This window comes from Pedobacter sp. AC212 (assembly GCF_979258625.1).
Genome location: NZ_OZ409870.1, coordinates 3056591 through 3114261 on the forward strand (window position 1 = coordinate 3056591; position 57671 = coordinate 3114261).

The 57671-nt window shown below is 37.2% G+C and carries 52 protein-coding genes, 1 pseudogene and 1 riboswitch (2 of these 54 running past the window's edge); of the genes and pseudogenes, 22 read left to right on the forward strand and 31 right to left on the reverse strand.

The genetic code is table 11. From position 1 onward, the window contains the following. A protein-coding gene (locus ACZZZC_RS13350) for a SusC/RagA family TonB-linked outer membrane protein (RefSeq protein WP_463487401.1) crosses the window boundary here: on the reverse strand, positions 1-1242 show its start. It extends 2082 nt beyond the left edge of the window; 1242 of the gene's 3324 nt are visible here — the first part of the coding sequence; the start codon lies at positions 1240-1242; its stop codon lies off the left edge, out of view. Positions 1243-1766: 524 nt separating this feature from the next. After that, positions 1767-2996 (reverse strand): sterol desaturase family protein, encoded by a 1230-nt coding sequence (locus ACZZZC_RS13355; protein ID WP_463482482.1) that lies wholly within the window; start codon positions 2994-2996, stop codon positions 1767-1769. Positions 2997-3141: 145 nt separating this feature from the next. Here ACZZZC_RS13355 and ACZZZC_RS13360 point away from each other — a divergent pair, with 145 nt between their 5' ends. From ACZZZC_RS13360 to ACZZZC_RS13380, 5 genes are all read left to right on the forward strand, one after another. Next, entirely contained in the window at positions 3142-3900 is a 759-nt protein-coding gene (locus ACZZZC_RS13360; protein WP_463482483.1) for an ROK family protein, read from the forward strand. A gap of 101 nt (positions 3901-4001) precedes the next feature. Next, a complete protein-coding gene (gndA, locus tag ACZZZC_RS13365; RefSeq protein ID WP_463482484.1) occupies positions 4002-5417 on the forward strand; it encodes an NADP-dependent phosphogluconate dehydrogenase in 1416 nt (471 codons plus the stop codon). 28 nt (positions 5418-5445) lie between these two features. Beyond that, positions 5446-6960: a glucose-6-phosphate dehydrogenase gene (zwf, locus tag ACZZZC_RS13370; protein WP_463482485.1), complete on the forward strand. Its 1515-nt coding sequence runs from the start codon at positions 5446-5448 to the stop codon at positions 6958-6960. Positions 6961-7049: 89 nt separating this feature from the next. Beyond that, the gene (pgl, locus tag ACZZZC_RS13375; protein ID WP_463482486.1) at positions 7050-7775 is read left to right on the forward strand and encodes a 6-phosphogluconolactonase; all 726 of its coding nucleotides are present in this window, start codon (positions 7050-7052) and stop codon (positions 7773-7775) included. Continuing rightward, on the forward strand, positions 7775-8134 hold the full coding sequence (locus tag ACZZZC_RS13380; RefSeq protein WP_463482487.1) for a DUF5655 domain-containing protein: 360 nt from the start codon (positions 7775-7777) through the stop codon (positions 8132-8134). Before pgl ends, ACZZZC_RS13380 begins: the two co-directional genes overlap by 1 nt. On the opposite strand, the gene ACZZZC_RS13385 is transcribed toward ACZZZC_RS13380, so the two are convergent. The 3 genes from ACZZZC_RS13385 to ACZZZC_RS13395 all read right to left on the reverse strand — a co-directional run bounded on the left by ACZZZC_RS13385 (position 8131) and on the right by ACZZZC_RS13395 (position 11900). Further along, on the reverse strand, positions 8131-9012 hold the full coding sequence (locus tag ACZZZC_RS13385; RefSeq protein ID WP_463482488.1) for a Ppx/GppA phosphatase family protein: 882 nt from the start codon (positions 9010-9012) through the stop codon (positions 8131-8133). The genes ACZZZC_RS13380 and ACZZZC_RS13385 overlap by 4 nt on opposite strands. Beyond that, positions 9012-11069 carry a polyphosphate kinase 1 gene (ppk1, locus tag ACZZZC_RS13390; protein WP_463482489.1) on the reverse strand — a complete coding sequence of 686 codons (2058 nt, stop codon included), beginning with the start codon at positions 11067-11069 and terminating at the stop codon, positions 9012-9014. Before ppk1 ends, ACZZZC_RS13385 begins: the two co-directional genes overlap by 1 nt. A gap of 129 nt (positions 11070-11198) precedes the next feature. Next, positions 11199-11900, reverse strand: a complete 702-nt coding sequence (locus tag ACZZZC_RS13395; RefSeq protein WP_463482490.1) for a hypothetical protein — start codon at positions 11898-11900, stop codon at positions 11199-11201. Positions 11901-11976: 76 nt separating this feature from the next. On the opposite strand from ACZZZC_RS13395, the gene ACZZZC_RS13400 reads away from it, so the two are divergent. The 4 genes from ACZZZC_RS13400 to ACZZZC_RS13415 all read left to right on the forward strand — a co-directional run bounded on the left by ACZZZC_RS13400 (position 11977) and on the right by ACZZZC_RS13415 (position 15359). Next, positions 11977-12468 (forward strand): YajQ family cyclic di-GMP-binding protein, encoded by a 492-nt coding sequence (locus ACZZZC_RS13400; RefSeq protein ID WP_463482491.1) that lies wholly within the window; start codon positions 11977-11979, stop codon positions 12466-12468. Between the two features lie 43 nt (positions 12469-12511). Then, positions 12512-12952: a GNAT family N-acetyltransferase gene (locus ACZZZC_RS13405; RefSeq protein ID WP_463482492.1), complete on the forward strand. Its 441-nt coding sequence runs from the start codon at positions 12512-12514 to the stop codon at positions 12950-12952. Between the two features lie 58 nt (positions 12953-13010). Further along, positions 13011-13607 (forward strand): DUF4142 domain-containing protein, encoded by a 597-nt coding sequence (locus tag ACZZZC_RS13410; RefSeq protein WP_463482493.1) that lies wholly within the window; start codon positions 13011-13013, stop codon positions 13605-13607. 138 nt (positions 13608-13745) lie between these two features. Then, positions 13746-15359 carry a S8 family peptidase gene (locus tag ACZZZC_RS13415; protein ID WP_463482494.1) on the forward strand — a complete coding sequence of 538 codons (1614 nt, stop codon included), beginning with the start codon at positions 13746-13748 and terminating at the stop codon, positions 15357-15359. A 111-nt stretch (positions 15360-15470) separates the two neighbouring features. On the opposite strand, the gene ACZZZC_RS13420 is transcribed toward ACZZZC_RS13415, so the two are convergent. From ACZZZC_RS13420 to ACZZZC_RS13435, 4 genes are all read right to left on the reverse strand, one after another. After that, the gene (locus ACZZZC_RS13420; RefSeq protein WP_463482495.1) at positions 15471-16517 is read right to left on the reverse strand and encodes an NAD(P)-dependent alcohol dehydrogenase; all 1047 of its coding nucleotides are present in this window, start codon (positions 16515-16517) and stop codon (positions 15471-15473) included. Positions 16518-16580: 63 nt separating this feature from the next. Continuing rightward, the gene (locus ACZZZC_RS13425; RefSeq protein ID WP_463482496.1) at positions 16581-18710 is read right to left on the reverse strand and encodes a xanthine dehydrogenase family protein molybdopterin-binding subunit; all 2130 of its coding nucleotides are present in this window, start codon (positions 18708-18710) and stop codon (positions 16581-16583) included. Between the two features lie 2 nt (positions 18711-18712). Further along, on the reverse strand, positions 18713-19696 hold the full coding sequence (locus ACZZZC_RS13430; RefSeq protein ID WP_463482497.1) for an FAD binding domain-containing protein: 984 nt from the start codon (positions 19694-19696) through the stop codon (positions 18713-18715). Further along, positions 19693-20316, reverse strand: a complete 624-nt coding sequence (locus ACZZZC_RS13435) for a (2Fe-2S)-binding protein (RefSeq protein ID WP_463482498.1) — start codon at positions 20314-20316, stop codon at positions 19693-19695. The genes ACZZZC_RS13430 and ACZZZC_RS13435 overlap by 4 nt, the downstream gene beginning before the upstream one ends. A 256-nt stretch (positions 20317-20572) precedes the next feature. Between ACZZZC_RS13435 and ACZZZC_RS13440 the strand changes: the two genes are divergently transcribed. Beyond that, positions 20573-21223 carry a YceH family protein gene (locus ACZZZC_RS13440; RefSeq protein ID WP_463487402.1) on the forward strand — a complete coding sequence of 217 codons (651 nt, stop codon included), beginning with the start codon at positions 20573-20575 and terminating at the stop codon, positions 21221-21223. Between the two features lie 2 nt (positions 21224-21225). Here ACZZZC_RS13440 and fabF read toward each other — a convergent pair whose 3' ends face one another. From fabF to ACZZZC_RS13460, 4 genes are read right to left on the reverse strand one after another with little or no spacing between them, the layout of a single operon-like run. Next, complete coding sequence (gene fabF / locus ACZZZC_RS13445) at positions 21226-22476, reverse strand: beta-ketoacyl-ACP synthase II (protein ID WP_463482500.1); 1251 nt, start codon at positions 22474-22476, stop codon at positions 21226-21228. A gap of 4 nt (positions 22477-22480) precedes the next feature. Continuing rightward, positions 22481-22705, reverse strand: coding sequence for a DUF2798 domain-containing protein (locus ACZZZC_RS13450; RefSeq protein ID WP_463482501.1), 225 nt, complete (start codon positions 22703-22705; stop codon positions 22481-22483). A 19-nt stretch (positions 22706-22724) separates the two neighbouring features. Continuing rightward, the gene (locus ACZZZC_RS13455) at positions 22725-23492 is read right to left on the reverse strand and encodes an SDR family oxidoreductase (protein ID WP_463482502.1); all 768 of its coding nucleotides are present in this window, start codon (positions 23490-23492) and stop codon (positions 22725-22727) included. 51 nt (positions 23493-23543) lie between these two features. Further along, on the reverse strand, positions 23544-24131 hold the full coding sequence (locus tag ACZZZC_RS13460; RefSeq protein WP_463482503.1) for a TetR/AcrR family transcriptional regulator: 588 nt from the start codon (positions 24129-24131) through the stop codon (positions 23544-23546). Positions 24132-24340: 209 nt separating this feature from the next. Between ACZZZC_RS13460 and ACZZZC_RS13465 the strand changes: the two genes are divergently transcribed. The 3 genes from ACZZZC_RS13465 (at position 24341) to ACZZZC_RS13475 (ending at position 27110) form a co-directional block, all read left to right on the forward strand. Continuing rightward, on the forward strand, positions 24341-25252 hold the full coding sequence (locus ACZZZC_RS13465) for a helix-turn-helix domain-containing protein (protein ID WP_463482504.1): 912 nt from the start codon (positions 24341-24343) through the stop codon (positions 25250-25252). Positions 25253-25334: 82 nt separating this feature from the next. After that, on the forward strand, positions 25335-26171 hold the full coding sequence (locus tag ACZZZC_RS13470) for an SDR family NAD(P)-dependent oxidoreductase (protein WP_463482505.1): 837 nt from the start codon (positions 25335-25337) through the stop codon (positions 26169-26171). A gap of 93 nt (positions 26172-26264) precedes the next feature. After that, a complete protein-coding gene (locus ACZZZC_RS13475) occupies positions 26265-27110 on the forward strand; it encodes an SDR family NAD(P)-dependent oxidoreductase (RefSeq protein ID WP_463482506.1) in 846 nt (281 codons plus the stop codon). 200 nt (positions 27111-27310) lie between these two features. Here the strand turns inward: ACZZZC_RS13475 and ACZZZC_RS13480 are convergent, their stop codons facing one another. The 4 genes from ACZZZC_RS13480 to ACZZZC_RS13495 form a co-directional block, all read right to left on the reverse strand. Continuing rightward, a complete protein-coding gene (locus ACZZZC_RS13480) occupies positions 27311-27778 on the reverse strand; it encodes a TlpA disulfide reductase family protein (RefSeq protein WP_463482507.1) in 468 nt (155 codons plus the stop codon). A gap of 140 nt (positions 27779-27918) precedes the next feature. Further along, the gene (locus ACZZZC_RS13485; RefSeq protein ID WP_463487403.1) at positions 27919-28416 is read right to left on the reverse strand and encodes a C40 family peptidase; all 498 of its coding nucleotides are present in this window, start codon (positions 28414-28416) and stop codon (positions 27919-27921) included. 85 nt (positions 28417-28501) lie between these two features. Then, positions 28502-31081: a DNA mismatch repair protein MutS gene (mutS, locus tag ACZZZC_RS13490; protein WP_463487404.1), complete on the reverse strand. Its 2580-nt coding sequence runs from the start codon at positions 31079-31081 to the stop codon at positions 28502-28504. A gap of 204 nt (positions 31082-31285) precedes the next feature. Then, the gene (locus ACZZZC_RS13495; RefSeq protein ID WP_463487405.1) at positions 31286-31492 is read right to left on the reverse strand and encodes a hypothetical protein; all 207 of its coding nucleotides are present in this window, start codon (positions 31490-31492) and stop codon (positions 31286-31288) included. 41 nt (positions 31493-31533) lie between these two features. Here ACZZZC_RS13495 and ACZZZC_RS13500 point away from each other — a divergent pair, with 41 nt between their 5' ends. After that, positions 31534-31848, forward strand: coding sequence for an HPF/RaiA family ribosome-associated protein (locus ACZZZC_RS13500; RefSeq protein ID WP_463487406.1), 315 nt, complete (start codon positions 31534-31536; stop codon positions 31846-31848). Positions 31849-31982: 134 nt separating this feature from the next. Here the strand turns inward: ACZZZC_RS13500 and ACZZZC_RS13505 are convergent, their stop codons facing one another. From ACZZZC_RS13505 to ACZZZC_RS13520, 4 genes are all read right to left on the reverse strand, one after another. Beyond that, the gene (locus ACZZZC_RS13505) at positions 31983-32723 is read right to left on the reverse strand and encodes a menaquinone biosynthetic enzyme MqnA/MqnD family protein (RefSeq protein ID WP_463487407.1); all 741 of its coding nucleotides are present in this window, start codon (positions 32721-32723) and stop codon (positions 31983-31985) included. Positions 32724-32837: 114 nt separating this feature from the next. Next, entirely contained in the window at positions 32838-33461 is a 624-nt protein-coding gene (locus tag ACZZZC_RS13510; protein WP_463487408.1) for a histidine phosphatase family protein, read from the reverse strand. A gap of 93 nt (positions 33462-33554) precedes the next feature. Beyond that, positions 33555-34748 (reverse strand): aminofutalosine synthase MqnE, encoded by a 1194-nt coding sequence (gene mqnE, locus ACZZZC_RS13515; RefSeq protein ID WP_463487409.1) that lies wholly within the window; start codon positions 34746-34748, stop codon positions 33555-33557. Positions 34749-35149: 401 nt separating this feature from the next. Then, positions 35150-35644 (reverse strand): lipocalin family protein, encoded by a 495-nt coding sequence (locus ACZZZC_RS13520; RefSeq protein ID WP_056849072.1) that lies wholly within the window; start codon positions 35642-35644, stop codon positions 35150-35152. Positions 35645-35766: 122 nt separating this feature from the next. Between ACZZZC_RS13520 and ACZZZC_RS13525 the strand changes: the two genes are divergently transcribed. Next, entirely contained in the window at positions 35767-36882 is a 1116-nt protein-coding gene (locus ACZZZC_RS13525) for a trans-sulfuration enzyme family protein (protein WP_463487410.1), read from the forward strand. Positions 36883-37126: 244 nt separating this feature from the next. Here the strand turns inward: ACZZZC_RS13525 and ACZZZC_RS13530 are convergent, their stop codons facing one another. Continuing rightward, entirely contained in the window at positions 37127-38134 is a 1008-nt protein-coding gene (locus tag ACZZZC_RS13530) for a hypothetical protein (RefSeq protein WP_463482514.1), read from the reverse strand. Between the two features lie 192 nt (positions 38135-38326). Next, a riboswitch (SAM riboswitch) is annotated at positions 38327-38437 on the forward strand. A gap of 291 nt (positions 38438-38728) precedes the next feature. On the opposite strand from ACZZZC_RS13530, the gene ACZZZC_RS13535 reads away from it, so the two are divergent. The 3 genes and pseudogenes from ACZZZC_RS13535 to ACZZZC_RS13545 all read left to right on the forward strand — a co-directional run bounded on the left by ACZZZC_RS13535 (position 38729) and on the right by ACZZZC_RS13545 (position 42664). Next, positions 38729-40060, forward strand: a complete 1332-nt coding sequence (locus ACZZZC_RS13535) for an O-acetylhomoserine aminocarboxypropyltransferase/cysteine synthase family protein (RefSeq protein ID WP_463482515.1) — start codon at positions 38729-38731, stop codon at positions 40058-40060. 60 nt (positions 40061-40120) lie between these two features. Then, on the forward strand, positions 40121-41203 hold the full coding sequence (locus ACZZZC_RS13540) for a homoserine O-acetyltransferase family protein (protein ID WP_463482516.1): 1083 nt from the start codon (positions 40121-40123) through the stop codon (positions 41201-41203). Positions 41204-41417: 214 nt separating this feature from the next. Next, a pseudogene (locus ACZZZC_RS13545) lies at positions 41418-42664 on the forward strand (homoserine dehydrogenase). A gap of 74 nt (positions 42665-42738) precedes the next feature. On the opposite strand, the gene ACZZZC_RS13550 reads toward ACZZZC_RS13545, so the two are convergent. Together ACZZZC_RS13550 and ACZZZC_RS13555 are read right to left on the reverse strand one after the other, a co-directional pair. Then, positions 42739-43194: a hypothetical protein gene (locus ACZZZC_RS13550; RefSeq protein ID WP_463482518.1), complete on the reverse strand. Its 456-nt coding sequence runs from the start codon at positions 43192-43194 to the stop codon at positions 42739-42741. 16 nt (positions 43195-43210) lie between these two features. Beyond that, the gene (locus ACZZZC_RS13555; RefSeq protein ID WP_463482519.1) at positions 43211-43981 is read right to left on the reverse strand and encodes a queuosine precursor transporter; all 771 of its coding nucleotides are present in this window, start codon (positions 43979-43981) and stop codon (positions 43211-43213) included. A 145-nt stretch (positions 43982-44126) separates the two neighbouring features. Here ACZZZC_RS13555 and ACZZZC_RS13560 point away from each other — a divergent pair, with 145 nt between their 5' ends. Continuing rightward, positions 44127-45353 carry a multidrug effflux MFS transporter gene (locus ACZZZC_RS13560; RefSeq protein ID WP_463482520.1) on the forward strand — a complete coding sequence of 409 codons (1227 nt, stop codon included), beginning with the start codon at positions 44127-44129 and terminating at the stop codon, positions 45351-45353. 11 nt (positions 45354-45364) lie between these two features. Here the strand turns inward: ACZZZC_RS13560 and ACZZZC_RS13565 are convergent, their stop codons facing one another. The 3 genes from ACZZZC_RS13565 to ACZZZC_RS13575 all read right to left on the reverse strand — a co-directional run bounded on the left by ACZZZC_RS13565 (position 45365) and on the right by ACZZZC_RS13575 (position 49421). Beyond that, positions 45365-47791, reverse strand: coding sequence for a TonB-dependent receptor (locus ACZZZC_RS13565; RefSeq protein WP_463487411.1), 2427 nt, complete (start codon positions 47789-47791; stop codon positions 45365-45367). A 171-nt stretch (positions 47792-47962) separates the two neighbouring features. Then, positions 47963-48634 carry a ribulose-phosphate 3-epimerase gene (gene rpe / locus ACZZZC_RS13570; protein ID WP_463482522.1) on the reverse strand — a complete coding sequence of 224 codons (672 nt, stop codon included), beginning with the start codon at positions 48632-48634 and terminating at the stop codon, positions 47963-47965. A 190-nt stretch (positions 48635-48824) separates the two neighbouring features. Beyond that, positions 48825-49421: a hypothetical protein gene (locus ACZZZC_RS13575; RefSeq protein WP_463482523.1), complete on the reverse strand. Its 597-nt coding sequence runs from the start codon at positions 49419-49421 to the stop codon at positions 48825-48827. Positions 49422-49500: 79 nt separating this feature from the next. On the opposite strand from ACZZZC_RS13575, the gene ACZZZC_RS13580 reads away from it, so the two are divergent. Then, entirely contained in the window at positions 49501-50124 is a 624-nt protein-coding gene (locus tag ACZZZC_RS13580; RefSeq protein ID WP_463482524.1) for a toxin-antitoxin system YwqK family antitoxin, read from the forward strand. 289 nt (positions 50125-50413) lie between these two features. Here the strand turns inward: ACZZZC_RS13580 and pnp are convergent, their stop codons facing one another. From pnp to ACZZZC_RS13595, 3 genes are all read right to left on the reverse strand, one after another. Further along, on the reverse strand, positions 50414-52549 hold the full coding sequence (gene pnp, locus ACZZZC_RS13585) for a polyribonucleotide nucleotidyltransferase (protein ID WP_463482525.1): 2136 nt from the start codon (positions 52547-52549) through the stop codon (positions 50414-50416). 175 nt (positions 52550-52724) lie between these two features. After that, positions 52725-53009 carry a 30S ribosomal protein S15 gene (rpsO, locus tag ACZZZC_RS13590; protein WP_025146265.1) on the reverse strand — a complete coding sequence of 95 codons (285 nt, stop codon included), beginning with the start codon at positions 53007-53009 and terminating at the stop codon, positions 52725-52727. 346 nt (positions 53010-53355) lie between these two features. Continuing rightward, a complete protein-coding gene (locus ACZZZC_RS13595; RefSeq protein WP_463482526.1) occupies positions 53356-53748 on the reverse strand; it encodes a hypothetical protein in 393 nt (130 codons plus the stop codon). Between the two features lie 459 nt (positions 53749-54207). Between ACZZZC_RS13595 and ACZZZC_RS13600 the strand changes: the two genes are divergently transcribed. Further along, positions 54208-54627 (forward strand): acyl-CoA thioesterase, encoded by a 420-nt coding sequence (locus ACZZZC_RS13600; RefSeq protein ID WP_463482527.1) that lies wholly within the window; start codon positions 54208-54210, stop codon positions 54625-54627. A 511-nt stretch (positions 54628-55138) separates the two neighbouring features. Beyond that, complete coding sequence (locus ACZZZC_RS13605; RefSeq protein ID WP_463482528.1) at positions 55139-56563, forward strand: MATE family efflux transporter; 1425 nt, start codon at positions 55139-55141, stop codon at positions 56561-56563. Positions 56564-56663: 100 nt separating this feature from the next. On the opposite strand, the gene ACZZZC_RS13610 is transcribed toward ACZZZC_RS13605, so the two are convergent. Continuing rightward, a protein-coding gene (locus ACZZZC_RS13610) for a sugar MFS transporter (protein WP_463482529.1) crosses the window boundary here: on the reverse strand, positions 56664-57671 show its 3' portion. 297 nt of this gene lie beyond the right edge of the window; the window shows 1008 of its 1305 coding nt (coding positions 298-1305); its start codon lies off the right edge, out of view; its stop codon occupies positions 56664-56666.

A 57671-nucleotide genomic window follows, 5' to 3' on the forward strand; every position in this document is an offset into this window, starting at 1 on the left:
AGTACCGTCTATACTGAATGAGTTGGATGATTCAAAACCTGTTTTAAAAAATGCATCGACAGGATCAGGCGCAGCCACCCAAGGAGTTCTGGTTAACCCTTGACTTTTGGTCGCAGGATCATACTGAAAAAACATCATACCTGGGTCAAACTCTGGCCCGTATGTAGAACTTGTTGCACTTGTGTTTGCACCATCAGCACTTGCAGCATAAGAGAAGTATGAATTTCCGGCAACGCCTGCCCCGTATTGTGTTTGCCTATCAGGACTGCGGTTTATTTCTTCCCATGCGCTATTTGATGTAAATGAAATATTAACTTTTTTTCGGTTTAAGCCAGCAGATTTGGTTGTAATAATGATTGCCCCATTTGCACCACGTTGACCATATAATGCTGATGCCGCAGGTCCTTTTAAGATAGTAACATTCTCAATATCATCGGGATTCAAATCGTTTAAGCCACTGCCAAAATCGGCCGGCATTATATCTCCTGATGTACCGTAAACGCCACCGCCTGTTCCACCAGTACGCCTGGCCGAACTACTTGCAACCACACCATCGATTACAATTAATGCTTCATTATCTCCCGTTAAATTATTCTCGCCACGCAAAATTATTTTGTTTGAACCTGCAGGACCGCTATTTCTAACCAAATTTAAACCAGCAACTTTACCCGATAAGGCATCCGTCCAGTTACTTGATACCGCATTGGTGAATGCTGTACTATCTAATTTAGAAACCGCATAACCTAGTGATTTTTCTTCTCGTTTTATGCCTAGAGCAGTTACTACCACTTCATTTAACTGGCTGTTTGATGATTTCAGTCTAATTGTTAATCCAGTCAAATTCCCAGAAATACTTCTGCTTACAACCGTATATCCAACCATGTTGAATGAAATGGTTCCTGTACCTTGAAGCGTAACCGAAAAATCTCCATTATCGTTTGTTACGCCCAATACCTTTCTAGCGCCATCGCTTATGGTTGTACCCACTAAAGGCTGTCCATCTCCATCATCGAGCACTTTTCCTTTAACTACAAAGCGTTGTGCCGGCTGCTGCGCAAACAGGCTCAGAGTAGATGAAAGAAATAGCCCAATAAGTAAAATTTTGAAATAAAATGAAAAGGGATGACTTACTACTGCTAGAAAAGACTTCTGTTCATCATACTGAAGATGCTTAGGGATTTCATCAACAGTTTTTGATCCATGCCAAAACATGGAACTAGTTTTAGTAAAAAGTTTGTTCATATTATATCCGGTTATTAGCTTTTTTAATTAGTAATTTTCGTTTTGTTACGCTTTCGGAATAGCTGCAAAATAAGCCCTTCGAGATTAAGGATATGTTAAGCAACAATTAAGAAAACAAAATAAACGCTCATAAAATTACGAATTGTTCGTTTTGCCATTATTAATGGTTTCGATAAATAAAATTAACAAAACAAATCGAAACTAAAAACAATTAACGAATTTCAGAAGATAATTATCTTTTTCAATTGCTGCAATTCTATATTAAAGAAAATGAAGCGCCAAGATAATTCAACATACGATGAAAGAAACGTACGATAAAATAGCTTCAAGCTGTATATACAGACATTAACAGCATGAGTTGCGAATAAGATTTCGCTAAAGAAAAACCGGTAATTATTTGGTTACATTAAAATATTTAAATATAACTAAAATGCTATTAAAGCATTTTTAATAAAATAAAAATTCTATGTAACATTCTCATGTCAGCGTAAATGAAAGATAAAGAAACACCAAACACTACGCTCTTACCTAGCAAAAACGTACTTAATGTAAATTTTACTTAAAGAAATTGTTCTCTCTAGAATAACAAGTACGAATATTGGCAAAATAACGAAGCTGAAAATATTTAAGCTATAAAACAAGTAAGCCAGAATTAAAATCAAACGAAAGCATTCAAGATAATAGATCCATCTTCGTTGCTCCAGGAGCGCACCAATATTAATTAAAGTAAGCAAAATAAAAAATGACATGGCGATTTTCCCCCACGAATCAATAACGTTAAAAAACAATGTTAGCCCCGTAAGCATGGCTACAACCACAATTAATTGAATATTTAGGTAAAGCCTAAAATTTACCCTGGAGTTTTTCTTAATCTTATTTTGTTCAAATCTCTTTTCTAAAATTGGCCTGATATTTTGGTCCATCAATGCAGGACTACCAAAGAGTGCATCCCATTTTGCCCTTAAACCATTTGCTTGCTTGTAGGCCTCTCCTATCTCGAGGTAGTAATGAAAATGTTGCCACAAAAAACTATAACTTTTTAATGGGTGCGTGAGACCGTATTTTGGGGCCTCCTCCTCCTGCTGAAAAGTACCGAAAAGTTTATCCCAAAAAACGAAAACATCACCATAATTTTTATCCAAATACTTTTCATCACTTGCATGGTGCACTCCATGAAGCGATGGGGTAATGAAAATCTTTTCTAACCAACCCAGTTTCCCTACCATTTGCGTATGGGTAAAAAATGAGTAGGCCCCATGCACCAACAATATGCTAATGATCATAGTAGGCTGAAAACCTATGAAGGGTAATATACACCAGAATACATTTCTAAAAATTGCCTGAAAAGTGGTGATTCTCGCCGCTGCCGAAAGGTTAAATTCTTCACTTTGATGGTGAACAATATGTGCAGCCCATAAAAAATTAATTTCATGCCCCAATCTATGGTACCAATACCAAACTAAATCTGTCGCCAACAGTAGTAAAACCCAAACGTACCATTTTGTAGAAATATCAAACAAAGCATAATTACGATATACCCAATCATATACCTGATAAAAACTAGCTGCAATAAACAGATTTAATAGGCGCTCTGCTATACCTACACTAAAGTTAGCTACGGTACTTTCATATCTAAAAATTTTCTCCCTTTTTTGCCTTTGAGCGATTTGATATTCTATAAATACAAAAATAAAAAAAGCTGGAATTGCAAATGCAAGATAATTTAAGCCCATTATATGAAAGTTCTGTTTCAATTTTAAACGCCACAAACATAATAATATTCTACTAAATCTATATATTTAGTAGTCTACTATTTTAAATTAAATACCTTTCTATTCGTTTTATGTTTTTTGATTCTATTAATTTGCATCAATCAGTTTTAGTATAAATAATTGCAACATGGCAACAAAAACAAATAACGATCAATCCAATATCTTATCTATCGATATAGGCGGTACAAGTATTAAAACAGTATTGCTAGACGAGGATGGGAATATGCTATCAGAATATTTAAAAAGTAAAACTCCCGAAGGTGCAACACCAAAAGATATTGTATCCGGTATTGAAGCGTTAATTAAGCCTATCCCTAATACTTTCAATAGGGTTTCAATTGGTTTTCCAGGTTATGTAAAAAATGGGATTGTAAAAACTGCACCTAATCTGGCAAAAAACAAATGGGCTGATGTCGATTTGGCCCAACGTGTAGCAGATGCTCTCGATAAACCAGTAAGGTTGGTAAATGATGCCGATCAACAAGGTTTGGGCGTAGTTGAGGGAAAAGGATTCGAAATTGTGTTCACTGTTGGAACCGGCTTTGGAACCGCCCTTCTGTTTGATGGCGAGCTTTTACCCCATTTGGAACTTGCACACTTTCCGTTAAACAAAGAAGAAGATTACGACGATTATATCGGAAACAAAGCTTTTGAAAAGATAGGTGGCGAACGTTGGAACAAACGCCTTAAAAAAGTAATCGAAACTTATAAAACGGTATTCAATTATGATTTCCTTTATATCGGCGGAGGCAACTCGAAACAGATAGACTTTAAGCTAGATGAAAACATGAAACTGGTAACCAACAGAGATGGAATTAAAGGCGGTGCCAAACTTTGGAAATTGGCCGATAAATACAATATATTTACCGTTAATCCCAAAGTGTAAAATATACACTAATTGGTTTTTTTATTACAATCAAATAACAACACAATTAATAATATTAATTTCTAAACCCTAATTTTGGGTAACAAGCAAAAGAGCAAGAAATGTCAAATAACGATTCTAAAAATTACAAATTAGGGATGATAGGTTTAGGCACAATGGGCCGAAACCTATTATTAAACATGGCAGATAAAGGTTTTTCCGTTACGGGTTATGATAAAGATCAGAAGATGATCTCAAAACTTGAAGATGAAGGAAAAGAGCACAATCTTAAAGGATTTAACGATATCAAAGCCTTTATCAATAGTTTACAAACGCCAAGAACCCTGATTTTGTTAGTGCCGGCCGGCCCAATTGTGGATAGCGTTATTAATGAACTTAAACCTTTGTTGAGTAAAGGCGACATCATTATTGATAGTGGAAATTCGCACTTTACAGATACCAACCGCCGCGTTGACGAATTGGAAAAAGATGGTTTACATTTCTTTGGAATGGGGATTTCTGGTGGCGAAGAAGGTGCAAGGTTTGGACCAAGTATGATGCCTGGAGGAGATAAACAAGCATACAACGTGGTTAAAGACGTTTTCGACGCAGTTGCTGCTAAAGTAGGTAGCGATCCGTGTGTTACTTACATTGGTCCAGGTGCTTCCGGTCACTTTGTAAAAATGGTACACAACGGCATTGAGTACGCTATCATGGAACTTATAGCAGAAGTTTACGGTGTACTTAAAAACGGGATGGGTTATTCTAACAATGAAATTTACAATGTATTTAAGAAATGGAATGAAGGCAGACTACAATCTTTCCTTTTAGAAATTACTGCAGAAATATTTTTGTTTAAAGATACAGAAACACAAAATGATTTATTAGATCAAATTAAAGATGAAGCCCGCTCAAAAGGAACAGGTAAATGGACTTCAGAAGTTTCAATGGAACTTCAGTTGCCGGTGCCTACCATCAATGAAGCAGTTTCAAATCGCGATTTATCAAAATTTAAAGCATTAAGGGTTTCACTTGAGGATGCTTTTGGTAAAAAAGAAAACAAAATTGATATCACTGTTGATGATTTAGAAAATGCTTTTTATTTTTCTATGATTAGCGCTTATGCACAAGGGATGCACCTGTTAGTGCAAGCCTCTAAAGAATATCAATACGATCTTCAACTGCAGGAAATTGCGAAAATTTGGAGGGGGGGTTGTATTATCCGTGCTAAATTTTTAGAAGATATTTACCAGGCTTACGAAAAAGATAATTCGTTGGAACACTTGTTCGGTGATAGCGGTATCCAGGAGATTATTAAATCTACACTTGCCGGTACTCGTAAAAGCATTTCAGCCTGCATCAACGCTGGTATCGGAATTCCAGCTTTTGCCTCTACCCTAACCTATTTCGATACCGTTACCACTGCTCGAATGCCTTCGAACTTAATACAGGCACAAAGAGATTTCTTCGGAGCTCACACCTTCGAACGTATAGATAAAGATGGCGTATTCCATGCTGATTGGAACAAATTATCGTAATAAATTTGATTAAGAATCCAAAAATATAATGAAAACCAAAACCGCATTAAACCCCACAATATTTGTAATATTTGGTGGTACAGGTGATTTAAATAAAAGAAAATTAGCACCTGCGCTATACAATTTATTTATTGAGGGTTACATGCCTGATCAATTTGCTATCATTGGCACCGGTAGAACCGAGTATACCGATGAGAGTTACAAAACCGCTCTAGAAGAAGCTGTAAATGAATTTTCTCGCTCGGGTAAAGTTAAAAAAGAAAAATGGGATACGTTTGGTGATACCATTCGATATTGTCCTACAGATTTTGCTCAACCTAAGACCTTCGAGAATTTAAAAGCGGCAGTAGAAAAATACCAAAAAGAATATGGCAAAGATACGCAGGTGATTTTTTACCTGGCCGTGGCTCCAAACTTTTTCCCTGTTATTGCCGAATACCTGCAAAAATATAAACTTACTGAGGATGAAGATAATAGCCGTATCGTAATTGAGAAGCCATTTGGTCATGATTTAGAGTCTGCAAAAGAACTTAATGCATTATTAAGTACTATTTTCACCGAAAAGCAAATCTACCGCATTGATCATTATTTGGGTAAAGAAACGGTGCAGAACATGATGGCGTTTAGGTTTGCAAATGCACTGTTTGAACCATTATGGAATAGATCTTACATTGATCACGTTCAAATTTCGGTTACCGAACAGTTGGGTGTTGCCGATCGGGGTGGTTATTATGAAGGTGCTGGTGCTCTGCGTGATATGATTCAAAATCACCTTTTACAGTTGTTGTGCTTAATAGGCATGGAAGCGCCAATTAACTTTGATGCCGACGAAATTAGAAACCGTAAGGTGGAGGTTTTAAGAGCCATGCGTCCGTTCTCTGCTGAAGATATCCGTTTCCACACTGTACGTGGCCAATACAGCAAAGGTTGGGTTGAAGGTAAAGAGGTTCCGGGCTATCGCCAGGAAAAAGGTGTAGATCCACACTCCAATACAGAAACCTTCGCCGCTGTAAAATTCCATATTGATAACTGGAGATGGCAGGGAATTCCATTTTATTTAAGAACTGGAAAACGGTTAAATCAAACTTCATCTCTTATTACCATTCAGTTTAGAGATGTTCCTCATCAAATTTTCTCTTCTGATGTAACAGAAAGCTGGCAACAAAACCGCCTGGTAATTAGTATCCAACCAGAAATGAGTATTCGCATGCAGGTGCAAGCGAAAAGACCTGGTTTGGATATGGTTTTAAATCCTGTTGATATGGTTTTTGACTATAAAGGAACTTATGAGGGCGACACACCGGAAGCTTATGAAACTTTATTATTGGATACCATGATGGGTGATCAAACGTTGTTTATGCGTGGCGATCAGGTAGAAGCTGCCTGGGAATTGGTAATGCCAATTTTAAACACCTGGGAAAGTAAAAAATCAATAAATTTTCCAAACTATCCAGCCGATAGCTGGGGACCAGAAGAAGCAGAGGCACTTATTGCAAGAGATGGCTTCCATTGGTTCAATTTACCATTAAAAAATAAAGAGTAAAAACTCCTCATAGCTGGGCAAAAAGCAATAATCAACTAAAGTGATGGAGATTGCTTTTTGCCTCGCAATTAGGTTTAATATTTAGCAATATGAATTTATTAATATATAAAACGATTGAAGAACTCACTGAAGATTTAGCAGATTACATTATCAAAATTGCTGAGGTTTCTATTGAGGAAAATGATCGTTTTAATTTTGTTTTAACCGGAGGTAGTTCACCCAAAGCACTTTATCATTTTCTGGCGAAAGAATGCGAACATAGAATTGATTGGGAAAAAGTATATTTCTTTTTTGGCGATGAGCGAAATGTTCCGGCAAATGATGAAAATTACAATGGGTTAATGGCAAAAAAGGCACTACTCGATCCATTAAATATTGAAGACGATCATATTTTTTATGTTGATACAACACTGGCTCCAGAGAAAGCTGCAATTGAATATAAAAAAGCAATCGATAATCATTTCAAAGGCGAAGATTTAGTTTTTGATCTAATTTTATTGGGAATGGGTGATGATGCGCATACCGCCTCAATTTTCCCCCATACTTCATTGGTTAAGGATGAAGAAGTAAACATAGCTTCTGTATTCGTAGAAAAGCTAAACACTTATCGCGTTAGTTTTACAGCCCCTTTAATTAATAAAGCCGAAAACATAGCTTTCCTTGTCTTTGGAGAAAACAAAGCCGAAGCCATTAAACATGTAATTGGCGATGAACAAAAGGATTTTGATTTATATCCATCTCAACTCATTGATCCTATTGATGGTAAGCTTACTTTCTTTACTGATGAGGCTGCCACTAAACTATTAGAAGAATAGTGTCTGGTCAACCAGCTGATTTTTTAAATGGAAAAACGGAATATACCTTAGGTTTATTCCGTTTTTTTATAGCGCAGATAAATGAGATTGGCATCGTTCAGCTACATGCAAAAAAATCGATGGTTGCTTTACATTCTACACTCGATTTTGCCTACATCACTCAATTTGGAAAAAACTTTATTCATATCGTTTTACCTTTTAATAAGCCTTTCGATGATAATTTGTGTTTCGTTAAAATCGCTAAAATACCAGGAGCCTCACAATATAATCACCATTTAAGAATTTACGCCAAAGAAGATTTTAATGAAGAAGTGATGCATTTTTTTAAACTTGCTTTCGCTGGAAGTTTCCGCTCTTAATCAAGTTTTTCCTCAATTAACAGTTTAATCATTCCATCGGCCATGCCCACTTTTGGAACAAAAATTTGTTTAATACCTGTCCATTTCATTAAAGTCAAATAAATTTCACTTGCAGGAATAATTACGTCAGCACGATCAGGATTTAAACCCAATTCATGTATACGCTCTTTTAGAGAATAGCTTGTTAACTTATTGTAAAGTGCATTTAGTTTTTGAATTGATAGCGGGGCACCATCCTTTTCATCACTCATTCTGAATAATTTATTAATATTACCTCCAGTACCAATTGCTGCCAACTGTTTGTAATTCTTGGTATGCTCCTTCACCCATTCTTTCATTTCGTCCCAGGTTTCTTCTTTATCCTGATTATCTAACATTCTTATCGTACCAATATTAAACGAACGTGAAGCTTCTGGTACGCCTTTTACAAATACCGATAATTCGGTACTTCCACCACCAACGTCAATGTATAAATATGTTTTATTTTCATCTAAATCGGCCTCTATATGGTTGGCATAAATGATGTTAGCTTCTCTCTGACCTTCAATGATTTCGAGATTTAAGTCCGTTTGTGCCTTAATCATTTTCACGATATCCTGTCCATTGCTAGCCTCACGCATGGCTGATGTAGCACAGGCCAAATATTCGGAAACGTGATAAACATCCATCAGACTTTTAAAGGCTGACATCGTTTTTACCAAATCTCCCGCTTTTCTTTCAGAAATATGATGATCCAAGAAAGCATCATCGCCCAAGCGTAAGGGCACTCTAATTAAAGTGTTCTTTTTATATTTATATTTCCCGTCGCTTTTGCTGATGTCGGCAATGAGCAATCTTACTGCGTTCGAGCCAACATCTATAGCTGCATATCTTAACATTATTGGTGCTTGGTTTTTAAGTAGTTATAAATATCAACCTGAGCTCTAATCTTTTTGCTCAATCTATTTTTATGATATCTATTATTATTGGATGCGTTAATTTGTCGTGATTTTGTATTGTCTTGCAACTGAAGATCAATGATGTCTTGAATTTCTTGTTTTACTTCGGGATCAAGAACCGGAAAGCCTACTTCTACCCTATGCTCAAAGTTTCTGCTCATTAAATCTGCAGAAGATAAGTACATATCATTTTTGCCATTATTACTGAAAATGTAAATTCTAGCATGTTCTAAAAACTTATCAATAATACTGATAGCGGTTATGTTTTCACTAAAGCCTTTAACGCCAGGAACTAAACAACAAATTCCCCGAACAATGAGTTGAATTTTAACACCAGCATTACTGGCATCGTATAGCTTTGAAATGATGCCTTCATCAGCCAAACTATTCACTTTTAGCATGATATAAGCCAGTTTTCCCGCTTTGGCATTTCTTATTTCTCTATTGATAAAATTGATCAGCTTTGAGCGGCTTTCCAGCGGAGAAACGATTAAATGTTTAAATCCTTTGGTTACTGTTCTTTTGTTTAACGCATCAAATAATTTTACCAGATCATTTGTAATTTCCTTTTTAGCTGTGAAAATACTGTGATCGCAATATAACCCAGCGGTTTTCTCATTGAAATTTCCTGTAGCTAAATTTGCATAATAAACAGGCTTATCTTTTTCTATTCTTTTAACCAGGCAAATTTTAGAATGAACCTTATAATCTGTTAAGCCATAATTAACTTTTACACCTTCTTCCATCAACCTTGATGTCCAGAATATATTGGCTTGTTCATCAAACCGGGCCTTTAGTTCCAATACTACAGAAACTGATTTGCCGTTCTTTGCCGCATTAATCAAGGCGTTAATTACCTTCGAGTTTTCAGCAAGGCGATATAGCGTGATTTGAATTTCAGTAACCTTAGGATCAATTGCCGCTTCCCTTAGAAACAATATGATGTAATCATAAGATTGATATGGTAGATTTACCAGGTAATCACGACGAGCAATTCTACTAAAAACACTCTGCGTACGTGGCAAATCATGCACCTTTAAGGGTACGTTTGGCGCATACTCTAATTCTTTCTTCCCAACGTTAGGAAAAGAGATAAAGTCTCCAAATTTATGATAACTATTGCCCGGTATCAAACTGTCAGCATCGAGTTTGAGTTTGTTTACTAAAACAGTAAGCATGTTCAAAGGCATTGCCGAATCGTACAATAAACGCATTGGCTTACCCTTTTTCCGTTTCTCTAAACTACTTTTTAAGTCTTCGATAAACTTATCATCGATATTTTTATCTATATCCAACTCAGCATCTCTTGTTAGCTGAATAGAGTAGGCTTCTAAATGATCGTAAGTAAAAACATAGAAAATATCATCAAGGCAGTAGCGGATAATATCTTCGGCAAGAATAATAAACTTTAAGTCGTTGGTTTCTGGCAAGACCAGGAAACGTGGCAAACTCGGCGGAATTTCGATTAGCGCATACTTCTCTCTAACTTTCGTATCCTTTTTGGATAATTTCACAAAGAAATACAAAAACCGATCTTTTAGTTCTGGAAAAGGTTTATCCATATCCAACATGATTGGAACCAGATTTGATAAAATTTTATCACGAAAGTGGTTCTTCACAAACTCTCCTCTACTCACATTGAGCTGGGTATCATTCAAAATAAAGATTCTATTTTGTGCAAGCTCATTGATAAGCGTAGCCTGAAACAACTGATCAAACTTTCGCTCTTGTTTCACTACGATATTTTTAATCTCATTGAGGATTTTCTTCGGATTGAAACCCAAAAGCGCTTTTGCTTTATCGTTTAAATTGGTTAGCCGCGACATTGTTGCGACCCGCACTCGATAAAACTCTTCCAGATTGGAAGAAAATATAGATAGAAACTTAATCCTTTCGATGAGTGGAACGGTTTCATCGGCCGCTTCTTGTAACACACGATCGTTGAAATACAACCAGCTTATTTCGCGGTTTAAAAATGGTATTTTCTTCTTGCTCATCTAAAAAAATAAAAAATCCCCGTGGGTACAGGGATGCTCAAAGCTGCAAAATAATTTGTTAAATTGATGTTAATAAATCAAAGTGTTAACGTTAACGAATTGTTTAATCGTTAATACAAAAAACCGAAACTAAAGCAATTTTTTAGCGGCCGTTTTAACACTTTTTGGCTTTGCTGCTTCTTCAGCTGCTTTCGCAACGTCTTTTGCTAACGGTTTTGCCTTATTTTGAACTGCTTTTTTAGTATCGGTAGCGTCTTTCTTTGCTGTTGCTACTTTTTGCTTAGCCGCTGATATTGTTTTGCTAACAGCTTTTTCTGTTGATTTTGGTACTCCAGTTGCAGCAACTTTGCTTATTTCTCTTTTAGCAGGGACATTCTCTTTCGTTTCAGTCGCTTTACTTGCAGTTTTTTTAATGGCTTCTACTGGCTTAGCTAACGCTTTTTCTACTTTTTCCTCAGATGCAATTGCTGCAACTTTAACACTTTGAACAATCGGTTTAGCTTTAGAAACTGCTTTTTTAACCACTTTCGCTGCAGATTTTTCCGCTTTATTAACCACCTTTGTAACCGGCTTTTTATTGGCCTTTGATTTTGACGACTTTAATAAATCATCAATTTTATGACCCACATCTGATTTGATCACCGTAAACTTTTTAGTCAATTTTTTAGCTACGCGTTTGCTTGCTTTTGCAACTTCTGAACTAATTTCTGATGCATCATGGCCCAAGCTTTTAATTACATCTAAAAACTGCGAAGTAATTGATTGCTCTAACTGTTTTGCAGCTTCTTTTTTTGTTGCTTTTTTTTGAGACTTAGCTTTAGTGGTTTTCATATTATTTTTCGTTTTTTTGTGAGATCGATTATTTTCTAATAAATCTACTTAATTTTTTAATTTAAAAGCTAAAACCATGCCTTCTTTTGATATTGTAAGTAAAGTTGATGCGCAAACCCTTGATAATGCGATTAATAATGCCAAGAAAGAAATCCTCAATAGATTTGATTTCAATGGATCGAAAAGTACTGTAGATTTGGATAAAAAAACCAACGTTGTAACCATTGTTACGGAAGATGACATGCGATTAAAAGCCATTGAAGGTTCGATTATATCGAGGATGATGAAACAAAATCTGGATCCAAAAAGCCTTGACTTTGGCAAAGAAATCATCGCTTCCGGCAATATGATTCGCAAGGAAATTACCATTAAAGAAGGACTGGATAAAGAAGCCGCCAAAAAGGTTGTTGCTAAAATTAAAGCGAGTGGTTTAAAAGTACAACCATCAATCATGGACGACCAGGTTCGGGTAACCGCCAAAAAAATTGATGACCTCCAAGCCGTGATTTCTTTATGCCGTGGTGAAGATTTCGACCAGCCATTGCAGTTCATTAATATGAGAAATTAGTCAATTTAATCTATTATTGCTTATCAAAATAAAGGATTAAAAAATGCAGGTAATTGAAGATGGATTTCTTTTTTCAGATCAAAAGGAACTATTGCAGATAGATCGGATTCATAGGTATTTAAGTAAAGAATCATATTGGGCTAAGGATATCCCTGCAGAAACTGTTGCTGCTTCAATTCAAAATTCGCTTTGTTTCGGCATCTACAAAAGTGGCATTCAAATAGGCTTTGCCCGGTGGATAACCGATAAAGCGACTTTCGGCTGGCTGTGCGATGTTTACGTAGAAGAGGATTATCGTGGTAAGGGACTGGCTAAAAAACTAATATCATTTATGATTTTCCACCCTGATTTACAAAATCTCAGACGATACCAGCTGGCTACCCATGATGCACATGGACTCTACGAACAATTCGGATTTTCGCAGATAAAAAATCCCGAAAACCAGATGGCAATTTCCATTTCAAATCCTTACAATAAAGACTAACATCAAAAAAACCTTTTCTGCTAATTGGTGTTTTGTTTACGTACAAAACGAAAATAAAATGAGCAATAAATTTTTATATGTAACCGCAATTGCATTAGCAGTAAGTTTCACCGCTTGCCAAACAGCAGATAAAAAATCATCGACTACAAAAGATAGCGTAGCTGGCGATACCAATATGGTAAACGGTAATCATGTTGCAGGAAGTGAAGTGATAGAAACAGGTTTGGATGAAGCTGGCGCAACGTTTTTGAGAAAAGCAGCTGTAGGTGGTATTATGGAAGTTGAGGCAGCAAGAATTGCGATGAAGAACGCTTCCAATCAAAAAGTGAAAGATTTCGCAGCTAAAATGCTGACAGATCATACTCAGGCCAACAAAGAACTAAAAGCGTTGGCGACAGATAAAAAAATTATAACTCCGGATGCGCTTCCAGCAGAAGATCAGATCCATCTGGATGAAATGAAAAAAATGACTGGCGCAAGCTTTGATAAACATTATATGGATATGATGGTGAGCGATCATCAAAAAACAATTCCTTTGTTTAAAGATGGTATGGAAAACAAAGATGCAAAACTAAAAGAGTGGGCAGGTAAAACCCTTACTGTTATAGAAGGTCATGATCAAGCAGCTAAAGAAATTGTAACCAACCTAAAATAAGAAAACATAAATTATTTAAGATCCTGTTCATTAACTTGAATGGGATCTTTTGTTTATATAGATTCATCATTTTAATTACATTTTCATAAATACGAAAAATTAAAATTATCTTTCCGCGTTAAATACAAAAATACATAAATGAATAAGAGTAGAATTTTTAGAGCGTTGATGAGCGCTGCTGTAATTAGTACAGTACCATTTATAGCCAATGCACAAAAAGCAAATTGGCAAAATCTTGATCTTAAAACTGATTCAACATTTGGAATCAGCACAGAAAAAGCATACAAAGAACTTTTGAAAGGAAAAAAATCGACAAAGGTTATTGTAGCCGTAAACGATGGAGGCGTTGAAAATACACATGAAGATTTAAAAAGAATTATGTGGGTTAACGCTAAAGAAATCGCTGCCAATGGAAAAGATGACGACAAGAATGGTTACACGGATGATATTCACGGTTGGAACTTTATCGGTGGACCAAAAGAGTCTGTTAACTTCGAAACTTTAGAATTAACGCGTTTAGTACGCCGCGATCAAACACGATTTGCAAATACTACAGATGCAACGGTTTCGGCAAAAGATAAGTCAGATTTTGAGGCATTTAAAGCCAGAAGAGCAGATTTGGAAAAACAGTTAGGCGAGGCTAAGGCTGGCTTAGCTAATATTTCTGGTTTTAAAAACGCGTTAGACGCCTTTATTAAGAAATTGGGAAAAGAGAATCCTACTCTAGCCGAAATTAAAGCCTACAAACCAACAGCAGAAATGGATGGCCGTATTCAAAGCATTTTAGTTGAGCAATTGGCGAATGTAAGTTTTAAAGATTTTTACGAAGATCAAATTAAAGAAGGTTTCGATTATTACACCCGTCAGGCAGAATATAACTTAAATGTTGATTATGATCCCCGTAGCATTGTAGGTGATAATCCTAACGATCTTAAAGAAAAATTTTATGGCAATAATGACGTTGCTGGTCCGGATGCCATGCATGGTTCTCATGTTGCTGGAATTATTGCAGCCGACCGAATAAACAATTTAGGGATTAAAGGTGTGGCCGACAATGTGGTAATTATGGGCGTTAGGGTTACACCGAATGGCGATGAGCGTGATAAAGATGTGGCGAACGGCATTCGTTATGCTGTTGATAACGGCGCAAAAGTAATTAATATGAGCTTTGGCAAAGCTTACAGCTGGGACAAAGCTGTAGTGAATGAAGCTATGAAATACGCAGCTTCTAAAGATGTTTTAATTGTGCAGGCTGCAGGTAATGAAAATAAGGATATCGATACGGAAAATAATTTCCCTAATCATAAAGATTTAGATGCGCAAACAATCGCATCGTGGATCACAGTTGGCGCATCTGGACCTAAAGATGATGAAACTTTAAAAGCAAGTTTCTCGAACTTCGGTAAAACTCAGGTAGATGTTTTTGCTCCTGGTGTGCAAATCTATTCTACTGTCCCGGGATCGAAATACAAAAATTTGAACGGAACAAGTATGGCTTCACCTGTTGTTGCCGGTTTGGCAGGATTAATCCGTTCTTATTATCCTAAACTGACTGCCGCACAAGTGAAAGAGATCATTGTGAAATCAGTTACCAAAGTAAATCATAACGTCTCTTACAAAAAAGGAGAAGAGGAAAATGCAGAATCGGTATCAGTACCTTTCTCTGATTTATGCATCAGCGGTGGTATTGTTAATGCATACGAAGCTTTAAAATTGGCTGCTACCTATAATGGAAAAGCAACTGCTAAATAATACGGTAAATGCTTAGATAAAAAAGGCGAACTAACGTTCGCCTTTTTTTATGATCTTAACTTCGTAAAGTTTACCTATTGAATATAAAAGTCAGATCTAATCTAACTACAATTAAATAGTATCCATGTCAATAACAAAACGATACTTTACATCGCTGTTTAAAACACGTTCATAAGCTTCATTTACGTAATTGATATTAATAACTTCCACTTCGGAAACAATATCATGTTTTGCACAGAAATCTAGCATTTCTTGCGTTTCTGCAATACCGCCAATACTCGAAGCCGTTAAAGATCGGTTTCCATGCATTAAAGCAGAGCCAGGAAATTTTAAAGGTTCTGGTGGTAATCCAACGCAAATATGAACACCGTTTACATTAAGAAGTTTTAGGTACATTTCATAGTCATGCGGAGCAGAAACAGAATCAATGATAAAATCAAAATGCTTTGCATATTTTTTCAGCTCTTCAGGATCCTTGGTAATTACAAAATGATGTGCTCCTAAACTTTTTGCATCCTGCTCTTTAGAAGGCGAAGTACTTAAAACCGTAACATCTGCACCAAATGCAACGGCAAATTTTACCGCCATGTGCCCAAGACCACCCAAGCCTAAAACGGCCACCTTGTGTCCTTTGCCTATGCCCCATCGTTTAATCGGCGAATAAGTGGTAATTCCCGCACAAAGTAATGGTGCTACTCCTGCTAAAGGCAAACGATCAGAAATGCTTACTACAAATTCTTCTGTGCAAACAATTTTATTCGCATATCCACCGTAAGTTGGCGTTTTCTTATCACGTTCTACACTATTGTAGGTCCACACCGTTTCACCTCTTTCGCAAAACTGCTCCTGGCCGCCTTTACAGGTTGTACATTCCTTACAACTATCTACCATACAACCTATTCCTGCCAAATCACCAACCCGAAACTTGGCTACTTCCGATCCCACTTCAGTGATTCTACCAACAATCTCGTGTCCGGGAACCATTGGATAACGAGCAGGACCCCATTCACTGCGCACCTGATGAATATCCGAATGGCAAATACCACTAAACAAAATCTCTATCAAAACGTCCTTTGGGCCAACATTCCTTCTCTCAAAATTCCAGGGCGTTAGTTGATCTGTTTTACTGTGAACAGCATATCCTTTTGCAGCTATCATATAAATTTTCTTATACTATCTTAAATTGATATTTAATCTTCGTTTTTCCTCAACTATCTTTTATCAGGCACTCGCTAAAATCTTATCCGGCGTGATCGGTAAAGTTCTGATCCTTTTACCAGTGGCGTTAAAAACCGCATTTGCAACCGCTGCAGAAAAACCGATTAAAGCAATTTCACCCATTCCTTTTGCACCCATTGGGTTAATGTATGGATCTGGCTTATTGATAAAATGTACTTCTATTTCAGGTATATCTGCATTGACCGGCACATGATAATCAGCAAAATTATTATTGATATACCGCCCGTAACGGTGATCGATAACAGACTCTTCCGTCAGTGCCATACCTACGCCACCCACTGCACCGCCAACCATCTGGCTTCGAGCAGTTTTAGGACTAACAATCGTTCCTGAATCACCAACTGATACAATTTTATCTACTTTAACCACACCAGTTAAGCTATGCACTTTTACTTTCACAAAGTGGATGGAAAAAGAATACATGGAATATTCTTCCCGTTCTTTACCAGCAGAACTTTGCTTAGTGACCTCGATAGATGGAAGGTTATTTTTCTTTAAAACATCGACAAAATTGGATGTCGCATCCATATTCGAATTGGCTGCTAATTCTGCTATGGTCGATTTTAAGCTCACGCAAACATCGTTCACCGCAGAACCCACAGTAGAAAGCGTTGCAGAACCACCCTGGCTTGGCGCTGGTGGCAATGAAGAATCTCCCAACTCGAAAGTAATTTTACTTACGGGAATTCCGGTTATCTTGCTTGCAATCAAAGTCATTCCTGTTCCAGTTCCCGGACCGATATCACTGGTTGCACTTTGCAAAACCAAAGATCCATCGGCTTTCAAAATACCCTTAACACTGGCTCTCCCCCGGTTGGCATTAAAAACCCCAATACTTACGCCAAAACCAGTCTTCCATTGGCCTTCAACTAAACTTCCAGGCTTGTTTTTGCGTTCACTCCATCCTATTTTCTGAGCGCCAATTTTATAAGCCTCTTTAATATTTTTATCCGAAAATGGCTTATCACGCTGTTGATCTCGTTCTGGGTCATTTTTGATTCTGAAATCAAGTGGGTCCATATCTAAAGCATGAGCCATTTCATCAATTGCACTTTCCAGCGCAAAGGCACCGGTCGCTTCCCCAGGTCCACGCATCCAGATAGGCACACCCAAATCTACAGGAACAACTGTGTATTGCGTATTCACATTATCGCATTTATACATGAATTTTGCCATGTTCACCACCCCTTCAGTAAAGTTTTCGTAGGCAGAGGTTTCTCCAAAAGCACGATGCGTAATTCCAGTTAACTTTCCGTCTTTACTGGCGCCCAAACCTATGGTTTGAACGGCTGCCGGACGATTACCCACCATGGTAAACATCTGCATTCTGGTAATTACGAGTTTAACAGGTTTACCAAGATGTTTGGAAGCCATTACCGTTGCAATTTCCAAGGGCCATGTACGTAAGGCCATCCCAAAACCACCGCCCACGAACTCAGAATTTACCTGGATGTTTTCAATTGGAATTTTGAATACATTAGCTATTGTTCCCTGCGTTGCCTTTACGCCCTGGGTTTTTGCATAAACGGTAACCTGATTATTCGGTCGCCAATCAGCAATAATCCCATGTAATTCCATCGGATTATGTGTTTCAATAGGCAAATGATATTTAGCCTCAATTTTCACCTCAGCAGTTTTATAGGCATTTTCAACGCCTCGTTTATAATCAGGCTGACCTTGAATTTTTTTAGCTTTTGAATCGGCAATTGCTTTCTCAAAATCTGTATTGAAATCTTCTTTTACATAAGTTGCCTTTACTAATGATGCGGCATATGTTGCCCGCTCAAAAGTATTTGCAACCACAATAGCAATTGGCTGTCCGTTAAAAAATATCTTATCAGTATAAAAAATTTTAAAAGGTGAGCCGCCCTCTTGTTCGTATGCCGGAGCTGAAGGTTTATTTAAATGAGATATCACCGCAATTACGCCCGGCGCTTTTTCAGCAGCTTTTGTATCAAGCGTAGTAATTTTACCTTTAGTAATGGAGCTGGTAACTAAAACGCCATAGGTTAAGCCAGGCAATTCGTATTCGGCAAAGTATTTAGCTTTACCTGTTACCTTGTAAACGCCATCTACGCGGTCATTTTCATCTTTAATTATTCGATTTTCCATGATTATGCCTTAGATTTTGCAACAGTTAACGCTTCAATAATTGTGTTGGGAGCCATCTGAAGTTTGAAATCATTCTCTCCAAAGCCTTTCGCATCCGTCATTGCCAATTTAGCGGCTTGCTCAAAGTTTTCAAGGCTTGGCTCTTTGCCTTTTAAGAAATTTTCCGACGCTGTTAATCTCCATGGTTTGTGTGCAACGCCGCCCATTGCAAGGCGAACATCGCTGATTTTATTGTTAGAGATTTCTAAGGCGGCCGCTACAGATACCAAGGCAAAAGCGTAAGATGCCCGATCTCTAACCTTTAAGTAGTTAGAATTTTTGGCTAAATTATTTACCGGAATTTCCAGGCGGACGATCATCTCATCTGATTTTAAGTTATTGTCTAACTGCGGAGTATCTCCCGCAAGGCGATGAAAATCTTTAAATAAAACCTTGCGTTCACCTTTGGTACTTGCCAGCACAGCAACTGCATCTAAAGCGACTAAAGCGACACACATATCACTTGGATGAACAGCAATGCATTTATCTGATGTTCCGAAAATGGCGTGCATTCTGTTGAAGCCACCAATAGCGCCACAACCAGATCCAGGCTGGCGCTTGTTGCAAGGCATTTCAGTATCATAAAAATAGCCGCAACGTGTTCTTTGCATCATGTTGCCACCAACTGTAGCCACATTTCTCAATTGTGCCGATGCACCGGCATTTAAAGCCATCGCCAGCAAAGGCAATTTTTCTTTAACCAAAGCATTTTCTGCAACAGCAGTATTCGAAGCCAATGCGCCAATGATAATTTTATCACCAACAAGTTCAATTTGCTTTAAAGGAACATGGTTAATGTCGATCAATTTTTCAGGAGCTGTTACGCCTCTTTTCATTAAATCGATCAGGTTTGTACCCCCAGCAAGAAATTTGGAGTTCTTGTCTTTTGTCAATAACGACAAGGCTGATTTTGTTGAGGTCGTTCTTAAGTATTGGAAATTAATCATGCTTTCATTCCTCCCTTCGAAACTTCAACTATTGCGTCAACTATATTAGGGTAAGCACCACAACGACAGATGTTTCCGCTCATATATTCACTAATTTCCGCCCTCGAATTTATATGCCCTTCGTTTACACAGGCCACTGCCGACATGATTTGTCCAGGTGTACAATAACCACACTGAAAACCATCATGTTTGATAAATGCAGCCTGCATCGGATGTAATTCTTCTCCATTTGCAAGTCCCTCTATAGTCGTTATCTTCTTCCCTTCGTTCATCACTGCCAAGCTTAAGCAAGAATTTACGCGTTCGCCATTTACATGAACGGTACATGCACCGCATTGGCCATGGTCACAACCTTTTTTAGTTCCTGTTAAATGAAGCTCTTCACGCAGGTAATCTAACAGCGTAACACGTGGCTCGATAGAAGCTTTATATGCTTTATTATTTACCGTTATATTGAGTGGTATTTTTTCGAAAAGTTCAGCGAAACGTTCATCAGCCTGGTTTTCGGCTGCTTTAACAGCAACAGATGGTGTTAAAGCGATTGCAGTAATGAGTGAACTTTTCTTTAAAAAGTCTCTCCTGCTATCGCCCTGATTTGATTCCTTATCAGATGATTGCATAAAGTATGTTTTGAGATGTCTCCTAAGTTCGCTAATCTTAAGCTGAAATTAGCTCGATTTAGAAATTTAGAATAATTCTAATAAGCGATAAGATTGAGGCTTTAAGAGATGGAGATTTTCGATATTAGAGGTCTCCAAAAGTTAAAAGATTCCCACCCGCGTAGGAATGACGGCGGTATCGGGCATTAGCTGAAAGAAATAACCGATACCAACAAAATAATTTCGATAATGTCAACTCAATTTCTATTTTTAGCAAATGGAAGAAATTAAATTGCTACCCGATTTATCTGCAAAAGAACAACGCGTTTTAGGTTCATTAATAGAAAAAAGCCGAACCACGCCAGATTATTACCCGATGACGCTAAACAGTTTAACAGCAGCTTGTAATCAAAAAAGCTCAAGAAATCCAGTGGTTAATTATAGTGAGGAAACCGTAACACTAACATTAAATTCACTAAAAATAAAAGGTTTAATTTCAACAGCAACAGGTGGTTCGAGCCGTGTAATTAAATATAAACATAACTTAGCCATTGCCTATCCGTTAATCCCTTCAGAGCTTTCTATTCTTTGTCTACTGCTTTTGAGAGGACCACTAACACCAGGCGAAATCAATAGTAATTCTGGAAGACTCTTCGAATTTGATAGTATAGAAGAAATTTCAGAACAATTACAAAAGCTTGCGGAGGGAGATCCTGCGTTCGTAAAACTGTTGCCCAAAAGACCAGGACAGAAAGAGGCAAGATATGTACACCTATTAGGTGAACAGGCAGATAATCAAGACGAAGAACCGCAAGGAGCGCAAACTACAATTTTCCAACCCAATGAAGCGCTGGAAAATCGTATTGCGAAATTGGAACAGGAACTCGAAGAGTTAAAAGAACTTGTTAACCTGCTAATGGACAAGTAACTTTATCTCTCAAATTTCTTAAAAATGGTACTGGCTACATGTCCGCCGAAGCCGAATGTATTGTTTAAAACGTAGTTGATTTCCTTTTTAATTGGCTGCCCTAAAACAATATTTAATCCTTCCGGGATTTTTTCATCAAGCTTTTCAGTGTTGATTGTTGGTGGAATGATACCATCTCTTATGGATAAAATACTAATCAGGCTTTCTACAGCGCCGGCGGCACCAAGCAAATGGCCTGTCATGGATTTTGATGCCCCAATTACCACAGGCAAGCCATCGAAAACATTTTTGATTGCATTTAATTCGCTCAAATCGCCTAAGCCTGTCGAGGTAGCGTGAGCGTTGATATAATCGATTTTGTCTGCAGAAATATTAGCATCGCTTAAAGCTTTTTGCATCCCTAAAGTTGCTCCGATTCCATCTGGTGGAGTTCCTGTTAAGTGGTAAGCATCAGCAGCCATTCCGCCTCCAACAATTTCTGCATAAATATGAGCGCCACGGCTTAAAGCATGTTCTAATTCTTCTAAAATTAAAGCACCTGCGCCCTCGCCCATCACAAAACCATCACGGGTTTCATCAAATGGTCTTGAAGCTGTGTCAGGACTGTCATTTCTCTTAGATAAAGCTTGCGCAGCGTTGAAACCGCCAACAGAAGCTTCGGTAATTGCAGCTTCAGAACCTCCGGCGACCATGACACTTGCCTTGCCCAAACGAATCGTATCGAAAGCATTTATAATAGCCGTATTGGAAGAAGCACAAGCCGAAACCGTACAATAATTGGGTCCGCGGAGTTTGTGGCGGATGCTAATGGCACCGGCGGCAATATCTACAATCATTTTCGGAATAAAAAACGGACTGAATCTTGGCGTTCCATCACCTTGGTGAAATTCGGCCAATTGCTGTTCAAAGGTTGTTATTCCTCCATTGCCAGTAGCCCAAATTACGCCAATTTCAGCCAATTGGGCATCATTCATGGCAGTAAAATCCAAACCTGCGTCTTTTATTGCCTGGTCGCTGGATGCGATAGCATATTGGGTAAAGGTATCGTACTTTCTAGCTTCTTTTTTGTCCAGAAACTCCTCCGCATTGAAATCTTTTACCTCAGCAGCAAAATGTGTCTTAAACTTACTGGTATCGAATTTGGTAATCGGTCCGACACCACTTTTACCATCCAGAATATTTTTCCAGAAGTCTTCTACAGTGTTTCCAAGTGGCGTTATAGCGCCTAATCCAGTTACAACTACTCGTTTCATTTTATTAATTTTTATTTTCTCCTGCGTACAGGTAATCTACGAAAGCCTGAACTTTAGGAGCAATGATTAGTATAGCCGGAATGGCCACTACATAAGAAATTGCCCACGATTTGAGCCAGACTTTAATAAATTTCTCGCTAAAACCCAGATTTACGCTTATCGCAGCAAAGGTTACAATTCCTGTTGTAAAAATTGCCATAATAAAGGCGAAAGTTAATTTCTTTTTCATTCCTGCTGTTTTCGATTAATTAGTTTATCGATTCTACCCAAGCTTTTCTGTTCGCATTCATCACATTTAAAGCATCTACAGGAGATTGACGGAACAATTCATAAATTTTAGCGGTATCACCGACCCTGATTTCGAACTCATCTTTTGATAAAGCAGCAATAAATTCATCAGCAACAACTGATGGCTTAATACCATTGTGCCCTCCAATTTCTTTTGAAAATTCGGTATCAACCAAAGGCGGCATCAATTCGAAAACTTTAACTGAACTATCTTCGAGACTTAACCTTAACGAAGTTGTATAAGAGTGTAAAGCTGCTTTACTAGCTGCATAAGTCGGCAACGTGATACCAGGAACATAAGCTACAACCGAAGAAACATTTACAATTGCCGATTCTGACTGCGCTTTTAAAATCGGTAAAAGTTTTTGATTAATTCTGATAATTGATAAATAATTAGTTAACATTTCATCTTCAGCATTTGCAAAAGCATCCTGATTGTTATCAGCTAAATTGTAAACAATTGCTCTCCCGGCATTATTGATCACCATATTTAGATGGGGAAAATTCTTTCCTATCTGTTCAACTAATTGATCAACTTCTTCTGCCTTGCTTACATCAAATTGGATGGACGTAACATTGCTTACTCCAGATAATGCGGAATCCAGGCGCTCTTTGTTTCTACCCGTTACAATCACATGATTGTTTAATGCTGTTAGCTGTTTTACGATTTTTAATCCGATACCAGCTGTTCCGCCGATAATTAATACTGTGTTTTGTGAAGTTTTCATATTTGCTATTTTTATTTATATACCAATCGGTATATTTTTGTTTAAAATTTTTTAGCCTAAGCTTTTAATATATTTTTTTAAAGAATTCATGATTAATTTCCAATCGTCCATGTTGTTGGTGAGGCGAGAAACCATCACTCCGCCCTCTATCATTGCAATAATTGTCAGCGCAATTTGTTCGGGATTATTATCACCATTAAGTTCTTTCTTTAAAATCCCCTCCTCTACCAGACTTATAATTCTATTCTTCCAGGACAAGACGGCTTTTAAAACTTTATCCCGAAGAGCGGGATGGGTATCATCGGCGTCGATAGCCGTATTCAAAATTGGGCAACCACCCAGAGAAATCCCATTAATTAAAAGGCTTTGGTAAATATTTATGTAAGCAAGCAATTTTCCTTCAGTGGTATTTTGCCGGCTTATTTCTGCCTCGATTTTTGAAACATTCGTACTAAAATTATAATCGAAAGCAGCAAGCGCAACTTCATCTTTATTGGCGAAATTGCCATAGATACTACCCTTTGTTAGCCCTGTTGCAGCAATGATATCATTTAATGAGGTACCAGCATATCCTTTCATATTAAAAATAGGTGCTGTTTTCTCTATAATGAAATTTCTTGTTTTTTCTGCCTTAGTCATGTTGATTTGAATTGACGAAGCAAATATATACCGATTGGTATATTAAATGCAAATTTATTTATCATGGTAATCTCCTATTTAACACTTCGTCATTTCAGTTGAAGTGTAGCGTACAGAAAAATATTTGGACAATACACTTTTCACAAATATTTCTCCGCTACGGTAAAATGACGACTTCTTTCCTGGTTTGAATTTTGTAACTTTGTTTCATGAGTAAGTCAGAATCTATAGAAGATTTTTATAAAAATAAATTTGATTTCTTGCCAGATAGTCTTCAAAAAGATATTGGCCATTTTAACGTGTTTAGAATGGAAGACTGTGTCGGCGATGATAAAGCACCTGTTAAATACAGCAGAAGAGACTTTTATAAAATCGCTTTGAACAGAGGTCACAATATCTATCATTATGCTGATAAAAGCGTTGAAATTAATGGAACGGCGCTGATGTTTTTCAATCCTTTGGTACCCTACAAATGGGAATTGGCAAGTGGCAACTTGAATGAGGTGAAAGGTTATTTCTGCATATTTACCGAAGCATTTTTCAATGAGAAAATTCGAGGAAATATTGGAGATTTGCCCATGTTTGCCGTTGGAGGTAAGCCAGCCTATATTCTGGATCAAAAACAAGATGAACTCATCTCCTCGCTTTTCGAAAAGATGCTGGAAGAAATTAATAGCGATTATATGTATAAATATGATCTGCTCAGAAATTACACTACTGAAATAACGCACTTCGCACTAAAAACAGAGCCATCTGAAGTGTTATATAAACACCCAGATGCAAACTCGCGAATTACCTCGGTATTTACAGAACTTTTAGAAAGACAGTTTCCCATTGAAAACCCTGGACAAAGATTTACCATGCGTTCGGCAAAAGATTTTGCAGCTCAGCTTTCTGTACATGTAAACCATTTAAACAGGGCAATAAAAGAAACAACAGGAAAAACGACTACCCATTATATTACCGAAAGGTTATTGAGTGAGGCTATGGCTCTACTGAAACATACCGACTGGAACATCTCTGAAATTGGTTATTGTTTAGGTTTTGAAGAACCAACACACTTTAATAACTTTTTCAAGAAACTCACCAACCATACGCCAAGTTCATACCGGATTGTTTGATTTTCGTAATCATCAGTTTGATTAACGTAATAGCGAATTTTAGTTCCTGCCGTAATTTTGTCTTAACAAAAAGGATAAAATTATGGGACTTAAAAAAGTTTGGTTTGTAACTGGTGCTTCTAAGGGATTAGGGCTAAGTTTAGTAAACCAGTTATTAAAAGCAGGTCAATCTGTTGCAGCAACATCCAGAAATGTAAACGATTTGATTTCTGCAGTCAATACAAATTCAGAAAAATTCCTTCCTCTAGCCGTAAACCTTGCTGACGAATTAAGCGTAGAAAAGGCAATTAATGCTACTGTTGCTCAATTTGGCAGAATCAATGTGATAATAAACAACGCAGGTTATGGTATTGGCGGCAGCATTGAAGAGCTTACGGATAGAGAAACCAGAGATGCTTTCGATGTAAATGTATTTGGAACTTTAAATGTGATTAGGAAAGCAAGTCTGCATTTAAGAACACAACGCTCCGGCCATATCATCAACATTGCATCAATCGCTGGTATCGTTGGCGCCACGGGTTGGGCTGTTTATTCAGCTGCAAAAGCAGCAGTAATAGCCTTATCTGAAGTGCTAGCGGAAGACCTCAAAGAATTTGGCGTTAAAGTCACGGTTGTAGCACCTGGAGCATTTCGAACAAGTTTTCTTAAAGAAGAATCTTTAATGCTGGCAAAAAATCCAATTGATGCCTACCAGGAAGTAAGGGCGATACACGAACGATACTTAAAAATGGATGGCACACAAGCTGGCGATCCAGAAAAAGCTGCTGCAGCAATGATTTCTCTGGCAAGTATGCCAAACCCTCCTATTCATTTGCTTTTAGGGAAAGATGCCTTGCAAAGGGCAATCGCAAAAACTGATGCACTGACAAAAGAATATCAAGATTGGAAAGCAATTACTATTTCAACTGATTTCGATTAATCAGCTATTATCACCAAATAAAAAATTTAAAATAAAACATGCTTAAATGCTCTTATATGTCTTATATGGCATAAATATTTAAAAACAAAAATCATGGAAAATAAAAAAGTATGGTTCGTAACAGGCGCTTCAAAAGGCCTCGGACTAACATTGGTAAAGAAATTATTAAGTCGTGGATATCATGTTGCGGCAACTTCGAGAAGCGTAAACGGCTTATCGAACGCCGTTGGAGAATTCGAAAATTTCCTACCAATCTCCGTTGACTTGATGAACGAATCAAGTGTTGAATCGGCAATAAGCCAAACCATTAGCAAGTTTGGGAGCCTGGATGTGGTAGTAAACAATGCTGGTTATGGAATGGTTGGTGCTTTGGAAGAATTGAGTGATCAGGAATCTCGTGAAAACTTTGATGTAAATGTTTTCGGTTCTTTAAATGTAATTAGAAAAGCCTTACCTCAAATGAGGAGACAACAATCTGGTCATATTTTCAACATATCATCAATTGGTGGTTTTTCTGGAAATTTTCCAGGCTTCGGAATTTACTGCGCCACTAAATTTGCGGTAGCGGGTTTCACAGAATCTTTGGCCGCGGAAGTAAAATCGCTTGGCATTAAGGCTACAGTTGTTGAACCTGGCTATTTCAGAACGGAGTTTTTAAGTTCCGGATCCTTTGCTATTCCTAAAAATCCGATTGATGCTTATAAAGAAGTGCGTGAATCTCAAATCGCCCATCAGGAACAGATCAACAATAATCAACCTGGTGATCCTGCCAAGGCAGCAGACGTAATGATTGCAGCAGCAGAAAGCGAAAATTCACCCTTGCATTTATTTTTAGGTCCTGATGCTTATCAAGTTGCAAATACAAAGATAGCTGATGTACAGAAAGATATGGAAAACTGGAAAGTTTTGGCAACATCAACCAATTTTGATGAAGTTTAGATTTTTTGTCATTCTGAATGCAGTGAAGAATCTATAACCGATTTGCACTGTTCAAACTTACCCCATCTGTTTTGAGTTCGATGGCTATTTGCGTTAGTTTTCCATAGCTCTGAGATTCTTCATTGCATTCAGAATGACAACGTTATTAAGGGATAAGCAATTATCCCTAATTTCATTTTGATAAAAATAACGTTGTATTTCTATTTTAGGTTTAATAAAGTTTTTTTAAGTTCCTGCTCAGTAAATTCTTTCTCGTAAAATCGCCTTACCTTCTTCTTCACAAATAATGTTGCCGGTATTGCTCCCGACCAATTTTTGTCAATTCTCCCGATGTATTGTTGCTGGTCTGGCTCATTTAAAAGGAAAACCTCCGCTTTAATATTGTTGGTCTCTATAAAAGGAATAACGCTTTTCTGTAATTTTGATTTAAAATCTAAACTCACCAATAGCACTTTCACGGGCTTTTTGAGGTTGGCTAACCGTAGCTTCTCAAAATTAGGCAACTCAGCCACACATGGTGAACACCATGTTGCCCAGAAATTAATTACATAAGTGGTATCTTTCCCTTGAGCGATGCGTTTATCCAAATCATCAAGAGTGACCAGTTTCACTTGCGCATTAACATTGTAAGTAATTAAAGATAAGCAGACTATAAAAAATATTCGCATAATTTTATAACGAAGATTGAAAAGTTTTAGTTTGAAAATTATCTTTTACAGTCAGCTAAAGCAGACTGCAATGAAATGGATGCAACATAAACCTGTACGGTGTCATTGCCGTTGGTTTCAACCAACGGATATTAGGATTATTAATTAACCGAACCAGATTTCACTAAAACCCTTTGATAAGCTGGCAAATTCAAATCATCAACAATTACGCCTCTATTCGTACTGGCATGTACAAAAAAGCCATTATTCAGGTAAACGCCAACATGGTCAACATCATTTCCTCCGAAGGAAAAGAAGACTAAATCGCCCTCTTGTAAACGATCGATGCTTTTTTTATTTACGGCTTTGGCCTGATCGCGGGAAATTCGGGGTAAGGTTACGCCATAAATTTCTTTCTCCAATAAAAAAGCAAAGCCCGAACAGTCAATTCCATTTTTATCTAATCCACCGAAACGATATTTTACACCTGTCCAATCGGTAATGAATTTATAGAGCTGCTTGCTTTTTAAGTTCGACATTGCATCAGCTGCCTTTGCCGCTTTTGTATCGCTTTTAACAGTATATTTTCTAGAACCACAGGCGGTTAAAACAAGTGAGAGTATTAAGATTAACCAAAATGAGTTTTTTGTCTTTATCATGCTTTACTATTCTTTAACCACAGATTTACACAGATAGTTTTTTATATAAATCTGTGGTTATCCTTATTAGCTGTGGTTAATTTTCCTAATTTTTTATTAACCGTTGTATTTCATCGAGCTTCAACAAGGCCTCAACTGGTGTCAATGCATTCACGTCTAAATTGTTCAGTGTGTCGCGAATCTTAACTAAAACAGGATCATCGATAGCGAACATTTGCAATTGGTAAGCTTGATTCTGAACCTTTTTGATGCTGTCTTTAATGCTTTGTCCCTCTGTCCTATCGATTTCGAGTTTCTTTAAAATCTCATTCGCCCTACCAATTAGCTTAGGTGGCATTCCGGCCATTTTGGCCACATGGATACCGAAACTATGCTCGCTTCCACCCGGAACCAATTTTCTTAGGAAAATTACTTTATTCGTCATCTCCTTAACCGAAACATTGAAATTTTTAATACGAGGCATTGTGTTCGCCAATTCGTTTAACTCGTGGTAGTGCGTAGCAAAAAGAGTTTTCGGGCGGGAAGTTGGATGTTGATGCAAAAACTCTGCAATGGCCCAGGCAATTGAAATTCCATCGTAAGTACTTGTGCCACGACCGATTTCATCTAACAGAATCAAACTATTATCTGAAATGTTATTTAAGATGCTTGCCGTTTCGTTCATCTCCACCATGAAAGTACTCTCGCCAGAAGAAATATTATCAGATGCGCCAACACGGGTAAAAATTTTGTCGACCAATCCTACATCAGCGGCCTTGGCAGGGACAAAACTTCCCATCTGTGCCATTAAAACAATCAAAGCTGTCTGTCTCAAAATTGCTGATTTACCTGCCATGTTTGGTCCGGTAATCATAATAATTTGTTGCGAATCAGTATCTAGATAGACATCGTTGGTGATGTATTCCTGACCAACCGGCAACTGTTTCTCAATCACAGGGTGTCTACCGCCCTTAATATCAAGAACCTTTTCTTTATTTACAGTAGGCTTAGTATAATGATTTTTCTCTGCCAGTTGTGCAAAACATAACAAACAATCCAACTGCGCAATCAAAAACGAATTGAGTTGAATCGGTTTAATATAACTTGCCGTTTCGTACATTAATTCGTTATACAACCTAATTTCAATGGCTTGAATTTTCTCTTCAGCACCTAAAATCTGCTCTTCATATTCTTTAAGTTCTGGCGTGATGTATCGCTCGGCGTTAACCAAGGTTTGTTTCCTAATCCAACCTTCCGGAACTTTGTCTTTATGTGTATGCGTAACCTCTAAATAATAACCAAAAACGTTATTAAAAGAAATTTTTAGTGAGGGAATTCCTGTCGCTTCAGCTTCACGCTTCTGTATTTGCACCAAATAATCTTTGCCGCCAAAAGCGATTTTGCGCAGGCGGTCTAAGTCTTCATCAATACCATCATTAATTACGTTTCCTTTAATCAATAATGCTGGCGGTTCTGGCTGAAGTTCTCTTTCAATCCGGTCGCGGATGGCCAAACAAGGATTTAGCTGGTCGGCGATTTTTATTAAGAAAGGGTTTTTCGACTTGGCAGCAAGGTTTTTAACTGCCTCAATATGAATTAAAGCCCGCTTCAAAGCCACCAATTCACGTGGACCTACACGCTGCAAGCCGACCTTTGAAATCAACCTTTCAATATCGCCGATTTGTTTGATATGAGTTAGAAATTCCTGTTGAATTTCTTCGTTTTTAACAAAAAAATCAACCATACCCAAGCGCTCTTCAATTGGTTTTAATTCCTTCAAAGGCATGATAATCCATTTCTGCAGTAATCTGGCACCCATTGGCGTACAGGTGTGATCCAATATATCGAACAAAGTAACGGCATTGTCGTTTGCAGAGTTTACCAATTCCAGATTCCGAATCGTAAACCTATCCAACCACATGTATCGATCTTCCTCAATTCTACTAATTGAAGTGATGTGCTGTAAATTTCGATGTTCAGTTTCGCCCAAATAGTGTAAAACAACCCCTGCCGCAATAATTCCGCTTTGTAATCGCTCAATACCGAAACCTTTCAGCGAGGCGACATCAAAATGCTTAGTTAAAGTTTCTTCAGCATAATCTGAGGTGTATGGCCATTCATCCAATCCAAACGTATAAAACCGATCGCCAAACTGCTCAATAAAAGTTTGGCGTTTAGATTTTTGAAAGATTACTTCTGTAGGTTTAAAGCCTTGTAAAAGCTTATCAATATAATCGCTATTGCCTTGGGCAATCATAAATTCTCCCGTCGAGATATCTAAAAATGATATTCCGATTTGTGTTTTATCGAAATAAACAGAAGCCAGATAATTGTTTGATTTCTGGTTAACGATATTATCGCCGTAAGCAACACCAGGAGTAACCAATTCAGTAACACCACGTTTTACGATTGTTTTAGTCGCCTTCGGATCTTCCAACTGATCGCAAATAGCTACCCTTTGCCCAGCCCTAACCAGTTTTGATAGGTAATTATCTAAGGAATGATGAGGGAAACCCGCTAATTCGAGTGCCCCACCGTTAGGTCCAGTACCTCTTCTGGTCAGTACAATTCCCAAAATCTGGGCAGTTTTTATGGCATCTTCGCCAAAGGTTTCGTAAAAATCTCCAACCCTAAAAAGTAAAAGTGCACCTGGATACTTCGCCTTAATAGCGTTGTATTGTTGCATTAACGGGGTTTCTTTATTCGTGTCTTTAGCCAAAACTGATATTAATTTGCAAAAGCTATAAAGATAACATCATTCATCGTTCTACGGCGGTTTTGTTGAAAAGTTGAAAGATTGTTAAAGAAGTTTTAAAAGTTACGATCTCCGATAACCCTGGTGCGGATCGGCGTATAACGTTTTACAATTACTAGCTTAAATGATCATCTTTTATTTGAAAATGAATAGTTCTGTACCTCTCGGAAGCTGCAGCCCTGCTATCCACTTTACTTCGTTACACTCCGTGTTCGTTTCTATCAGGTTTAAAAACAAAGTTTGTTTAGCAAAAGCATTAGAAAATTTATATTCTTGTAAATAAGTCCAGAGCGTATTTGCAGAAAGGGGATTTATTATCGTATAATAAAAACGTTTCTTCATCTGAACTGTTAAGCTATTATATTTAACTTAAACTTTTCATTATGACGATTCAACTGAATACCGACAAAAATTTAACCATTCACCAGGAATACGAAGATAAAATTAAAGGCACAATCAACGATGCATTAGGAAGGTTTGATGATCTAATTACCCGCTTAGAGGTACATCTATCTGACGAAAACGGCAGTAAAGAAGGCCTGGATGACAAACGTTGTTTAATTGAGGCAAAAATTGCCGGCAAAGAACCTATCGCGGTTACTAATCTTGGAAATAACTACGATTTGGCACTTAACGGGGCACTTTCAAAGTTAAAAAGTAAACTCGAAACCATTGCTGGAAAGATGAAAGCACATTAAAATTGAAAAGGCAATTCCAAAAATAGGGATTGCCTTTTTACATTAGTTTTTCTACTCTGAACATTTCTAAAACCTTCAGATAAACTATGAATTTTTCGAACTGGCCAAAGAATTAGCGATATAAGAAATTTGGTTTATACGCTTTCCTTCTCCAACTCCTCAATATAACCTAAGAACATTTTCAAGGCTTTAGTCCTGCCTTCTGTAACTTCAAACTGAAGTTTATGATACAAGTAATCTTCTAAATCGAAATTATTGACAAGTGGCAATGTTTTTAAAACTTCATTTCTATTTGCTAAACCAAGTTGCAAAGCAGCATTAAATTCTGCTTTAAATTCTGCAGAAATTTCTTTGTTTGCTACCCATGCAGCATACATAAAGGGTAAACCCGTAAAATTTTTCCACTCCTCACCCATATCATAGGCAAAAGCATAATCGTCTTTTTTTCCAAAGGTTCTATCACCTATCAAAACAACGGCATCAGTCTTGGCAGCGGGGTCTGTCGTAAATGCTATTTCTTGTTTCCAATAAAATTTCAACAACACTTTAGCCAGATTATTTGAAGTTCTGGAATGAGAATCTAGTCTTAAAGTTTTGATTTCTTTAACAGGAACATCACTAAAAATAAATACTGAATTAACTGCACCATCGCTGCCGATACAATAATCTGCAACAATGTTCGCATTTGGAACCAGGGGGATTGCAGCCACGGGCATTAAACCCATATCTACCTCACCACTAATTACTTTCGCGGCGCAATCTGAAGGAATATCTAAACTTAATTCTATCTTATTAATAATATCCGAATGCTCTAATCCGTATATAAAAGCTTTGGTGTTGGTGTAAGCAACAGCCGATATTTTAATCTTATTCAATGGTATTTTACTGTTTTAAATGTTTCCGCCATTGCGAGGAACGAAGCAATCTTGAAGCGGTTGCTAAAACTATAATAGTAAGATTGCTTCGAAACTCGCAACGACGAGTACTTATTAACCAATTACTAAACCATCCAAATGAATGGCGCTATTAAATTCAAGAACAGTGAATTTTCCATCTTCAAACCCCATTTTATATAAAACGGTATTTTGATGCGGGAATTCTGTCATTTCGCTTAGTGGTTTATCAAGTAGAAGGCAAAGGAAAACACGCATTGCCCTACCATGCATGCAAAGTAAAACGGTTTCTTCTTCAGGCCTTTTAGAAAGCAATTCCATTGGCTGTTTCAAGCGTTCGTAAACATCTTGAACACTTTCACCACCTTCAAAATGGGCTGCGTAATTTCCGTCTTCCCAAGCTTGCAACATTTCTCGAAAAGCATCTCTGGAATCTTCCGTATTCGGCTTACCTTCCCAAACTCCCCAAGCTAGTTCATCCAAACCAGAAAGTTTTTCCCATGGTAATCCTGAATCAATAAACTTTTGAACGGTTTGCCAGGTACGTTTTAATTCAGAAGTATAAATTTTATCGAAAGGAATATCCTTATATTTTTGGTAAAAAGCCTCCGCCTGGGCTCTTCCCGTATCGTTTAAGTCTGAATTTATACCTCTGCCTTGTACTATTCCCTGTCTGTTAAGTTCTGTTTCGCCGTGGCGGATAATATAAATTTGCTTCATTTTTTAAAATTATTGAATGATTGATTTTTGAATGAGTGAATGTTATAAGTATATCACAATAATTCACTCATTTTTCATTCACTCATTCTATCATTAATTTACGACTGGCAACTTATAATAAGCTGGTTTCTTTTCTTCCTCAAAAACAACATTTTCGAAGTCGGTAACTACGTTATATAAGGTATCACGTTCTATCGCTTTTCGCCCAACCTGTTTAATCAGTTCAACCAATTCGCGGGTACTCATTGCAGGGGTTTGCTCTTCAGCACCAGCCATGGAGTAAATTTTTGTCGTATCATCGAGAGTTCCATCAATATCGTCAACACCATAATTTAGTGAAAGCTGAGCAGTTTCGCGACTAATCATTGCCCAATAAGCTTTAATATGATCAAAGTTATCCATGTAAATACGGGCGATGGCATAATTCCTCAAATCTTCGATTACTGAAGATTCCGCCACATTACTCATTTGATTGTGTTGGTTTCTGAATTTTAAAGGAATAAAGGTTTGAAATCCGCCAGTTCTATCCTGCAAATCACGAAGTTTTTCCATGTGATCAACACGGTGTTTAAACTCCTCTATATGGCCGTAAAGCATCGTTGCGTTACTTCTCATCCCTAACTTATGCCATTCTTCGTGTATCGCAAGCCATTGTTCGCCAGTACACTTATCTTTAGCAATTTGCTCACGTATTTCAGGATGAAAAATCTCAGCACCACCCCCTGGCATAGATTGTAAACCAGCATCTTTCATCAACTTCATACCTGTAGCATAATCAATTTTAGCTTTCTTGAAAATGTAATGGTATTCAACGGGTGTTAATGCTTTAACGTGTAAATCAGGACGATGCGCCCTGATTGCAGTAAATAATGCAGAATAGAAAGCCACATCATATTGAGGCAAAACACCGCCGACAATATGTACTTCGGTAACAGCCTCATCATCGTATTTTTTAACAATATCGAGCATTTGTTCCATCGTCAAGGCCCAGCCTTCTTCTTTTTGCTTTATTAAACGGGAATAAGAACAAAACTTACAATCATAAACACAAAGATTTGTAGGCTCTAAATGGAAATTGCGATTGAAATAAGTCTTATCACCATGTTTTTCCTCACGGATGAAGTTTGCCAAAACCCCCAGATAACCTAATTCTGCATGCTCATAAAGATAAACACCTTCCTCAAAAGTGATCCGTTCTTTATGGAGAACTTTATGTGCTATGTTTTGTAGTTCAGTTGATAATGAAGTATTTGCTAATATTTTTTCAACTTGCTCAGTTGTATTCATTCCTGATTTTATTTTGCACAAAAGTACAATATTGATGCGATTTGAAAATCATTTTGTTGTAACAAACGATTGGGTTACTACAGATTCACACATTTTAAATTTCTAAAAAATAAATTAGCCCCAGATGGACACGGATAAACGTAGATTCTTGCTTTTACAGTTGCCAGGGAAACACAGAGACCACAGAAACTTATACATTAAATTCCGTGACACTCCGTGTTTCCGTGGCAAAAAATCTTGACTGAAGTAAATAATAACCCAAATCTTTGCCTATCCTTTTTTATCTGTGGTTAAAACCAAATCTGTGAATCTGCGGCAGAAAAACCTAAACCTAAATCTGTGGCTAAACAAAAAAAGCACCTCTTTTCAGAAGTGCTTTCAATATATTCCGTAGGTTTTTATTAGTTTACTGCCGGCGAAAAAGTCAAAACAATATTTGCCGTTTTGCCTCCAAATTCAATCGGAGATTTCATTACCATATTGCCTTTCGAAAGTTGTGTTAACACCAGGCGATATCCTTCTGTAACGTTTTTAGCTTTATCACCTTCATAGATTTTCTTAAACTGAAAAGTTTCTTCTGATGGCGTAGCCGACCAGAAAATAGTTTGCATAACCTCGCCACAAGTGCTTGATGCTGGTAAAGTGTATGATCCGTTTCCGCTATTGGTTAATTTCCATGTACTTCCCTGGAAACATTTGTACGATTTTTCTCCAAATAAACCTTGAACAGCTTGATCTGGCAAGCCCTCTAAAGCCACGTTGTTTAAAACCCAAGTTCCGGTCACGGTACCTCTACCGCCACTAATACCTGTTGCAGCGTTTTTAGTTGATGAACAACTTTGTAACATTACTAAAGTAGAACATGCTATTGCGATAGCTATAAATAATCTTTTCATTTTAGTTTAATTTAATTTCGGGAAACTGTTTACATAAATCTTGCCAAAACAATTTCGAACCTTAAATTAGCAGCAAATTATTAATTTGCAATGCGATTATATTGCAGCACAATCAAATCATTATGAAACCCGAAACCCTTGCTATTCACGCATCTAATCTTGTTAAAAACACTACCGGAGATGTTACCCCGCCAATAAACTTATCGACAACTTTTTTTCGTGATGAGAATGGAGGCTACCCCGGAGGGCACATGTATAGCCGCGTGAGCAACCCAAACAGGTCTGCTTTAGAAAACACTGTAGCTAAATTAGAATATGGTGAGGATGCAGCAGCTTTTGCTTCTGGAAATAATTGTGGAATGAGTTTGTTTCAGGCATTAAAACCTGGCAGCCATATTATTGCTCCTGACGATATGTATTGGGGAATAAAAAAGCAGCTTCTCACCATATTTAACGAAGTTTTAGAATTTGATTTTGTTGATCAAACTGATTTGGAATTAATTAAATCGAGTATAAAACCAAATACCAAATTAATTTGGATAGAAACCCCATCAAACCCATTACTAAAAATTACGGATATTGAAGAAATCGGGAAAATTGCAAAGCAGAACAACATTACCTTTGCTTGCGACAGTACCTTCGCCTCTCCTATTCTACAGAATCCAATTTTGTTAGGCGCTGACATTGTAATGCATAGCAGTACTAAATATTTGGGTGGCCACAGCGATGTTTTAGGTGGAATCTTGGTCACTGCCAAAAAAGATGAGCTTTGGGAAAAAATAAAAAATATACAACAAACCGGTGGAGCGGTTCCTTCTCCGTTTGATTGTTATCTACTCTGTAGAAGTATAAAAACCCTGGCTTACCGCATGAAGGGCCATTGCGAAAACGGCAAATTAGTTGCGCAATATCTGGTTAACCATCCAAAAGTAGAGGCTGTATTCTTCCCCGGATTAGAAACGCATCCTCAATATGAGATTGCTAAAAAACAGATGAAGGATTTTGGTGGAATGATGTCGTTCTTAGTTAAAGGTGATGTAGAAGAAACGAGCAGAGTGGTTAATAATGTAAAGCTGTTTGCGCAAGCAACCAGCTTAGGAGGCGTGGAAAGTTTAATTGAACACCGTTATTCAGTTGAGGGGCCAGACAGTAAAACCCCAAAAAATCTTTTAAGAATTTCCGTGGGCTTGGAGCACGTGGATGATATTATTGCTGATTTAGAACAAGCACTTGGGTAACTTAGCCCGTCATTGCGAGGCACGAAGCAATCTTAAAACTATGAGTTTTAACAAATGAAATAAGATTGCTAACGGTGTTTCAAATAGCAACCTAGTAGTCACTTGCTGGCAAAACTCTGTTTTTAAATCGCAGCCTATGGGTGGCAAACTATTTAACTTTACCCCTTCATTTTTCCCATAGGGCCTACAGCAAAAAGCGGGATTGCAAATCCATAAGAATTACAATCCCGCTCATATTCAAAATCTATTTAGGATTACAAACCGTTACCAATTTCGTAGAATAATTTGGTTCTAATGGCTCGTTTGTTTGCGCCAACCGCTGAGAACCAGTATTTGCAGGACAAGCAATATCGCCGGCAGCATCATAAACAATCTTATTTCCATTCGCCAACAACTCCTTCGGTACATAAACCTGAACTTTAGTAACCGAATAACCAGACGGAAAATAGCGAACGTAATAACCGTCAGGGTGTTTTGTCCAAATACCACTTGGCACATCGGCCCTTGGTGGCGCCATACCTGCAATAATGGCGTATTTTTCCATATCGGCATAGGTATAGTTGCCAGAAGAAACCAGTTGACGGATATTGTTTTCAGCCTCGAAAACAGCTTTAATCCCTGAGGGAAGCTGATCTTTAGCTTTTTCCATTACATCGAAAGGTAAAATACCTAAGGCACCGCCTTCCAGTTGGGTTAACTGTTTCGGTGTTAAAAGTTTCAATGCTGTTAGCTTTACTGTACCTGCATAATCAGCAAATTTTGTTCTGGCAATAATCGTCCAAAGCAAAATTTGAATATCATGCTGTTCCACCTCTGGATGTTTTTCTGCGCTCTTTAAAATGGCAACCACAATCTCTTCTTTCGGACCTAAAACAGGAGCAAACATGTAGCCATCCCCTTTCGAAGGTGCAAAAGTTCCGGCTTTTAAACAGTAGCTCTTATTTGTCATTTCATAAAATCCCTCGCACAAAACGAAACCTCCATCAGGGTTTTTAGGCAGTAAATATAGCGGCTGAAATTTTGCCTTAGCATTAAAATCAGGCATTTTTTCACCCTCGCGGTTTACATCTTCAAATGCTGTAGTAATGGCAGCGGGTTGCTTTAAAAATTTATCAACACCAAGAGCTTTAGCACCTTGTGCCGTTCCAACTTTTAATAGTTTGTCTTTTAATCCCCCGAATTGTGCCTGAGCTGTTAATCCTGATATTGCAATTAGCAGTACTAAGGAAGTAGATTTTATTTTTTTCATCATGATTAGATAGGTATGACAAACATAAAATTTTTAAGGTTAAGTTTATTTTATGATTTCAAATTAAAATTACGAATTTGATTCACAAGCACTTAACAAATTATCAGAATTTAATTTTGTTGTTTCGAAATTAAATTAGATATTTGAAATATTATTTGGTGAACAACTGAATAAAAGTCAATCTTTAATCGGATTGATTTATAAAGAAGTGGCGAGAGACTGGCTCCGTGACCCACTGGCAACCCTCAGAAAGAGAAGGTGCCAATTCCTGACCAAGTAACATGGTGTTATTTGGAGATATAAATTATAACTGATGAAAATACTAAATCTTCAATCGCAAAGCGAACCTCAGCTAAACCTCAATCAGGTAGAGAACTCTTCTATTTCATTGATTTGTTGTGATATGCGGGCGATTACTTGTATGTGCTGTTGCATACAGTAATTTAAAAATCTTCCTCCTTTGTTTCTTTTTCAAATTGGAAGGTCCCGATAGATCGGGATACGCCCTACAAAATTATCTTGATTTATGGTGATAAATTTTATAACCATAAGCTTGAAATCAATCTTCAACATTCATTTAATCAATCATTTAGAATTATGTCAACTTCATATAAATTTGAAACACTACAGTTACACGCTGGCCAGGAAATAGACCCAACCACAGGATCAAGAGCAGTTCCAATTTATCAAACTACCTCTTATGGATTTAAAAATGCCGAACATGGCGCTAATCTTTTCGCTTTAAAAGAATTTGGCAATATCTATACTCGTTTAATGAACCCAACGACTGATGTTTTTGAAAAAAGAATTGCGGCGTTGGAAGGTGGAGTTGCAGCGTTAGCAACAGCATCTGGTCAGGCGGCACAGTTTATTGCATTACATAATATTTTAGAAGCGGGAGATAGCATTGTTTCCTCAACACATATTTACGGAGGAACTTACAATCAATTTAAGGTGGCTTTCAAACGCCTGGGCATCCATGTAGATTTTGCAAATCCAGATGTGCCTGAAGAATTTGAGCAAAAGATAACAGAGAAAACAAAAGCGATCTACTTAGAAACCATTGGAAATCCGGCTTTCAGCATTCCTGATTTTGAGAAGATCGCAGCAATTGCGAAGAAATACGATCTTCCTTTCATCGTGGATAATACTTTTGGTGCTGGAGGTTATTTATTTAAACCTTTGGAACATGGCGCTAACATCGTAGTAGAATCTGCAACAAAATGGATTGGCGGACATGGAACCAGCATTGGAGGCGTAATTGTTGATGGTGGAAATTATAATTGGGGCAATGGAAAATTTCCGCAGTTCACCGAGCCATCAGAAGGTTATCATGGATTGGTTTTTAATGATGTTTTCGGCATCGGCGGCCCATTTGGTAACATTCAATTCATCATTCGTGCTCGAGTTGAGGGTTTAAGAGATTTGGGTCCTGCCCTTTCGCCTTTCAATTCATTCCTTTTATTGCAAGGTTTAGAAACGTTATCTCTTCGCGTACAACGCCATGTAGATAATGCTTTGGAGTTGGCCACCTGGTTAGAAAATCATCCGCTTGTTAAAGAAGTTCATTATCCAGGTTTAGCAAGCAGCAAATACAATAATCTGGCAAAAAAATATTTGAGCAATGGTTTCGGTGGTGTTTTATCTTTCGAATTAAATGGCACCAAGGAAAATGCAACCCAAGTTATAGATCAGTTAAAACTGGTTTCTCATTTAGCAAATGTCGGCGATGCTAAAACGCTGATTATTCAGCCTTCGGCAACCACACATCAACAATTAAGTGAAACGGAACAATTAGCTGCAGGTGTAAAACCAAATGCGTTAAGGGTTTCAGTTGGTATTGAGCATATCGATGACATTAAAGCAGATTTTGAGCAGGCTTTTGCTACTATCAGCGCTCACGCAACTGCTGAAAGTTTACAAGCCTAATACTATCCATCCCTCGAAAGGGTTGCAACAAAACATGTTTAAAAATTTACAGTCAATAATATGACCGATAGAAGTTCAAAGACCTCTTCAGAGGTTGGGGTGTATAATTATCCCAAACAGTTTAAGTTAGAAAGTGGCAAGAAAATTCGAAACTTGCAAATCGCTTTTCAAACTTATGGAAAATTAAATGCCAAAAAAGATAACGTAATTTGGGTTTGCCATGCTTTAACCGCAAATGACGATGTTTTTGAGTGGTGGGAAGGTCTGTTTGGGCAAAATGCTTTGTTTAATCCGGAAGAACATTATATCATTTGTGCGAATGTTTTGGGTTCGAACTACGGAACAACCAATCCTTTAAGTACCAATCCTGTAAACGGTTTACCTTATTATCTATCATTCCCACAATTTACTATCCGCGATTTTGTATCTGCTCACCAACTATTGGCCGATCATTTAGGCATTGGAAACATCAAATTATTAATTGGCGGTTCATTAGGAGGTCAGCAGGCAGTAGAATGGGGAATAATTGAGCCGAACAGAATTGAGAATCTTATTTTGGTTGCTACAAATGCTGTTCATTCTCCGTGGGGAATTGCTTTTAATGAAAGCCAGCGTTTGGCGATTACCACCGATAGAACTTTTTACGCTAACCAGCCAGATGGCGGTAGTAAGGGACTTAAAACCGCTCGTAGTATAGCGCTTTTGAGCTACAGAACTTACCATGCTTATGGCAATACGCAGGTAGAAAGCGTAAACGATAAAACGGATAATTTCAGGGCTTCATCATACCAAAATTATCAGGGAGAGAAATTGATAAACCGCTTCAATGCTTATAGTTACTATTATTTAACTAAAGCAATGGATAGCCACAACGTTGGTCGCAACCGTAAATCAATTGCCGAGGCTTTGAAGCTAATTAAAGCAAATACGCTAGTTATAGGAATTGAAAATGACTTCCTGTTTCCAATTTCGGAGCAGAAATTTTTAGCTGATCATATTAACGATGCGGAATTTGCCTCCATTCATTCTGAATATGGTCATGATGGTTTCTTGATCGAAACTAATGCATTAACAAACATCATCGGAAATTTCATTAAGGAAAGCAGAAACAAAAAAATTATCAAGTTGCAGCATACTGCCTAATCAGGCAGAAGCATGAACGGTGGAAGGTTTAAAATAAAAACCCAAGGTTAAAAACATAGAAATAATTAATCAGTCACGGAAAACTAGGGTACCTAATTCAGTGTAAATCCGTGTTTCCGTGGCAAATAAAAAATAGCAAAAACAAATGGTAGCGAAAGCCTTTTTGAGCATCTACTCTTGATACTTTTTCCGCTACTCGATACTATAAAACAACATGAGCAAAAATTTAAAAATCGGATTATTTGGTTTCGGAGTTGTAGGACAAGGTTTATTGGACATCATCCAAAGCCAGAACCTTAACCTTGAAATCATTAAAATAGCGATTAAAGACCCAAGAAAGAAACGTACCCTTAATAAAGATCTATTTACAACGGATAAAAACGAGATTCTGAATAATTCCGAAATCAATACGATTGTAGAGTTGATAAATGATGCTGATGCGGCTTACGAAATTGTAACTACGGCATTGAAGAATGGTAAAAACGTAGTTTCAGCAAATAAAAAGATGATTGCTACGCACTTGAAAGAGTTAGTAGATCTACAACAGCAACATGGCACATCGCTACTTTACGAAGGTGCAGTTTGCGGAAGTATTCCAATCATCAGAAACCTGGAAGAATATTATGATAATGAACTTTTCCATGCCCTGAGCGGAATTTTTAATGGTTCGTCGAATTATATTTTATCGAAAATTTTTAACGAAAATCAGAGTTATGATTCGGCACTAAAAAAGAAGCGCAAGACTTAGGTTTTGCAGAAACTGACCCAATTTTGGACGTTGGTGGATACGACCCAAAATACAAATTAGCTATCGCAACGGCGCATGCTTATGGCTTGTTCGTAAACCCTGATGCGATATTGAACATTGGTATTCAAAACCTGTCTCATTACGACATTAAATATGCTCGTGAAAAAAACTTCAAAATTAAACTGGTTCCAACAGCTAGAAAAGTAAACACAAAGGATATTGTAACCTATGTATTGCCAAAATTGGTAGCAAAAGATGATTTCTTATACAATGTAGAGAATGAATACAATGCGGTAACGGTTCAGGCGGCTTTTGCTGATAAGCAATTTTTCTTTGGCAAAGGTGCAGGTGGCCACCCAACAGGCGCTGCTGTACTTTCTGATATTGCTGCCTTACGTTATGATTATCGTTATGAGTACAAAAAATATCACTCAGAAAATGGTGTAAAACACACTGAAGATATTTTATTGGAGATCTATTTGCGTTATGCTGATGAAGATTTAATCAGTTTACTGGAGTTCGATAACATTAGCGAGCGTTATTCAGCCAGTGAGTACAAATACGTAATCGGTACGGTGAAATTGGGAAATTTGATTAGTAATCGTGATCTTCTACTAGATAAGAATGTTTTTGTCGCCTATACGGGTAGGCAGATTTACAAACAGGAGCAGGTTGCTGCAAATGTCTTCGCGGAAGAACTAGCGTCGATATAAGAATTTTTTAAGGTTAATTTTTTTATTTGTTTTGTTGTTAAGTACAAAGGTCGGAGCGATTCCGACCTTTTGCGTTATTTATTTTCTTTGATATATTTTTCGATAATTACCCGATCAACACCTTCTTTTTCAACTTTCTCCACTCCTGTTTGAGTAAGCGTATCATTTACTACAGTAATTTTGAAAGCAAATTTTTGGCCTTCCCAATTTTTGTTTTTATAGTATTGAAGATGCTCGGTGTAAGCGTTTCCATTTAGCGTATAACTTCCCCCACCAGCATCAAAACCTAAACTATCTTTAGGATTTGTAGAATGCTTTAAAAAGGCAAAATGTGTATCATTTATAACCTTAATCATTTCAAAATTCATTGGATAGTCGCTGGTTTTTCCAGTGTGTTTATCAATAATTTTTCCTGATATCAATTTCCAAGTGCCTCTAATATCATTTGGTTTAGCTTCCGCTCCACCTGGTTTTTCCTTACAGGCATATAAAAATGTTAAGGCAGCTACTATTATAAATATCTTTTTCATATTTTATTAAATGAAGCTATCCCCTTCCTGCCATTTCAGTTAGTTTTTTTGCTAAATCTTTCCCTAAATAACCATCAATTATAGCATGAACGATATAGAGAATAGGTGTCATTAAAATAGCAACAAGGAATTTGTAAGTATAATTTACTAAACCAATGGCAGCAACCATTTGCCAGCTATAATGATATTGAGGGTTTAAATAAAATGCGATGAAAATTACTACGAAACTATCAATCAGTTGAGAAACCAAAGTTGAACCAGTAGCTCGTAACCATAACGACTTCTCTCCGGTTATCTTTTTTATCCGATGGAATATTAAAACATCGGCGAGCTGCCCCACAATAAAAGCAATGATAGAACCCACGATAATCCACATGCCTTGGCCAAAAATACCAGCGAAGGCGTTATTCATATTCAAATCTTCACCGTTTATATTTTGATGAACCCAAAAATCGGCTGCGCTTAAATGCATAGAGCCCCAAACCACTAAAAACGCAAAAGCTATCAAAATGGAAGTTAAAATAGATAGAAACCGCACTTGTTTTACCCCAAAATATTCGTTTATGATATCGGTCATGATAAAAATGATTGGCCAGGTAAGCACTCCCGCCGACATTACAAACGAAAGATTAGGCACACCAAATAAGTTAATATCAAACTTCTTGAAACCCAATGTTTCTTCAACACTAAATAATTTTACACCGATAAATTCTGATAATATTGCATTCGCCACAAAAAAACTCCCCAGAACGAGAAGTAAGCGGCTTTCTTTAGTTTTAAAAGTCATAGCGTATAAATCTAAAGATAAATCGAATGAGATTTAGTTTTTAAGCTGTAATTTTTTCCAAGACTTTTACACTCATTCGACCTTAAAAATAGGTTTGCAAAAATAATCTACCAATCTTTGCGACTTCAAAAAAATCGGAATATTCATGGATAAGAAACAGCACTTTTATCTTATATTAATTTTGGGCTCCTTGGCGGCGCTTGGCCCTTTCTCAATTGACATGTACTTGCCAGGTTTTGTTGATATTGCTAAAGATTTAAAAAGCACCGAATCTACAGTTGCATTATCGCTATCTAGTTTCTTTATCGGAATTTCTGCAGGCCAGCTACTGTATGGCCCGTTGTTAGATAAATACGGAAGAAAAAAACCGCTGTTTTTTGGATTGGCTTTGTATATCGTGTCCTCATTTTTATGCTTAGCCGTTACAGATGTAAATCAATTAATTGTTTTGCGTTTTGTACAAGCTATTGGCAGTTGCGCTACGGCAGTAGCTTCAGTAGCAATGGTTCGCGATTTATTTTCTGTTGAAGAAAGTCCGAAAGTGTTTGCATCGCTGATGCTAGTGATCGCCGTTTCACCGATGCTTGCCCCAACTGCTGGCGGCTATTTGATATCCGCATTAGGTTGGAAATATGTTTTCGTATTTTTAGGCTTTATGGCTATAATAATATTGCTGGCCTCCATTTTCAAACTTCCCGAAAGCTATAAACCTGACCCCAATTATTCCTTAAAGCCGAAACCCATTTTAAAAAGTTTCTTAACGGTTTTAAAAGAGCCGCAATTTTCCACTTATGCACTTATCAGCTCAATTACATTTTCAGGCCTATTTGCTTATGTATCATCATCGCCACAGGTTTTCATGAAGATTTACGCCGTTAGCAAAACTGGTTATGGGTGGATCTTTGCACTGCTTTCTGTAGCCTTCATTGGTTCGAGCCAACTAAACAGTTTATGTTTACGATGGTTAACGAGCAAAAAAATTGTTACGATAGCGCTTTTAGCTCAATGCGTATTCAGTTTAATATTTTTGATTTTTGCTTTAAACGATTGGTTAAATTTATATTCAACCATTGGTTTTATCGCTTTATTCCTATGTTGCTTGGGCTTTATCAATCCAAATGCAGCAGCTTTATCATTAGCTCCATTCAGCAAAAATGCTGGGAGTGCATCTGCACTTATGGGTGCTTTGCAAATGGGTCTTGGTGCACTAGCTTCTGTAATGGTGAGTTTATTTAGTGAGCACTCGGTTATTCCTATGCCTTTAGTGATGACCGCTGCAGCATTTATCGCTTTAGTATGCCTATTGATCGGAAAACGATTTATTAAAACTGAAATCGAGGCCTCGGAAAATGCAGCAGTTGTTGCGCATTAGCGCTTTCCAAACTATGGATTGTTTTTCAATTTCACGATCAACTTCAGATTAAACTGTCTGCCGGTTAAATAATTTGGAATTGCATACTGCACGTTATCCACATCTTTTAGCCACAGGTACGATACGGTATTATCGATATTCAACATATTAAAAACCTCGAAAAACAGCATTACAGAGCTAAAGTTTTTATCCAGAAACTTTGGCTTATGAAGCGCCGCATCATCAAGAAAATCTTTGGAGAAACCAATATCAACCCGCTTGTAAGATGGAACATAAAACTTATCCAAATATCGTGGCGTTTGTGATGGACCAATTGGCAAACGAGAACCATATAAGGCATTTAAGTGTACCTTGTAAGTTGGACTATTTAACAACTTATCCTGAAAGAAGATAGAAAAATTCAATCTTTGGTCGGTTGGGCGTTTTAAATAACCTGGATAAATGGTTTCGCCATTTTGAATATAGCTATCGCCGATAAGATCTTCATTGGCATGCATAACCGACATACGGAAATAAGAAACCAAATCTTTTACAAACTCGCCCCCAATACTAAAATCGGCGCCATATGCATAACCTCGTGAAACTTCGTTTGCCAAGTATTTAATCCGAAGATTATCAATTTTGTATGGAATTAATCTATCAGAATATTTGAAATATGCTTCAGAAGTGAACTTTAAACGCGTTCCAAAAGCATCAAAGGCATAATCATAACCTACAGATGTGTTATAAGAACTTTGTGCCTTTTGGTTGATATTCAGCTTCCCTGTAAAATCACGAATGGTTCGGTACGACGGCGGCTGCTTATAAACTCCAGCAGTAAACCTTAAAATTTTATTATTTGAGTTGGGGCGATAAGCAATCAACAACCTCGGACTAATTAACAGTTGTTTACTTAATGAATTATAGGTTGCACGGGCACCAAGCTGCAGTTCTGCATAATTTGAAAGCGAGTAACTATCTTGAATATAAGCACTATAATTTTTAATATCGATGTTATTTTCTACGTTGATGACATTTTGTAATTCGATGTTTTTTGAATGATTAGGCAAAATATATCCAGCAGAATCAGTGTAGTTATATTCATTCAAGCGATCATCATATTTAGATTTGTCAAACTTCAATCCCCAGGAGAAAACGTGATTGTCGAAATTTTGATCCACTTTAATTTCTGATGCAAAAACCTGGGTATTCAAACTATTTCGGCCATAATTGTAATAACTTCCTATTCCTTTGTTTTTAGTAACTGGACCGAAATTTTCTACAGGAAAAGTATTGTCTACCTCATCAAAAATATAACTCCCATCTATATCAAATCGTTCCCTTTCTATGGTATTGAAGTAGCTATTTATAAACTTAATTACCAAATTGGGTTTGGGAGAATAACTTGCCGTAACTGCTGATCCTAAAGTCTGGTAGTCATCAATTTCTTGCCCGGTATAATCAACATCCAGGCGAAGTGTGGTATTTAACGTTCCGAATTGTGTTTCGCGATTGGTAGGCTCCAGTTTAAACTGCCCCAAATTCAAATTCCCCAAAACATTTATGTTAAATTTTGAGGAGAAATCGTACTGGTACATCAACTGTGCATCTGCAAAATTAGGATTATAACTCCCCTTTTCATCTTGTTTAATAAGCACACTTGAATTGTTTTTATACCGTAAACCTGCCAGCAAAAAACTACGCTTAAAAATCCGCTTTGCTGTTAAAGAAGTGTTCAAAAGACTTGTACTTAAAATGGTTTGGTTACTATCAGGCTTATCGTATCTAATATCCAAAACAGACGAAAGTTTATCGCCATATTTTGCCTCAAAACCACCTGCTGAAAATTTTGCTTTGCTAACCAGTTCGGAATTTATAAAACTAAGTCCCTCCTGTTGACCGTTGCGAATTAAAACGGGTCGGTTTATTTCAACATCATTAATATAAATGAGATTTTCATCGAAATTTCCACCTCTAACACTGTATTGCGCACTTAATTCATTGTTTGTTGAAACACCAGGTAGGGTTTTAAGCATGGTTTCGAAGTTTCCGGAAACCAAAGGCATGGAGGCAATATCTGCAATATTAATTGTGGTGGTATTACTGAGCTGATTTTGTTTATTCGTGATGGTTACTTGTTCTAACTCATTAATATTGGCAATTAGCTTTACCTGTTGAGTAATTCTAGCGCCCGAACGTTCGTTAAACTTTAAAGTTTGTGGCCGGTATCCAAGCAAGGAATATTTGATACTAAAGCTTCGTGATTTTGAATAGATGGTATAAACACCAAATTCATCGGTTACAGTTGATTGCCCCTGCCCTAAAACGATAACGGTAACTTGCGACAGTGGCAACTTTTCTTCGTTGTAAACTATCCCCGAAATCCTAACCTGCGGCTGAGCAATAGCTAAACTGCAACCAGCAATAAAAAGGAATAAGAGCAGCCGAAATTTGAGCATTGGTTAGCGTAGAGATTTGGTTAATTTTTACCACAGATGCAGACAGAATTTTGTTGCCACGAAACACAGATTGACACGGAATTAAACTTTCAGTGATTTCGGTGTTTCTGTGCTGGATTATTTGTTTTTACATCTTTATCTGCGTTCATCCTTTTTATATGTGGTTAAAATTTAAATACTGATACCAGTGGTTGTTAAACTTTTCATTTTAGAAATCATTTCAGCTGGGTTTTCATCCGCAAAAATGGCGTTTCCAGCAACAAAAGCATTAGCACCAGCCACTACTAATGATGCCAGATTGGATAATCCTACACCACCATCAACTTCTATAATCAATTCGTCATTTACGCCTTGAATTAAACGCTTTAAATCTTGAATTTTCTTATAAGTATTGTGGATAAATGCCTGTCCGCCAAAACCTGGGTTTACCGACATGATCAAAACCAAATCCAGGTCTTCAATTACATCTTGCAATAAAGTAACTGGTGTATGTGGATTTAAAGCAACGCCAGCTTTACATCCTGATGATTTTATGAGCTGAATGGTTCTATGCAAATGGGTGCAGGCCTCGTAATGAACGGTAATTCTATCTGCACCAGCTTTCGCAAATTCAGGAATAAATTTGTCAGGCTCCACAATCATTAAATGCACATCCAGAGATTTTGTTGCATGTTTTTTAACAGCTGCCATCACGGGGAAGCCAAAAGAAATATTGGGCACAAAAACACCATCCATTACATCAACATGAAACCAATCGGCTTCACTTTGGTTAATCATTTCAATATCTCGTTGTAAATTACCAAAATCGGCAGAAAGTATGGATGGAGCAATGATGTATTTCATTTATTTTATTTTGTTGCCATTGCAAGGTACGAAGCAATCTCAATTCCACCTATAAAGAGTAAAAAGGATCGCTTCGTACCTCGCAATGACGAATTAGTTAAAAAATATTAGCAACAATGCAAGTTACAAAATCATTTTAAACTTAATTATATGTCAACAAAAAACCCTTTCTACTGAAAGGGTTTAATTACTATTTTAATTTAATTTCAAGCGATTGCCCATCCCTGGTAATTTCCAAAAACTTTTCAATTCTATCAGTATAATTATTGGTATAACTCTGATATTCGTAATAATCTGTTCGTCCACCATAATTATTATAGCCACTGCCACGATAAACTGGCGTTGAGCCCGACTTAGAGTAACCTGCGATACATTGAAGAAAATATTTACCAGGCTTCATTTTATCAAATTTAAATCTTCCATATTCATCTGTTTGAATGGTAATTCGCCAACGAAAAGCATCTTCAGACATATAAACACTCGTTTTCTTATTTTCTTCTTTCTTTCTTAACCGATACCATTCTTCGAAATACGGTGTTACCGGAAATAACGTGACCTGAACATTTGCAGCTTGAATTTTCGGCGCTAGTGGTCCTCTATAACCGAGCGAAGTCTTTGGCCCGGTAATGGCAACTCCTTCAATACTCGATGTTCCTAAGGCCAACATACTTTTAGCTTGCAATGAATCAAAAGGAACCTGCGGATAATACGCAGTCTTCTGTGCATTCGATTGTATGAAAGTAGTACTGAAAACTAGGGATAGAATAAAAATTTTTAGTTTTTTCATAAGCGAAATATAGAATTTGTTTTTTGAAAATGTATTTATATTATTACATAATTAAACTTTTTTGAAATAAAAATCAATAATGATGAATAAATACTTGTACACAATCTTGTTAATTTTCACTTCTAACCTTGTCTTTGCCCAAAAAGAAAAGCCTTGTGGAATGAAAGACGGATTACAAGAAGGAACTTGTAAAGAGTTTTTCGGCAATGGAAAAGTGAGTTCTATACTTAACTGGAAAAAAGGGAAAAGAGAAGGAACTGCTAGTTATTTCTATGAAAATGGTCAAGTAAAATCAACTGGAAATTTTACTAAAGACAAGCGGAATGGCGAGTGGAAGTACTTTTATGAAAATGGAATTTTGGAAGCAGATGAATTTTACGTTTTTAGAGATTTTGCAGAATTAAAAGAAGGTACTTTTAAAAAGTTTTTTAAGGATGGTAAAGTAAGCGAAACCTGTGCTTACGTAGATGATAAATTAGAAGGAAACTTTACCTCTTATTTCAGCAATGGAGGTGTATCGCAACAAGGTGCTTACAGCAAAGATAAACAAGTTGGGGACTGGAAAAGCTTTTTTGAAAGCGGTAAGCCTAAGTGCGAATCTACTTATGTAAACGGAAACAAAGAGGGGGCGAGAATTTGTAAAGATGAGAAGGGAAAAGTTGTAAGTGAAGAGATTTACAAAAATGGAGTTAAAATAAAATAGTTGATCGCAGCTCAGATTTCATCACATACTCACCTACGTTATATTTTTTGAATTATTTTCTCCCCAAGATGGTCGTTACGTTAATTTTATCTCATAATCCTAATAGCAAGAAAAAATGCTGAAACAAACAGCATGAAGGTGAAGTTATAACTTCAAGTAAATCATGCTTTTCATTCGCAAAAAAGCCCTTTCAGTTTTACGCTGAAAGGGCTAATTAGTTGTAGTCACTCTGAATTTATTTCAAAGCCTGTTTTTACAGATGCTGAATAAATTCAGCATGATAGTATGGCTAAGCTTGTGGCGCAGCTGGTTTTTCTGGTCTAGGTAATAAAACTTTACGAGAAAGTTTCATTTTACCTTGTTTATCGATGTCTAGCAATTTAACTTCGATTTTATCGCCTTCTTTTAATACACCGTCCATAGTTTCTAAACGTTCCCATGAAATTTCAGAGATGTGTAATAAACCATCTTTACCTGGCATAACCTCAACAAATGCACCGAATGGCATAATTGATTTTACTTTACCTTGGTAAACTTCACCAATTTCTGGCTTAGCTACGATGTTACGGATACGGGTTACAGCAGCATCAATTGCAGCTTTATTATCAGCAAAAATTTCTACGATACCTTTACCTTCAACTTCTTCGATAGAAATTGAAGCACCGGTTTCGCGTTGCATTTCTTGAATAATTTTACCTCCAGGGCCGATAATTGCACCAATAAATTCTTTCTCGATAGTGATAGAAACGATACGTGGAGCATGTGGCTTCATGTCTTCATTAGGCTGAGCAATCGTTTTCTTCATCTCGTTTAAGATATGTAAACGACCTTCTTTAGCTTGTAATAAAGCTTTAGTTAATACTTCGTATGATAAACCATTGATTTTTAAATCCATCTGACAAGCAACGATACCATTTTCAGTACCCGTTACTTTAAAATCCATATCGCCTAAGTGATCTTCATCACCTAAAATATCAGAAAGGATTGCATATTTACCAGTCTTCTCATCAGTAATCAAACCCATTGCGATACCAGAAACCGGCGATTTGATTTTAATACCTGCATCCATAAGTGCCAATGTACCAGCACAGACAGTTGCCATTGATGATGAACCGTTAGATTCTAAAATATCAGAAACAATACGGATAGTATATGGATTAGCTTCACCTTGAGGTAAAACTTTTTTCAAAGAACGTTGTGCTAAAGCACCGTGACCAATTTCGCGGCGACCAGCACCTCTGTTTGGTCTAACCTCTCCAGTTGAGAAACCAGGGAAATTATAGTGCAACAAGAATTTTTGGTAACCGTTAAAGAAAGCACCATCAATCATTTGCTCATCATCTTTGCTACCTAAAGTAACTGATGTTAACGATTGAGTTTCGCCACGTGTAAATACAGCTGAACCGTGAGCAGCAGGTAAATAACCAACTTCACTCCAAATTGGACGAATTTCAGTAGTCTTACGGCCGTCTAAACGAATACCCTCATCTAACAAAAGATTTCTAATTGCATCATACTGAACATCATGGTAATAATGTTTAGCCATTGCTTTAGTTAAATCTGCTGTATCTTCTGGCATTGCCTCGAAAAATTCATTAATGATTGCAGTGAAACCAACTTTACGCTCATCTTTGTTCGAACCAGATTTCGCAACTGCGTAAACTTTATCGTAAGTATCAGCATAAACTTTAGCTTTCAAATCAGCATCATGGTCTTCATGGCTATATTCGCGTTTTACCGTTTTACCAGTAGCCTCAGTTAATTCAACCTGAATCGCACATTGAACTTTAATTGCATCATGTGCAAATTTTAAAGCCTCAACCATTTCATCTTCCTGAATTTCATCACATTCGCCTTCAACCATTCCGATATCGTTAGCCGAACCAGCAACCATAAATTCTAAAGTTGCACGCTCTAAATCGCTAGCATATGGATTGATTACCAATTTGCCATCAATTTTTGCCACACGTACTTCAGAAATAGGACCGTTGAAAGGAATATCAGAAACTGATAAAGCTGCAGATGCTGCTAAACCAGCTAAACAATCTGGCATTATATTTTTATCAGCAGAAATTAATGAGATCATCACCTGAGTATCAGAGTGATAATCAGAAGGGAACATTGGGCGCAAAGCTCTGTCAACCAAACGAGAAATTAAAACCTCGTAGTCAGATAACCTTGCCTCGCGGCGTAAAAAACCTCCAGGAATACGACCAGTAGCCGCATATTTCTCTTGATAATCAACCGATAAAGGTAAAAAATCAGTACCTGGTTTAGCACCAACAGTAGATACAACAGTTGCTAACAACATTGTATCGCCCATTTTAACTACCACCGAACCATCAGCTTGCTTAGCCAATTTCCCTGTTTCGATTTCTACAATTCTGCCATCGCCCAAATCGAACGATTTTTTTATTACATTCATTTAAATAGAATTATGGTGTGTTTTCCTCTTTCTACACACCGTTGTTTATATATGTTTTTGTTTTTGCAAACGAAGATAAGATTAAAACACTTATCTATAATAAATCCCGTTAAATATTTAACAGGAAACGTAAAAAGCCATTCTCTAAAGAATGGCTTTCGTTGATAAAATTCGCTTATTTTTGTTTGATGATATCACGAAGCGATAAAGCTTTAATGATAGCACGGTAGCGCTCAATATCTTTTTTGTATAGGTAAGCCAAAATACCGCGGCGTTTACCTACCAATTTTTGAAGTGACAACTGAGTAGAGAAATCTTTACGATTTTTCTTTAAGTGTTCTGTTAAGTGCGCAATACGGTATGTAAATAACGCTACTTGACCTTCTGCAGAACCAGTGTTGGTTTCTACTTCGCCGTGTTGTTTAAAGATTTCGGCTTTCTTTTCTGGACTTAAATACATTTCTTGAATAATATTAAAGCAATAAAAATTAATTAATTGTTCCAAAAAGCATTTCTTTGGAATGTGGCAAAGATAAAGCTATTTTTGATTATTAGCAAGAGTAATCAGCAGATAGTTAAACGGCTCGTTTACTGGGTTTAGAATTCGGAAAGCACATTGTAGTTTTAATCGGTTGCTGCACTCCCGCCCTCGCTGCAATCTTTTTGCCTACAGTACCCCTTTTGTCGTCTTTGTGAGGAGGAACGTCGAAGCAATCTCATTCAGCAAGTGTTGCAAAAAGTATTTTCGCTAAGTCGGGTTTAGGGAACTTAAGGCTGTGCAATGAACTTAATTTTAAACTATAGTTTTACATTTCAGTTGTGACGTAAATGCTGGAACCACCAAGGACGTTTCTTCTCCAAATACCCTGACTGCTACTTCTTAAAAAACTATCTGAAGCACCCAACTTTGCACCAAATACAACAAAATTTTGTGCACTAGGCAAATACTCAAAAGCTACTACAAAATCTTCATCAATATAAATAGACTCATCTTTTAAATCTAGACTAAACCAACCTTTACTAACCTTAGCATTTCTTATAATACTTTTTTCAATCAGCCTATTTCCAGGTAAGCCATTTTCGAAAGCATAGAAATTTAAGCGAATATTTACCTCCTTTGAAGATTCTGAGATAACATATATATTAGCATTAAGTATTCTCGCAGGTTTTTTGAGATGTATTAATCTCGCCTGCTCCATTATATCAGTTTTTTGATAACTCTTTGTAGGTATAGAAAGCATCGGTGTTCTGCCAGTTATTCCAAGCTTATATTGCTTTAACTTTTTATTAGTTATTTTAACTTCAGAAAGTGAAATAATTTTTTCTTCAAGAATAATATCTACACTAGTTTTATTCTTAAGTGAACTAATAAGATAACTCTTATCTTTAAATCCAATGCTGGAAAAAGTAAGAGAATCATTAAGTAGTGAATCTGGAATTAAAATACTGAATCTCCAGCTAACTTATTAAGTTTAACCAATTCAAGAAATCTGTCTTCTGACGAAAGAGATAAAAATTTAACTTCACGATTTTTTTTCGATTTCTTCCCTAGCAACATCCAAATGATATATCTTCAATCGACCCATAATTTAAAATTACACAAAAACTTAAAATGCATCTAATATTAAAAACCCTATTTTTGCACAAAACAATTACCCTTGGAAAAGAATCAATTTAGCATTTTCGAAAGCGAGCTACGTGTACGTCCCGATGATATAGACATGTTTAATCATGTGCACAACAGCAAATACCTGGATTATGTATTGGCCGCCCGTTATGAGCAAATGGAAAAATTCTATAATATGCCTTGGGAACATTTCACCAAGCAAGGTTTAGGTTGGGTGGTGAGCCATGTGGATATTAATTTCAAACGTCCGCTTTTGATGAACGACCTGATGTTAATACGAACAGGCATTTTAACCATGCATGATAAAGGTTGTTCTGTTCAGTTTGAAATCATCAACAAAAAAACGGGCAAAGTTGCTTCTGACGGGATCTTTGATTATGTGTTAATTGATTTAAACACCAGCCGCGGAACAAAAGTTACTGAGGAAATGATAAAGGCCTATAGTATATAAAGTGATTTTCAGTTTTTATGTAATTCCATAGATTTTAGCCACCTCGGTTCGTGTCATCACGAAATGGGAACGGCAACTTTAAAATTGCTGTCATTTTGAGGCACGAAGAATCCGCAACCTAGTTGTTCTGTCTTAAAATATTGCACTCACATTTTTCGTAGGTAAATTGGCGGTTGTATTTCATCGCTTGGAGATTCTTCACTGCGTTCAGAATGACAAACCTATAGTCATGTTGCATTTATACAGCATATGAATAAATGTTGAAATAAAATTCCGTGATTTCTGTGTTTCCGTGGCAAATAGATTAATCAATACCCTAAAAATCAGTCATCAAAAATTGACAATTCAAAAATTTATTTATATTTGAGCTATCAAAAAGAACAGAACCATGATAGTATCTGCAATCCGTTTTAGGTTTTAAATAACCGAGGATTCCCTCCCATTTCAATTTAAGATTTGTGCAGCTAGCTGCCTATCTTTTGGTTTATTCATCATAATTTACTTTATATATATGTCACAGTCAGTAAAGACACAGGGCAAACTATCATCTTTTTTTGATGTACTTGTACAATCATTAAAAGGCCACGAAGTTGATTTAACTTCAATCAGTATAAAACGAGCAATAATTCTATTAGCCATTCCAATGATGCTGGAAATGGCCATGGAATCAGTTTTTGCTTTAGTCGATTTATATTTCGTAGGTCACTTAGAAAACAGCAGTCACGCCATACAAACTGTAGGCTTAACCGAGTCGGTTTTAACCATTATTTATTCATTAGCCATTGGTTTAAGTATGGCTGCAACCGCCGTTGTAGCCAGAAGAATTGGCGAGAAAAACCCAGAAGCAGCGGCGAAAGCTGGTATGCAAACTATTGTGATAGCAGTAGCAATTAATATTTTAATCAGCATTGCTGGATTAATTTATGCCCGAGATATCCTTCTATTAATGGGCGCTTCAATAGAAACTGCAAACCACGGAACCACTTTCGTACGCATTATGATGGGCGGAAGTGTTATCATTGTTTTATTATTTTTAATCAACGGAATTTTTCGTGGTGCTGGAAACGCAGCAATTGCGATGCGAAGTTTATGGATTGCAAACATTGCAAATATCATCCTCTGCCCTATTTTTATCAATGGATTCGGACCAGTTCCTGCATTTGGGTTAACAGGAGCAGCAATTGCAACAACAATCGGACGTGGATTGGGCGTTTGTTACCAGATTTACAATTTATTCAACGGAAAAAATGCTTTAAAGATCCGGATCAGTCAATTTCTTCCCGACTTAGAGCAGATCAAAGCCATTGTCAAAATTGCTGCTCCAGCCATCTTTCAATTTGTAATAGCGAGTTGCAGCTGGGTATTTCTAGCAGAATTGGTAGCAACCACTGGTGGCGATGAAGGTTCAGCAGGCTATCAGACAGCATTACGATTAATGATGTTTTTCATGCTTCCAGCCTGGGGATTAAGTAACGCTGCTGCAACTTTGGTTGGACAGAATTTGGGTGCCGGACATATTGATAGAGCGGAAAAATCTGTTTTCCAAACGTTAAAATACATCATCATTTTCATGGCTGTGGTAAGTGTTATATTTTTAACCTGTGGCCATTTATTTGCTTCCTTCTTTACATCCGATGTAAAAGTGATTGAAATTGCAAGTCGTGCTTTGAAAATATTAAGTATTGGTTTTGTTATTTATGGAGCTGCGATGGTATTTAGCAGTGCTTTTAATGGCGCAGGCGATACCTGGACGCCAACCAAAATCAACATATTCGCTTTCTGGCTGTTCCAGATCCCTTTGGCTTACTTTCTGGCTAAGTATTTAGAAATGGGTCCAACTGGCGTTTTCATTGCCATTCCCACGGCTGAAGCAGGAATCGCTGTAGCGGCTTTCATCCTATTCAAGAAAGGTAAATGGAAGAAAACGATGGTGTAAGTGTCTTGAAACTTCAAACATTTACATCGTTTGAGAAAAACGCAAAACATTAAAGTTTACGAAGACTTACCTGGCCAACAGATGCTTGGCCAGGTAAGTCTTACTTATATTTAAACCCCACCTTGTGACCTTTAATCGCAAAGTATATAATGTACAGATATGCCGGAAGCATAGCAAATAAAAATGCGTGTTGAAAGTCGATATGCAACTTGTCTTTTAAAAAGCCATAAACTAAAGGCCAAATTGCACCACCAGCAATTCCCATAATCATAATGGCCGATCCCGTCTTGGTAAACTTACCTAACCCCTTAATTCCCAACGGAAAAATAGCTGGCCACATTAGAGAATTTGCCAATCCTAATAAAGCAACGGAATAATAAGAAACATATCCAGTTGTAAAAACCGAAATAATAGTTAATAGCACACCCGAAAGCGCACAAATTCTCAATGCCATTTGCTGTGATACAAACCGAGGAATAGTAGCAATTCCTAGTACGTAACCCACAAGCATACATATTAAAGTAAAAGAAGTTGAGAAACGCAGCAAATCGGCGTCGATATGTAATTCACGACCGTAGGTATTTATTATATCGCCGGCCATAACTTCTACTGCTACGCAACTGAATATGGCCAAAGCGCCTAAAAATAAATGTGGATATTGGAAAATACTTGTTTTAGCAACAACCGGAGTTAGCGACTCATCATTTACTAAAACCTCCTCATCGTCTTCAGCATTAATTTCAGGCAAATGCACAAATTTAATAAGAATTGCAAAGAGCACAAATACCACCGCCAATACAATGTAAGGGGTATGAACCCGATGTAGAAGTTCATCTAAAATTGCATTCTTGGCATTTATATCTATAGTTGTTTCTAATTTTGCGGTAACCTCCTTTGCATTGTCTAGAAATAAAATACCGAAAATAATGGGTACCATAACACCAGCGCCCTTGTTACATAAACCTGCAATTGATATACGAGCTGCCGCACTATCGATGGGGCCAATAATACTTAAATAAGGGTTTACAGCAGTTTGTAAGAGTGCCATAGCAGACCCCTGAACAAATATTCCTGCTAAAAACAGACTAAAACTTCTATTATCGGCAGC

Excerpts from the sequence above, each read along its gene's own strand:
- ACZZZC_RS13360 (WP_463482483.1), top strand. The coding sequence starts at position 3,142 with ATGGCAACAAAAACAAATAACGATCAATCCAATATCTTATCTATCGAT.
- gndA (WP_463482484.1), top strand. The coding sequence starts at position 4,002 with ATGTCAAATAACGATTCTAAAAATTACAAATTAGGGATGATAGGTTTA.
- zwf (WP_463482485.1), top strand. The coding sequence starts at position 5,446 with ATGAAAACCAAAACCGCATTAAACCCCACAATATTTGTAATATTTGGT.
- pgl (WP_463482486.1), top strand. The coding sequence starts at position 7,050 with ATGAATTTATTAATATATAAAACGATTGAAGAACTCACTGAAGATTTA.
- ACZZZC_RS13385 (WP_463482488.1), bottom strand. The coding sequence starts at position 9,012 with ATGTTAAGATATGCAGCTATAGATGTTGGCTCGAACGCAGTAAGATTG.
- ppk1 (WP_463482489.1), bottom strand. The coding sequence starts at position 11,069 with ATGAGCAAGAAGAAAATACCATTTTTAAACCGCGAAATAAGCTGGTTG.
- ACZZZC_RS13395 (WP_463482490.1), bottom strand. The coding sequence starts at position 11,900 with ATGAAAACCACTAAAGCTAAGTCTCAAAAAAAAGCAACAAAAAAAGAA.
- ACZZZC_RS13400 (WP_463482491.1), top strand. The coding sequence starts at position 11,977 with ATGCCTTCTTTTGATATTGTAAGTAAAGTTGATGCGCAAACCCTTGAT.
- ACZZZC_RS13405 (WP_463482492.1), top strand. The coding sequence starts at position 12,512 with ATGCAGGTAATTGAAGATGGATTTCTTTTTTCAGATCAAAAGGAACTA.
- ACZZZC_RS13410 (WP_463482493.1), top strand. The coding sequence starts at position 13,011 with ATGAGCAATAAATTTTTATATGTAACCGCAATTGCATTAGCAGTAAGT.
- ACZZZC_RS13415 (WP_463482494.1), top strand. The coding sequence starts at position 13,746 with ATGAATAAGAGTAGAATTTTTAGAGCGTTGATGAGCGCTGCTGTAATT.
- ACZZZC_RS13420 (WP_463482495.1), bottom strand. The coding sequence starts at position 16,517 with ATGATAGCTGCAAAAGGATATGCTGTTCACAGTAAAACAGATCAACTA.
- ACZZZC_RS13425 (WP_463482496.1), bottom strand. The coding sequence starts at position 18,710 with ATGGAAAATCGAATAATTAAAGATGAAAATGACCGCGTAGATGGCGTT.
- ACZZZC_RS13430 (WP_463482497.1), bottom strand. The coding sequence starts at position 19,696 with ATGATTAATTTCCAATACTTAAGAACGACCTCAACAAAATCAGCCTTG.
- ACZZZC_RS13435 (WP_463482498.1), bottom strand. The coding sequence starts at position 20,316 with ATGCAATCATCTGATAAGGAATCAAATCAGGGCGATAGCAGGAGAGAC.
- ACZZZC_RS13440 (WP_463487402.1), top strand. The coding sequence starts at position 20,573 with ATGGAAGAAATTAAATTGCTACCCGATTTATCTGCAAAAGAACAACGC.
- fabF (WP_463482500.1), bottom strand. The coding sequence starts at position 22,476 with ATGAAACGAGTAGTTGTAACTGGATTAGGCGCTATAACGCCACTTGGA.
- ACZZZC_RS13450 (WP_463482501.1), bottom strand. The coding sequence starts at position 22,705 with ATGAAAAAGAAATTAACTTTCGCCTTTATTATGGCAATTTTTACAACA.
- ACZZZC_RS13455 (WP_463482502.1), bottom strand. The coding sequence starts at position 23,492 with ATGAAAACTTCACAAAACACAGTATTAATTATCGGCGGAACAGCTGGT.
- ACZZZC_RS13460 (WP_463482503.1), bottom strand. The coding sequence starts at position 24,131 with ATGACTAAGGCAGAAAAAACAAGAAATTTCATTATAGAGAAAACAGCA.
- ACZZZC_RS13465 (WP_463482504.1), top strand. The coding sequence starts at position 24,341 with ATGAGTAAGTCAGAATCTATAGAAGATTTTTATAAAAATAAATTTGAT.
- ACZZZC_RS13470 (WP_463482505.1), top strand. The coding sequence starts at position 25,335 with ATGGGACTTAAAAAAGTTTGGTTTGTAACTGGTGCTTCTAAGGGATTA.
- ACZZZC_RS13475 (WP_463482506.1), top strand. The coding sequence starts at position 26,265 with ATGGAAAATAAAAAAGTATGGTTCGTAACAGGCGCTTCAAAAGGCCTC.
- ACZZZC_RS13480 (WP_463482507.1), bottom strand. The coding sequence starts at position 27,778 with ATGCGAATATTTTTTATAGTCTGCTTATCTTTAATTACTTACAATGTT.
- ACZZZC_RS13485 (WP_463487403.1), bottom strand. The coding sequence starts at position 28,416 with ATGATAAAGACAAAAAACTCATTTTGGTTAATCTTAATACTCTCACTT.
- mutS (WP_463487404.1), bottom strand. The coding sequence starts at position 31,081 with ATGCAACAATACAACGCTATTAAGGCGAAGTATCCAGGTGCACTTTTA.
- ACZZZC_RS13495 (WP_463487405.1), bottom strand. The coding sequence starts at position 31,492 with ATGAAGAAACGTTTTTATTATACGATAATAAATCCCCTTTCTGCAAAT.
- ACZZZC_RS13500 (WP_463487406.1), top strand. The coding sequence starts at position 31,534 with ATGACGATTCAACTGAATACCGACAAAAATTTAACCATTCACCAGGAA.
- ACZZZC_RS13510 (WP_463487408.1), bottom strand. The coding sequence starts at position 33,461 with ATGAAGCAAATTTATATTATCCGCCACGGCGAAACAGAACTTAACAGA.
- mqnE (WP_463487409.1), bottom strand. The coding sequence starts at position 34,748 with ATGAATACAACTGAGCAAGTTGAAAAAATATTAGCAAATACTTCATTA.
- ACZZZC_RS13520 (WP_056849072.1), bottom strand. The coding sequence starts at position 35,644 with ATGAAAAGATTATTTATAGCTATCGCAATAGCATGTTCTACTTTAGTA.
- ACZZZC_RS13525 (WP_463487410.1), top strand. The coding sequence starts at position 35,767 with ATGAAACCCGAAACCCTTGCTATTCACGCATCTAATCTTGTTAAAAAC.
- ACZZZC_RS13530 (WP_463482514.1), bottom strand. The coding sequence starts at position 38,134 with ATGATGAAAAAAATAAAATCTACTTCCTTAGTACTGCTAATTGCAATA.
- ACZZZC_RS13535 (WP_463482515.1), top strand. The coding sequence starts at position 38,729 with ATGTCAACTTCATATAAATTTGAAACACTACAGTTACACGCTGGCCAG.
- ACZZZC_RS13540 (WP_463482516.1), top strand. The coding sequence starts at position 40,121 with ATGACCGATAGAAGTTCAAAGACCTCTTCAGAGGTTGGGGTGTATAAT.
- ACZZZC_RS13550 (WP_463482518.1), bottom strand. The coding sequence starts at position 43,194 with ATGAAAAAGATATTTATAATAGTAGCTGCCTTAACATTTTTATATGCC.
- ACZZZC_RS13555 (WP_463482519.1), bottom strand. The coding sequence starts at position 43,981 with ATGACTTTTAAAACTAAAGAAAGCCGCTTACTTCTCGTTCTGGGGAGT.
- ACZZZC_RS13560 (WP_463482520.1), top strand. The coding sequence starts at position 44,127 with ATGGATAAGAAACAGCACTTTTATCTTATATTAATTTTGGGCTCCTTG.
- ACZZZC_RS13565 (WP_463487411.1), bottom strand. The coding sequence starts at position 47,791 with ATGCTCAAATTTCGGCTGCTCTTATTCCTTTTTATTGCTGGTTGCAGT.
- rpe (WP_463482522.1), bottom strand. The coding sequence starts at position 48,634 with ATGAAATACATCATTGCTCCATCCATACTTTCTGCCGATTTTGGTAAT.
- ACZZZC_RS13575 (WP_463482523.1), bottom strand. The coding sequence starts at position 49,421 with ATGAAAAAACTAAAAATTTTTATTCTATCCCTAGTTTTCAGTACTACT.
- ACZZZC_RS13580 (WP_463482524.1), top strand. The coding sequence starts at position 49,501 with ATGATGAATAAATACTTGTACACAATCTTGTTAATTTTCACTTCTAAC.
- pnp (WP_463482525.1), bottom strand. The coding sequence starts at position 52,549 with ATGAATGTAATAAAAAAATCGTTCGATTTGGGCGATGGCAGAATTGTA.
- rpsO (WP_025146265.1), bottom strand. The coding sequence starts at position 53,009 with ATGTATTTAAGTCCAGAAAAGAAAGCCGAAATCTTTAAACAACACGGC.
- ACZZZC_RS13595 (WP_463482526.1), bottom strand. The coding sequence starts at position 53,748 with ATGGAGCAGGCGAGATTAATACATCTCAAAAAACCTGCGAGAATACTT.
- ACZZZC_RS13605 (WP_463482528.1), top strand. The coding sequence starts at position 55,139 with ATGTCACAGTCAGTAAAGACACAGGGCAAACTATCATCTTTTTTTGAT.